Here is a 56,398-nt window from a genome sequence, read left to right as displayed (position 1 = left end):
TTCCGGCTGAGTCTTCCGGCAAGGTCTTTTATTTCTGCTTCAGAAAAGCGTTTTGAGAGGAATGCCAGTTCGAGCCTTTTGTTTTTAGGGTTGAAGTCCGTCTTTCTGTACACGATGGTATATCCTTTGGCGGAAAACTCATTTTCAATAAAAAGATCCGCATTTTTTTTGAACTGCTGTTCCCTGTAAAGCGAATAGGCAAGATAGCTGCTGGGCACCAGCATAACAGTGATTAGAAAGGCGATGGTGTATTTGACCCTTTTCTGATGGCTTTCATCTATCTGCTTTACGGCAGGGTAGTTCAGGTATTTTATAATCAGAAAGGTTGCGATACCTATAAAGACACAGTTGATGCTGTAGAGGTAGAAAGCCCCCAGGAAAAATTTCCACTGTCCGGTAGCAAGTCCGTAACCTGCCGTACAGAGCGGCGGCATAAGTGCTGTTGCAATGGCCACACCGGGAATCGGGTTCCCTTTTTCGGACCTGGTCACGGCAATAACCCCCACAAGGCCTCCAAAGAAGGCTATTAGGATATCGTAAATATTGGGAGAGGTTCTGGCCAGCAGTTCGGACTGCACATCCTTAAAGGGGCTCAGGTAAAAATAAAGGGTGGATACCGCCAGACTTACAGCAGTTGCCGTAAGCAGGTTATTAAGTGATTTCTTCAGCAGTGAGAAGTCATAGATGCCCAAAGCAAACCCGGCGCCTACTATCGGCCCCATCAAAGGGGATATCAGCATGGCTCCGATAATCACCGCGGTGGAGTTTACATTGAGCCCGACCGAGGCGACGATTATGGCGCAGGCCAGAATCCAGAGATTGGCACCTTTGAAGGTGATGTTTTTCTTAACGGCTTCGAGTGTTTTTGCCCTGTCGTCCTCCCCTTCATGAAGGTTCAGCAAATCTGTTAGTATTCTCATAATCTTAAAATTCAAAAGTTTGCGTTTTCTTAATTGCGGCATGCATTACTAAGATAAGGCTAATTTTGCTAATTGGAAACAGAATAGGAAAAAGATAGAGCCAGGGACGCCTGATCTGCCAAAGTGCGGTTGAAGCCCTATTCGAAAATCATTGATTTGAGCCTGTTGCGGTAGGATTCCAGAACGTCTGATTTTGTTATGAAGCCGTAATATTTTCCGTTTTTGAGCACCGGAAGAAAGACCTTGCCGCTTTTCTCAAATTTTTTCATCACCGTTTCCATGCTGTCAAAAAGATGCACGGGCTGCACGGGCTGTGTCATGATATCCTTGACCAGAATGCTTTCTGTTTTGAGATTATCGAAAATCACTTCCCTTATGTCATTGAAGTAAACCAGTCCCCGAAGCTCATTCTCATTATCGACGGCTGCAAAAATCACCTGGTCGGAATGTGCCAGAAGCCCGGCGACGTCTGCAAGCGGCTGATCGGGTTCCACGGTCAGATAATCTTTTTTTATCAGGTCTTCAATCTCTAGGGTGCAGAGGATATTAGAATCCTTATTGCTTGTAAAGGCATTTCCTTTTCTGGCCAGGTTTTTTACATCGAGGGAGTGCTTTTCAAAACGTTTGGAAACGGCAAAACTTACCGAGGCGACAATCATCAGGGGAATCATCAGATCGTATCCTCCGGTTATTTCCGCAATAAGGAAAATGGCGGTCAGCGGCGCATGAAAAAGACCGCTGAGAATCCCGGCCATACCCACCAGGGTAAAATTGCCCACAGGCAGATCGGTAAGACCGGAGAGGTTTAAAAGTTTTGAGAAGAAATAACCGGCATATGAGCCAAGGAAGAGGGAAGGGGCAAAATTCCCCCCGTTGCCGCCGCTTCCCAATGTTATGCCTGAGGCAAAAGCTTTGAGCAGCATGGAAGCCCCGACAAAGCCCAGCAGCATCCAGTCATTGGACGCCAAATCCGAGAACAGCGTGTTTTCCAGCAGCCTTCCGGGATCCTTATCAGCAAGAGTTTTGATGCTTTCATATCCTTCTCCGAAAAGGGTGGGAAATATAAAGATCATGAGACCCAGAATGCAGGCGCCGATAAGTGCTTTTTTATAGGGGCCGTATTTTAAATGCGCAAAGGCATGTTCGGTCCTTAAAAAATTGCGGGCGTAGAATACCGCTGTAAAGCCTGTGAAAAGCCCCATCAAAACATAGAAGGGAATATTATGGTAGTCAAAGGTCTGTTTTTCGCGGAAAGCCAGCAGTATGTTTTCATTCAGGACGATTGCGGAAACCAGCGCACCTGTGGCCGCGGCAATCATTATGGGGGTAAAAGCCGAAATGGTCACATCGACAAGCAGCACCTCGATGGCAAAAAGCACCCCTGCGATGGGGGCATTGAATGCGGCGGCAATGCCTGCTGCCACCCCGCATCCAATCAGCAGCGTGCGCTCCTGATAGCTCAGCCTGAACTGCTGGGCATAATTGGAACCGAATGCGGCGCCCGTGATCACGATAGGGCTTTCCAATCCGGCAGACCCTCCAAGTCCGACGGTCAGCGAGCTGGTGATAATCTGGGCATACATCTGCTTTTTAGGGATAATGCTGGCTTTTCTAGCCACTATATACAAAATCTGTGAAGTCCCCTTTTCCAGGGTCCCGCCCAATGCTTTTTTCACTACCAGAACAGTAAGCAGGATTCCAACAACAGGCAGTATGCTGTTAAGGAAACTCAATTTTAATGTTCCGTTGATGTAGGTTGCAAATGAATATACCCAGTGGGCAAAAGCCTTTAGAAAGATTACCGCAAAGGATGCGGTAATGCCGATAAGAACACTTGAGAGAAATATAAACTGTTTGCGGGAGAGCTGCCGCTGTCCGAGCATCAATACCTGTTTTGCTTTGATGAGCTGCTTTTTGAACATTGTCCTGGATGGAATTGTGTGGAAATACAAAGATAAACCAGAAGGGTGGTTATGCCCGGAATAAAATGTTAATGTAATGCCAATTTTGAATGTCTTTCTCTAAAATGCCTTTAAAATCATTTGCGCTGGAGCGCTGGATTTACCCATTTATAAAAGCATTCCTGCCTCAAGAAGTTGCTGCCTGGGTTTATGAAAAAAAAACGCCTTCATTTTACTATGAAAGCGTTTTATGTAAAAATCAGACAATAAAGATGTTGGCGATATCGACCACCTGCTGGGTGGTAAGCGGTTCGTCATAGGCTTCAGATCCTGCCGCGGCTCCAAATGCAGAGGCCGTGTTGAACCCTGCCTGCATCGTGATACCTTCTCCATCATACACAGCCTGTGTCGCAGCCGGCATTCCTGCACCTCTCTCAGAATTGGAAATCCATCCTTTAAGACCTCTGAGCCTTCTGACTTCTGAAGCATGGCGCGCTTCAACAGAATGGATCTGCAAGGCAGCGGTCAATAAATCGGGTGCTGTTATCAAGTTGGCCGCCTGGCCTTTGTAGGCCCTTACACCGGTATCCTCAAAAGCCTGCGCTAACGCTAAAAAGGTAGGGTAATCATTGAAAGGATCAAAAGCTCCTCCTACTGTAAAATCGAAAGTAGGTTTTGGAACAAAATTGGCACTTGCCGTTCCTCCCAGTCCTGCAATCAAAAACTTGACATGGTCGGATTCATGATCTGCAATCTGCTGGAAAACTTTCAGATCCCGTCCGCCGTTTTCAGAGGCAGGGATCACCCCTGAATCCAGTGCCATAGCATAAAATTCATTTTCAAGATATTCCAGAGTCAATGCAAACTGGAGTGCCCCGATAGGAGTTGCCGGAGTTGCTGTAATGTCTTTAGCAAAAGCTTTGCTGGTAAGAGCTGATAATCCGAAAGGGATTGATGCCATGGCTAGATTTTTTCCGATATTCCCAAACTGCGAAAAGCTGTCCCTGCGGGTGCCGGTGCTTTTCATCAAATTATCATCGGTAAAAGTTTCTATAAATTTTAAGATATTCATAATTTCTAAGTTTTAGCAGTTAGTATTAAGGAAGGTATTTGGCCGTGAATTTTGTAGTAATAAAGTTCGCGGCAATCGGCAGGATCTTAGAAGGATCTTTTGCGTCATCCAGACCTGTTGACATATTGACAATATCATCTCCGGCGAAATCTTTTGAATTGGGATTGATCAGGCTTCTTATTGCGGCGGCATGTCTGGCCTCTACAGAAACAATTTTTCCGGCCAGCAATAGGTAGTCAGCCGTTTTTATCAATCTGCCGGCTCCGTTGTAGGCGGCCACTCCCGTATCCTCAAGCGCCTTTGCAGTGGCCAGTACCTCAGTGCGGCTGTTGAAATTCAAGGAACCGTAATTAAAGGCTAAAGAGGGAAGCAGCTGAGAGCCCGGATTGGGAAGCGCTCCGGTCAATGCCGCTTTAAAGAAATCCCTGTGCACCACTTCATGGTGGTACAGATCTGTTAAAACTTCACGTTCCAAACTGCTGAAAACCGTATTGAAGTTTGAGGCATTCACCACTTTAGTGTAAAAATCTGCTTCTAATTGTTCAAGGGCGTAGGCATATGTAAGCACGCCGAAATCCCCTGACCCTAAATCAAATACACCGTTTCGTATTCCCGGAAGTGAAGTGTCCTCCATGTTATCGTCATTATCATTGTCGCTGCATCCGGCCAAAACCAAACCTGCTGTAGCTAATGTGAGACCGCTGATTTTCAGGAAATTCCTTCTGCTGTCAAGTGAAGGGTTTACCTGCTGAATTTTAACTTCGTTTTTCATAATCTAGGTTTTTTATTAAGGTTAATAACATAATCATATTATGTTATTAACGAAATTTTATAAGATGCGGTTTTAATTTGGGGCTGTTTTTTAATAAAAAAAAATTGGCAAAAAAAATTGGCAAAAAAAATTATAAAAAGTAAATATTTTTTTTTGGGGATAAACACCAGTTTTTAAAGCCTGTGTGTTTTTTATGCCTATTTTTTCGCGATTATTCCTTTTTGTGGTAAAACCATAAAGCAGTTTGCAGCGTAGATGACTTTATAACTTAAAAAAAAATGTAATTATGAAAACTAGAAAATTTTTAGCCTTGGCAGTCTTAACATTGGGATTCGGATTTACGATGAACGCCCAGAAAACCGTGATGGTGGGAGGGGCAGCAATGTATCCAAATAAAAACATAATAGAAAATGCAGTCAACTCTAAGGACCATACCACACTTGTGGCGGCGGTAAAAGCGGCGGGACTGGTAGAGACGCTTCAGGGAAAAGGCCCTTTCACCGTATTTGCACCCACCAATGAAGCCTTCGGCAAACTTCCTGCAGGAACAGTAGACAATTTACTGAAACCGGAAAACATGAAAATGCTGCAGACTATTCTGACCTATCATGTGGTTGCAGGAAAGATGAACAGTTCCGATATTGCAAAAGCGATAAAAGCAGGAAAAGGAAAAGCAGTGCTGAAAACAGTAAGCGGCGGTACGCTGACGGCCTGGATGGAGGGTAAGGATTTATATATCAGCGACGAGAACGGCAATAAGTCTAAGGTTACCATAGCGGACGTAAACCAGTCAAACGGTGTAATCCATGTGGTTGATGCTGTCCTGCTTCCAAAGATGTAATACTGTAAAGAGATTGTATGCGATAAGCCCCTTTTTTTAAAGGGGCTTTTTTATGCTTTTCAGTGTTTGGATTTCCCGGCGAAAATAAGTGAAGGCTTACGGCATTTAAATGGTAATGTTTTTTTAATTTTATACAGTTCTAAAGCCTGCACTGGAGATCATGTCTCTTATCTGAAAAGGTAGAAATCAAAAAAGAAATATCAATTGAAATATTTTTATTTTATAATCCGACTGACTCGTTTTCCAGCAGGTATTCTTTCCTTATTTTCTGGTTCATTTTACTTAGCACCGAAGTGAATAGATAATCGGACTCTTCAGGTCTGGTTTCTTTTAGGATTTTAGCTTTTACCAGAGAAAAATAGATATGTTCGGCCGGCAGCTCTTTTTCAATCTGAGAAAGAATCTGCAGCGCCTGCTGCGTTTTTCCAATTTTAGCCAGACAAAAACAATAGTTCAGTCTTGCAATAGGAGACAGGCAGACCTGCTGCATGATTTCATGTAATTTCACAATATCAAGCCAGTCATTTTGTGTTAGCTCCGCAATGGACATGTACCTGCTGATAATAACCGCTTCAAGATAAAAACGGTTTAAGGTTTTGGGTTTTTTAAGATAATGAAAGCCTAAAGCGATCAGTTCCGTATTCCATTTTTCGCGGTCCTGGCTGAAAAAAGAAATGAGCCTGCCATTGACAACCCGGGCTGCACTTCTTGCGGCATGAAAGCAGAAAAGGGCCAGCAGACTGCCTGTAGAGCCATACTTATAGCGGCCGTATAAAAGTTTAGCCAGAGCCATTGCGTCCAGGCATAAATCTTCATTGAAAACCCCTTGGGCCTTTTCATCAAAACAGTCATAGCCTATATTAAAAACAGCATAAAATATTTCTTCTGCCCTGGCGATATCTTCCCTGACGGCTGCTATTGAATCCAGTTCGACAGTTTTGCCCTTAAATTGGGACTGGATGTTTTTCTTTGTCCTGGCAATGCTTTTGTAAACTGCTTCTTTACCCATCAAGGTGCAGCGGCTTATTTCAGATATGCTTAACCCAAAAATATCCTTAAGAGCAAAGAGTATTTTGGCTTGGCTGGAAATATTTTCTACAGCAGATATAAAGAGAACGGTCTGGAGCCGCAGGTCAGTCTGGCAGCTTTCCGCCGCATAACCTTCCATATGTTGCGCAGAAAAACTGTTTATTTCTTTATCCTTTTTGATCTGGTTCAGCAGGTCATTTCGGGCAACGATGAAAAGCCAGTTTTCCATATTTTTCAGGATGGTATTCTGGCTGCGTATTTTTAAGGATTTTAATAAGGAATTATGAATGGCATCCTCAATTTCAGAAATATAATCTGCACCAAACTGATTTAATAACGCTGCAAACAGCTTTCCGTATAATGCCCGATAATTCCTTTCTTCCCCGAAAAACATTTCATTGCCCATATTCTTCCATTTCCATTATCTGGCGGATTTCGGTAGTGCCTCCGTAAAGATGGGCAGGACATTCCTTGGCCAGTTCGACAGCCGTTTTTAAATCGTCTGCCTGCAGTAAATAATAGCCGCCGATAATTTCTTTGGATTCCAGATGAGGCCCGTCTTTGATGATGCAGTCTTTCCCGCTGATCAAAACACTTTTTTCCTGCAGTCCGTCGCCTGAAATCAAATGTCCTGCCGCGGCTAATCTCTCTGCCCAATTCATATGCGCATCAGCCAGCTGCTGCATTTCTTTTGATGAGAGCTCATTTAGTTTTTCAATGTCTTCATGAAGTAATAATAGGAACTTTTTCATAATAAATTATTTTTAAAATTTCATTAAAGACATCTGGGTGTTCCGGTTTTGGACATTTATTTAATTTTTTTTCAAAATAAACAGCGATTTGGATCCTTGTGTGTGATGCATTTAAAAATTTCAGCTGCGGTAACGCTGCATCTGAATTCAAAAAAAACTGTAATAAAACTAATGAGATTTTTTTAAATCTCATTAGTTTTTATGCTTTAGTTATGAATCTGCTTTTAAATTTCTTTTTATAGTACTGTTTAAATCGGAACAGTAAGTCCAATATGATGAAATGGCAGGAAATTTTGCTTTTGCGCCGCAGAAAAAAGCTTTAAGTTTTTGACGCAAAATTGAGAGAAGATTTTACGCTGTTCGAATTGGAGTAAAGTAGAGTCTGCACTTAATGAATTAAGCCCCATGAGAATAGCTTAAAAGTTTCAAAAAGGGAGTTTTTTGTAAGAAATAATTCTTTTTTTAATAGCGTTGATCAATGTAAGGGGAATCAAGAGTTTAGAAGTTCTTTATGGCCGCCATAATATCCTTTCGCTGCTGCTGCAGCGAATATTGTTTGGTCAGGAAAAAGGCGGCCTTGTTTTCCATGGCAAAATTCCTGTCCAGATCACTTGAGGATGTCGTATATATGATAACCGGTATATCCTTCAGGTCCGGATCCATTTTAATGTGCTGCAAGAAGGTACGCCCGTCCATTATGGGCATATTGAGGTCCAGAAAAATCAAATCCGGCTTTGTAAAGTTTTCAGATTTAAGTTTTTCAAAGGCATCTGCGCCATTTATGGCTTGCTGCAGTACAATTGAGGGATGGTCTTCGGCCAGCAGTTCAGCAAAGATTTCGCGGTCGTCTGGATCATCATCAATTAAAAAAATGGTCGTCATATGTATAATAATGGAGTGTAAATATACTATTTTCCCTCCTAATTTTTTATCATCCCCCATTTTTTTCGCGCAGTGCAGGCATAATAATAGTAAAAACAGTGCCTGAGCCTTCCTGCGATGCGGCAGTAATTTCACCATTATGGTTCTGCATGATCTTGCGGCACATGGCAAGGCCGATTCCGGTGCCTGAATACTGGTCGTTTCCATGCAGGCGCTGGAAGATATTGAAAATCTGTTCGGCGTACTGCTGTGAGAATCCAATGCCGTTATCGCGCACTTCTATTTTGATATAGGGAAGTTCCAGATCCAGTGCATGCAGCCTGAGTTGAGCTTCTGGAACAGGCTGTGCGTTAATGCTGATTTCGGGCCTGGTGCCGGGCTTGGTATATTTCAGGGCATTGGAGAGCAGATTGCCGAAAAGCTGTGACATCTGAAGCGGTATGGCCTGCACGAGGGGAAGCTGCCCGATGCTTACCTGGGCATTTTTCTGTTCGATGACCAGTTCAAAATCTGCCAATATTTCGCTGAGCACTGTATTGAGGTTTACCGGTACAAATTGATGTGAAATATGGGTGAGCTTTGAAAACTGCAGCACATCCTTAATGAGGTTCTCCATCCTTCTGGAAGAAGAGCTGATCTTGTCGATATAAGTATTTACCTTCTCGGGGTTCTTTCCCAGATTGTTCTGCAGCAGATCGGTAAAAACGCTGATTTTTCTTATGGGTTCCTGCAGGTCGTGGGAGGCGATATAGGCAAACTGCGAAAGCTCGCGGTTGTTGGCCTCGAGTTCGGCATTTTTAGTCTGCAGCTCGGCGGTCTGCTCCTTTACCTTGAAGGTAAGCTCCTGCTGGAGTTCCTTTTCTTTGGTCACGTCCTGCGCCGTGCCGCTGAGTGATTTTACCACATCATCCTTGCCGTACTGCACCTGGGCGTTGGCATGGATAATGCGCTGCTGTCCTGTTATTTTGTTTACAATCTGAAATTCATAATCATAAAATTGTTCGGCCGAACCGCTGAGGGCCTCTTCCAGGGCCGCGGCAACTTTATGCCTGTAGGGTTCGCTGATGCGCTGCAGGAACTCTTCCCGGTCTGCGGTGCCGGCGCTTAAACCGAGCCACTCCTTAAAACGGTCCGAACAGGTAATGGTTTTAGATTCGGCATCGAGCGTCCATGTGGAGAGTTCGGCCAGTTCAATAGCCCCTGCGAGCGCCATCCTTGTCTCTTCGAGTTTTTTGGTGGCGATGACCTGATCGGTAACGTCAATGGCAATGTCCATAACCCCGTAAATCGTGCCTTTGGAGTCGCGGATCGGGGTATAGGTAAACTCAAAATAATAGGTGCTGATTTTTCCGTTGAGCTTCAGGTCCGCCGGTACGGAATGGCCGTAATAGGTTTCGCCTGTACGGTAGACCTGCTGCAGGATATCCATAAAAGGCTGCCCCCTTAATTCGGGAACAGCTTCTTCCATGGGAAGCCCTATCACGGAGCTGTCCTTGCCCCAGTATCCAATCATTATATCATTGGCAATTTCGATCTTCATATCCAGTCCTGTAAAGAGGCAGATCCCCACGGGGGACTGCTCGATCATCGAGGTGAGCTGGTTCTGGCTTTCAATAACGGCCTGGCGCACGGAAATTATTTCATCGATGTCCATGCAGAACCCGGCGTAGCCGCCGTACTGTCCGTCGGCATCATAAAAAGGGTCGCCGGCGGCGCGGCACCAGATCAGCTGCCCATTGTTTTTCCTTGCCCGGAAAAGCACATCGAAATGGCTTTTCTGCTCCAGTGCCTTAAGGTATGCTTCTTTGGTTTTTTTATAGTCCTGCTCGGCAATGACCCAGGTCCATTTTCCCTCCAGCAGTTCCTGGTAGGGCACCCCTGTGAAATCAATAAGGGTTTTGTTGAAGTAGGTAAACATTCCCTGCGGATTGGAAAGCCATAACCCGGTAGGGGAGCTGTCGGTTACATTTGAAAAATGGCGGTCTGCCTCCCGCTTGGTCATCTCAAGACGTGACTGTGCCTGCTCAAGGGCCAGACGGCTGTTTTCCTTCTCGGTGATGTCGGCGACCGTTCCGGAGAACATCGGTGCTTTTGCTTCGGAATTGATGATGCGTGCCGCTGATATGGCAATTTGGTGTATGCTTCCGTCGTCCCAAATAACCCTTGGGGCATAGTTAAAGGTGCCATTTTCCATGCCGCTTTTGATGGCGGCGGTTCTCAGATGCAGGTCATCGGGATGCACGTATTTGAGGAAATCCTTCCTTCCCAGGCCGGGTTTAAAATTTCCAGAGAGGATCCTGCTGAATTCAGCGGAATACTCAAGGGTATCAGCGGCATAATCCACGCTGAAAAGTCCCAAACCCATGCTCTGTATGGTAAGATCGGTGAGCTGTCTTGATTTTTGAAGCTCTTGGGCTGCTTTGCGGTGCTGGGTGATATCCTGCAGGATGCCGTTAAAGCGGTATGCGGTTTTAGTATTGTCAAACCATGCCTTTCCAAGGGCATGCACAATCCGCGGTATTTTGGTAATGGGGTGGATGATGGTATACTCAATATCGTATCGCCCGCCTGATTCATATCGGAGTGCATAATTAATTGATTCAGTGACACGCTGACGGTCCTTCTCTGCGACTGCCCCCAGGGCATGTTCGAGTTTCACCTGCTGATCGGCTTTGAGCCCGAACCAGTCCTTGAGCCTTGCATTTGAAGAAAAGCGCCGTGTCCTTGGATCCAGGTCATAAGTCCCAAATTCGGCGGCGTTGATGGCAAATTCCAGCTCGTCGCTGCTTTGCTGCAGATGAAGTCTGCTGTTTACTTTTTCAGTGGTTTCATTGCAGATTACCAATACACCCTTGATCTGGCGGCGGTCGTCCCTTATCGGGCTATAGCTGAAAGTCCAGTATACGTCTTCCATTTTGCCGTTTCGGAATATTGGCAGCAGCAGGTCGTCGTACCAGATGCTTTCTCCCGTTGACAGCACTTTTTGAATCAGCGGATGGATAAAATCCCATATTTCAGGCCAGCAGTCCACGGCTTTCTGTCCCATGGCTTTGGGATGTCTGCCCTCATTTCCGAAACTGGGACGATAGGCATCATTGTAGAACTGTATCAGCTGATCACCCCAATAGAGAAACATCGGAAATTTTGAGGACACGATTGTGGCAATGGTGTTTTTGAGGTTCTCCGGCCAGGTGTCCGGAGTGCCCAAAGTATGGCTTTCCCAGTCAATATTTTCAATTAGCTCGGCGGCTTCACCTCCATTTTGAAGAAAGTAAAAGTCTGAAGTATTTGGGTCTTGATTCAATTTTCTAGTTTTAGGAAGGGCTGCTGCATACAGGATAACAGTTTTGGTTTTGTAAAAGTAAGCAATTTTATTTTTTGTTGCGGTTCCGATGGAACGGACTTCGTCATCCGGTATGCTGTTTCTGCCTAACAGCCAGCGTAAAAAAATAGTTTTTGTCTTGCGTAAAATTAATTTTTCCGCTGTGGCAGCTTTTATACAATTTTTATGAAAAATTTTAAAATTGTCACTTTTAAGGCTTTAGTTTTTCAACTGCATTTGCGGCATAAAACTTTAGTTAAATAATGCCAAACACTACATCTTCATACTGCAAGGGCATTTTTAAGGTTTTGTCTGTGGGAAGCCGGAGCCGACTATTTTTTTAAACCATTTTTTTTGGATTCTTTTGCAAAGGCAGGGAATTGGCTGGCGGCCTTTTTCAGGGCGGCACTCTGTCCTTTCAAAAAAGCATAGGTTTCCATGGCAAGAAGCACTTTAGGATCATGGTGCTGCTGCGGATAACAGCCCCAGACAGCCAGTGTACAAAAAAGGAACAGTAGGGTTCTCATAGTCTGCAGTTCTAATTTAAAACCAAAAGAAAACAGATAGGCAAGGATGAAAAATCCTATAAAAACGCAAAAATAATCTTCACGGCAGCATTTTTTTTATATAATTCCAAAATAGAGTTGTAAAATTTCCACATCTGGCAGCCAGCGTCCATTTGCTGCAGAAAATCGCCGTACCTTTAAGGGCGGCTGTATAGGTGATTTATCTTTTTTTGCCTGCCGCGCCAAACCGCATCGGACTAAAAACCGTATTTAACTGCAGTCGAGGAGCTTAAAAATGTATGCGCCATGTTATATAGAAGTATTCTGCTTATCGATGATGACCGTGAAGATGCCGAGCTGTTTATGGAAGCGGTAGACCAGCTCAATAAAAACATACTGCTGCGATGGGAGAGCAGTCCGCAGACTGCCTTGGAAGAACTCAGGGGGTCTGATAAGCTGCCCGAACTGATTTTTCTAGATTATAATATGCCCAGAATCAATGGGCTGGAGCTGCTGGTCTCTTTAAAAAATGACGCAAGGCTGAAGGATATTCCTGTAGTGATGATCTCGACCCCCTCAGCGGATTTCATGAAGAGCAAAATCGGGCAGCATAACATCCTTGCCTATATCAGCAAGCCCAACAGTTTTGGCGAGCTTCTTTCCCAGCTGGATTCGCTTTTGCAGCCAAAGCCATTTTGATGTTTCGAGCAAGAAAAAAAATAGAAAGCCGCAACAGATTTTACCTGAAGTTCAGCGGGCGGATTCGTACAATATAAATAAAGCAGATGTGTTTTTTACAGTGCTGATCCCGGAGTAAGGCTTAGGCGCCAGTATTCCACAATGTTTTTTATCATGGCTTGATAGACTGAGAAGTCTTCTTCTTTCCTAAAGTATCCCTGTACTTGGCAGCGGTACGCCCTGAGTACATTTTCCGGGTTTTTCGAGGTGGAAAGAAAGATGTAAGGAGTACATTTCTCGCGGATTTCCGCCAGGGCAAGTATCTGTTCGCGGAGTTCAAAGCCATTAATCTTGGGCATATTGATATCTGACAAAATAAGGAAAGGCCTCACCTTCGAATTGGAAAGGTAAGAAAGGGCATCCATTGGGTCTTCAATGAATTTTATTTTGTTGGGATAGTCCAGGCTTTCAAAAATATCCTTAAGGAAGAGCCTGTCATCCTCGTCATCTTCGATTATTATTATTTCTCCGTTTCTTCTCATGTCTTAAAGATACGCTTTAAATTAAGTAATTTAGCTTTGTCCAGTTTTGATTTTCCATTGTGAGGGCTAAACGTTTTTAAAATTCTGCCTCCCTAAAATTAAATCATTTCCTTATTTTTTTTCTTACAGTAAATTTTATTTTTCTTACTAAATTAACATGTGCGGTAAAATGCTGCTTGTCTTTTTTTAACAGTACCCGGTGCTGTGGCTGCGGTCTTAATTGCTATATTTGATAGGAGAATTACAACTACCCTAACATACAGATCTTTCACAATGGAAAAAGCAATACAATTAAAGGTGAGAAAAGATTTGGACCCGCACCAGCAGCTCACCGTGATCAAGCTCAAAGGGAGCCTGATTTCGAAAGGCTATACCGAGATCATTCATATCCTGGACCAGGACGAGGAGTATCATCTCAATACCTTTGAAACGGATCTGGAGAAGCGCGGTGAAGCCCGGCAGTATATAACGGCCTTTATCGATCAGGAAAACCTTGCCGATGCGATTACCTTAAAGTAATGCGGCTTTGGCAGGCATTGGAATCCAGAGCCCGCCGTCCGGGAGGACGGCGGGCTTTCGGGCTTTGATTTCACTGCATAAAAAAAGCCGATATGCTTATCGGCTTATAATTTTGGGTTTTCTTTTTTTCATGCGCTCCTTTATCTGATATAAGTTTTGGCTCAGCAGCTGCAGGATCTGTCTGTGATGTCTGGAGGGCTTGTTTTTCAGTCCCCTGCACTGCAGGATTTCCATACGGCTGAGTGAAATTTCGATGGTTTCCATGGACTTATCGCAGAACTTTGCCGAGAGTATCAGCGAATCTTTTCTAACATAATACTCATTGGTAAACACGCAATGCCCCAAGTCGTCGCCCTCGGCCATAAAATCTTTTACTTCTTCAATAACGGAAATGCTGAGCTGCCCATCGCGGAACGACAGCCCGAAAAAGCGCTTTTTGTCGTTTGCATATCTTTTCTGCGCCTTTTCGATTTCAAGGCGCAGGTCGCGGAGTTTTTTCTTGCGAAGCAAGTCCCTTTTCTTTTTCACAAAATGGTCGTGCGCTTCGCAGAGGTTTTCGGGGCAGACATACAAAGGACATGAAAGGTCTTTTTTGAAATACCGCAGCAGTTCGAGATAATCCTCCCAAACGGGGACATCTGAAATTTTGTAATGGTTTCGGATGACGGTCTTCACCGCCTGCCAGTTGCGGCGGATGTTCTGCCGTGATGCGCAGAGGTAATACTGCAACAGGTTCAGCTGTCGGGATTTTAAAAGGGTTTCTGCAACAGGGTCGGATAAAAGCGATGAAAACAATAAGTGCGGTGCAATGTCATATACCGAAGTCTTGAAGCCGTTGCGTTTTAAGATCGGAAGCACTTTCATCTGCGGATAAACCTTGAAGGGATTGATATAGAATCTGGAATTGCGGATGAAATCCTTTGGCTTTATTTCAAGCGGGGAATAGAATTTCCATGCATCAAGGTTACTGGAAAACACATTGGTGCTGCGTGCGAGCGTGCGAACGTCACCTTTGGGGTTTATCCAATGCTGCATGACTTCCTTATGGAAATAGGAGGGTGCGAAATTCTTTTTCATGTGCTTGTGGGAAATGTCCATGCGCACCACCTGAAACCCCGCACAGCGCTCGATAACGGCGAAATATTCTGTTTCCTTAAAATGTACCTGATTATAAGGCATCATTTTGAGTCTGCCTGCGCAGGCAGGGCAGGAAGTGAACTTGGCGCAGGTGCTTGGACAGGAGGGTTTCCAAACGTGGGCGCAGTCCAGGCAGTAGAACCTGCTGCGGGACAACACACCCCATTTGAGAAAAATAGTCTGCTCTGCCCAAGTAAATACCTCTTCTCTAATAGGCGCAAGCGAGGCGCTCAGCGCCGTCAGCTGCTTTTCGATGATGGTTTTGGGTGTCATAGGTCAAAGAGTGTCAGGGCGGTCTGCGCCGCAGGTTTTACGTCTTTTTTTACGGTTGGAACAGGTTCGGTTTTGACAGGCGCAGCAGGGATTTCGGGCTGCGTAAAAAGGTCGGACGGTGCAGGGGTCTGCACCACGGCTCTGCACGCAATCGGCGCAGGCGTGCCGATAGAATCATCGGTGTAGTACTTTACTGCCATGTCGAAGATTTCCTGATTGTCAAAGGCGCACAAGCCTGTTTTTTTTACCTCGCCGAAGATATAATGGATGCAGCTTTCGAGGTTCTTGGATGCTTTGGCAAAGTGCGGCGCAAAGGCGGTATCGCCCTGCGCCAAAGTGCTGAGGTATTTCTCTATGGCATTTTTAAAATTTTCAGAAGCTTTCATAAGAATAGATTTAAGGTTGGAAATTTCTATTCAAAGAGCCTAGAATAGAGCTCATAACAATATTCCTCGAAGCAGAGCCAGCAGACAAAGGTGTAATGCGGGGCTTGAAATCGGTTTTCGATCGGCTCGCCGATAGCTTCTTCCAGTTCAGTACGTATATTTTCAAGGTCATCGATATGTTCGATGTAAAACGCTTTGCAGTCCGTGTTGTAGATAAATTCTGAAATCATGCCGCTCACGCATCCTCCCTGCTGCAAATCAAGGAAAAAGGATTTGAGCTTTTCTCTGCGTTTTCCGCTGTAGGAAGTAATGCTTTTTAGGATAATTTCATTAAAGGCATCGCTTACACGGTACCCACTGTAATTTGATCTTTCTAAGGCTTTCATACTATTTCATTTAGGCGTGTGTAAAAATTTAATGGAGATAACAATTAGAAGGGCAGGTCGTCAGGCTCTTCGTTTTTATTGTCCTTTTTAGCCGCAGGTACTGCTTTTGTGCTCTGCGTCTGGGGGAATACAAGGATTTTAATATCCGATGTGTGAAAGGTCAAAGCGCCGTGCGCGCGGGCGTCATTTCCGATATAGACATTCAGCCCGATGCGCCCGAAGAGCTGTACGAGCGTTCCTTTTTTGAGCCACTGCGCCAGTCCCGACCTGAGCCAGTAAGAACAGTCGATATAGGTTACAATCTTTTTGACCTCTGTGCTTCCTTTGGGTTTATAGCTGTCGTTGACTGCTATGGAGAAGTTTACCACCTCACGGTTTTCTTTTACTTTAAAAACGGAGGCATCTTTTACAATTCGTCCTGTGATTTCCATGACATAAAATTTTTAGTGAATACTTATTTCAGATTTCTTCCTCCGTCGTCCGCAACGCAAATTTTTCAAAAGAAAAAACGGGAAAAAAGAAAGCAGAAGAAAAGTGGCTAGATACCGAGCCGGAGTGCTATAAGTCCCGAAGGGCGGCCAGGAGCCGTTATGCGCATGCAGGTGAGGGCGGGCACTACTTTGGCTGCCCTTTTAACCCGTTTTGAATTGAAAATTAACCTCTCTTTTTTCTGTTTTTGAGATCCGCCTGAGAATAGCTATCTTAGCGGTGAAGAAGAAAAAACAAACAGCAGCAGACCCCTAAAAACAATATGGGACCAGACCAGCATATCAGACTCTCACAGCTCACCGGCCAGATCCAGGATACGATCCATTCCCGCTTTAAGGGACAGACGTACTGGGTAGTGGCAGATATCACCAACCATTCCTTCAAGGCCGATAAAAAGATCCATTACTTTGAACTGGTGGAGAAATCAGAGAAAGGCAGTACGATCACTGCTAAAATAATGGGCAAGAGCTGGGGAGCAGGAGCACTAAAGATCCTTGATTTTGAAAACAGCACCGGACAGCGTTTTACCAACAATCTTCATGTTCTTGTTCAGGTTAGCGTGGATTTCCATCCGCTGTACGGTCTTTCGGTAAACCTTCTGGATATCGACAGCAATTTCATGCTCGGCATTCTGGAACAGCAGCGCAACGCCACTCTTGCAAGGCTTGTTAAAGAGAATGATTTCATACAGAAAGAAGGAGAGTTTTACTCCACGCTGAACAGCCGTCTGAAGCTTCCTGCGATAATTCAGAGGGTTGCGGTGATTTCCTCAAGCAGTTCTGCCGGAAATGAGGATTTCCGCCATACGATGCAGCATAACGATTTTGGCTATGTTTTTCAGATTGATGATTATCATACCGTTGTTCAGGGGGACAATAATGCCAAACTGTTCCTAAACAAGCTTATTGATGTCTACAACACTGGAATTGCTTATGATGCCATTGTCATCACAAGGGGAGGCGGATCGCAGTCTGATTTTTTGATTTTCGACAATTACAATATCGGAAGGGCAGTGGCAAAATTCCCGATCCCTGTGATAACCGGCATCGGGCACCAGAAAAATGTCAGCATTACCGACCTGATGGCCCATACCCATACCAAAACACCAACCAAGGCGGCGGAGTTTATCATAGCGCACAACCGCAGTTTCGAGCAGCATATACTGTCACTGCAAAGGATAATAGTTATTAAATCGCAGCAGCTTTTCCTTGGGTATTATAAAGAACTCAGCGGACTTAAAAGCACGGTTACCCATAATGCGAAACAACTGATTGCCGTGCAGAAAGAAGAACTCATGCTTACCCATCAGCATATTGTCCGGACCAGCAGGGACATACTGGCGGAGAAAAAGCAAAACCTGCTGCTGACTGCGCAGAAAACACTGCAGCGACCACAGAGCATCATCCAGCAGGAAAACAGCAATCTTCAGCATTTAAAAGCGAACCTGAAGATCTTTACCAGCCAGTACCTGCGAAGCCGCAGACTCCAATTGGAGGACCACCATAAAACTATAAAGCTGCTCTCCCCGCAGAATGTGCTCAGCAGAGGATATGCCGTGATCCGAAAAAACAATAAAATTGTAAACGGAGCAGGGAGCATAAAGGAAGGCGAAGAGATTGAAATAGTAACAAAAGATGCCGTACTGAAAAGTACGGTCAACGAAAAAATAGAATATGATGGAAAACACACTGACTTATGAGGCTGCAGCCAAAGAGCTGGCCCTGATCGCCAAAGAGATGGAAGACGAAACCATCTCTGTGGATGAACTGGCTGCCAAAGTAAAAAGGGCATCTGAACTGATAGAGTTCTGCCAGGCAAAACTAAAATCGACCGAAACTGAAGTGGCTAAAATTATCAGCGGTATGGAGAATACCAAGGAGTAAAATAGGATGCGGCATACTAAAATGCAGCTTTAAGGCGTTATAGTTTAAGTTATACTCCGATGAAAACGCATGCCTGTGATGGAAAGTTTCAGGTACTGCCTATTATACGCCGATACAAGACAAAGCCCATTGCTGTTTGAAACAATGGGCTTTTGTATAAAAAATGATTTAAGTACCGATACAGCAATACCGCTCTGATGAGCCGGTTTTTACCATTCTTCCTTTTTACTGTCTGTATTTTTATCATTAAAAATACGGCTATCCTCATTTTCAGCAAAGCCGTTCTGCTGCTCCTGGTCTGCAAATGGATCAGGAGCATTTTTTAAGTTTTCGTGGATATTTAAAAGTGCAGCAGGGGAAGAACCTTCCAGCTCAACATCTGATGCGGCAGTTAGGAAACGAAACGAAAAGTCAATGGGTTTCTCTTTTCCCATTTCAAAAAAATGCACAGTGTACTGGTTTTTCTCCCTATCTACGGCAAGCACTTTCCCTTTGTTCCAGACAGGATGCATTACAAGATCCCCTTCAATGAACTCGGTATCTTCACTGTTTTTTGAAGCCGCCGCCGATGACTGCGCCGCCTGGAGGATTTCTGCTGACAGTTTTCCTTTACGCACATAAAATTCTTCCTTGATTTCAAAGAGGAACCTTGAAGGGTACTTGCTCAGCCCTGTGGTGAAATTAAAGCCTTCCGAATCGGTCATGTAAAACCTTTTCTCGGCTCTTGTAACGGCAACGTACATCAGTCTTCTTTCCTCTTCAATAGCACGTTTTCGTCTTTCCTTTATGGAAAGGGCGCTTGGCAGGACCCCTTCGGTAAAACCGCATAGGAACACATAGGGAAATTCAAGCCCTTTGGAGATGTGGATGGTCATCAGGCGTACCTTATCCTGATTTTCCGTGTCTTTGTCCAGATCGGTATAGAGTGCAATTTCCTGCAGGTATTCGACAATATTTACAGGGCCGTTGTTTTCTTTTTCCAGCAGCAGCATGGAGCTTACCAGCTCTTTTATATTTTCCAGCCTGTCCTCATCGCCGTCTTTTCGGTAGAGTTCGGATAGTCCGCTTTTATCGAGTATGATCTTGACCAGATCAGAAATGGAATTTGTCTGGGCATCTGTTTTCAGCTCTTCAACCAGAGCCAGGAAATCCGCAGCTCCTTTTTTATTGAGCTCTTTATCCTCAATATTATTTTGCAGCGCCTGAAGCAGGGACAGGTTCTGTTCGCCTGCCAGAAGGCTGAGCCTTTCGAGGAACTTTTTCCCCAGCCCGCGGGAAGGGTGGTTGTGAATGCGCAGAAAAGAGAAATTATCGCCCTGGACGATAAGCCTTAAAAAGGAAAGCACATCTTTGATTTCCTTTCTTTCAAAGAAACGCACGCCACCAAATATGGCGTAGGGAATATTTTCTTTGATCAGTGCCTGCTCGATATTTCTGGAGAGATGGTTGGAACGGTATAAAATGGTAATATCAGAGTAAGCGGCATTTTCCGTTTTAAGGATTTCCTTGATTTCGGAAGCCACCCAGAAGGTTTCCTCAAAGTCATTTTTTCCATGGAAATGCACCACTTCAACTCCTTCGGGATTATCCGTGACCATATCCTTGTCCACCCTTACCTTGTTGTTTTTGATAATATGGTTGCCTACTTTGAGGATGTTTGGCGTAGAGCGGTAGTTCTGGTTCATGATAATGGTTTTCGTGTCAGGAAACATCCTGTCGAATTCCACCAGGTATTCGGGTTTCGCACCGCGCCACTCATAGATCGTCTGGTCGGGATCCCCTACCAGAAACAGGTTCTGGTGCACACGCGAGAGCATTTCCACCAGATGGAACTGGCTGTCGGAGCTGTCCTGCGCCTCATCGACCTGTATGTAATGCAGCATTTGCTGCCATTTGAAAAGCACATCAGGATTGCTGTCGAGTATGAAAGCCGTAAAATGGATCAGGTCATCAAAATCCAGCGCATAATTGCGCTTCTGCTTGTCGAGGTATTTCTGATACACGCGGCTGGAGAGCGATTCCTTTTCATCGGGCCCAAAGCTTTTATTCTCGAGCATGTACCCCAGATAATCGGAGGTGCTTTTCTGTTTGGAGATAAAGCGGAGCACCTGTTTGAAAGTGAGGTTTTTCGAATTGATGTCCAGTTCGTTGAACACCTCCCTTAAAATGGTTTTCTGGTCTTCGGCATCCAGTATGATAAAATTTTTCGGGTAATGGATTTTATTTATTTCCTCACGCAGAAACCGTACGCAGAAACCGTGATAGGTTGTGATGAAGCTGACATCAAAAAGATCGCCAATGAGCGCCTTGACGCGCCTTTTCATTTCCTGTGCCGCTTTATTGGTAAAGGTCACGCAGAGGATATTGGAGGAATTGATTCCCAGCCTGTCCACAATGTAGGCAAAGCGGGAGGTAAGGGCCTTTGTTTTTCCTGAGCCGGCTCCTGCAATAACGCGCACATAACCTTCTGTGGTTTTCACGGCTTGGAGCTGGCTGGGATTAAGGTTTTCTAGAATCGGATCGTTCATTTTTAAACGGAATGTTTTTGATCTCTATTTATTTTTAAAGCAGAGGGGCAGATCAAAGAGTCTGCAGCACAAATTTATGGAATTAACTCAAAAGAAGGGTAAGAAGCAATTGTTATATTCAGGATGATTACCTATCGGTTAATTAGAAAGCATTTATCTTAAAATAAAATCCTGAAGAGCATCATTTGACTGCTTAATCAAAAAAATGCCCTTCAGGATTCTTTTACCTATTTTCGTTTTTACTTTTTATAAAGCAGTTATTACTATGAATGATAATTAAGTTTTTTGAAACTTAAAGCTGTGATAGTTTTGAAGGGTCTGTTGCCTCTTCAATGCTTTTTCCCTGCGGATTTTGATGCTTACCATTCCCTTTTTCATCATGCCAGGGACCGTCTTTCAAGCGAACGGTTTCTGAGGCGCTTTCTCTAGAAGGAGAATTATCATTCAAGTGCTCAGCTACTTCTTCCACAGTAGTGCCTGCTGCCCTTACGGCATCTTTTAATATCTCCTCAGGGACATTTAACTTTTCAGCCCACTGCTGGATTTCAGCCTGCTGTGAAATATCAATATGAGCGTTCTGCTCTTGTCCGTTATTATGTAGATTTTCCATGATTTTTAAATTTAATAGTGAATTCCAAAGTTAACATGACAGAAAAATAAAGCTGTTATATTTTAATCCCCTATTATTATAGGATTGCTATGGTTTTCAGTCGGTTAGAAAGGAGTCGTTATTTTATATTTCCCTGACCTGACGAAAGGTAAGGTTGATTCTGGGCAGTACGGGACGGGCCGTCTTAGGCACCTGGTGCTCCCAGTAGGTATTGGTGCTGCCTGCCATGAGAAGAAAGGTTCCGTGGTGCAGCGGAATCTCGATTGGCGCCATATTTTTGAGTACTTTATGACGCAGGCGGAACAGACGCGTTTCTCCGAAAGTCACAGAAGCGATGTTCATATTCTTATTGCTCGATGAGGTCTTGTCGCTGTGCCATCCCACACCATCGGTGCCATCTCTGTACAAATTGAGCAGTACGCCGTTAAAGTTTATGCGGGTTTCCTTTTCCACGCGCTCCCTGATCTGGAGCAGTTCCAAAGGCCAATCCGGATTTGATTTACGTTCAGGCCTGCTGCTGTCCCCGTACCACGAGATCATGCGGGGAGCTGTAACCACTTTGTCATACATGGGCATTTCATATTCCCTCCACGGTGTGCCGTGGTATAAAACATTGTAGTAATGATCGGATTCGGTTTTGCTGAAGAAATTATCAATTAGCAGCAGGTCGGCATCAGGGACGTCAAATATTCTCCTGCCGCCGTTGCCTGATGAAAAAATTTCGGTGTCATCAAAAAGCATCATGTTCTTTATTTTTTTAGTTCATACTCAGTGCAGGCTTAAAGCCTAAAGCCGAAGAAGCCTGTTAATTGCTCATTTTAAGCCTTGGAATATTGATTTCATGTTCCTGCGGATAGGGAGCGCGATGGGTCATGCTCACATCTTCGCGTATTCTCTGCTGCGCCCTGTATTTCCAGTCGTTCTCCTGTTCATAGCGCGGATCTGGTATAAAGGGCATTTTAGCCATCTTGGTAACCGTTATGGTGGGGAAATGGTAATCCACTTCCACACTGCCCAGCAGCAGGTAGCATCCTCCTCCCTGAAAAGGATACATGGCCAGGCTGTCGGTAAAATGCGCCGTATCAAAAAGCTGCCCTTCAGCATCTATCCAGGTGCCGAAATACATAGCGCCCATCTTTGTGGGCACATGCTTGCGGGAGATCAGATAAGCCAGCATTCGGACCTGTTTTTTATGATGGTCCAAAAGGTCTTTTGCCATGACACTTCCCCTGAAAGGAGTCTGAAGCAGATCAAAAGGGGAACAGGAGACCGGAAAGCCCAGCAGTTCAATCTCATCAAAGGCATCTTCAAAAGGGGAGCGTTCCAGCTGCGGCAGTACAAATTCCTTTACAGGCTCATGAAGCAGCATCGGTGCGCGGTTCTCGGGCTTGAAGTTTACCAGAATTAGACGGGCAATGACCAGCAGCTGGTTTTTTGTTTTCCCGGTGAACCGGAATGCGCCGATGAAAATCAGAATCTGTATGGCTTCAATTCCAATGGGTATGCGGTTGATAAAATCCTCCAGTGACTTGTAAAGCCCATTTTTTTCCCGTTCCTGCTGGATCAAAACAGCTGTTTTGGATTCAAGGCTCTGCAGGTGCATGAACCCCAGATAGACATCGGAACCATACAAAGTGGTTTCCAACTGGCTTTTGTTCACGCAGGGATTGTGCACTGCCGCCCCTGACATCTTCGCTTCGTGGACATACACTTCGGTTCGGTAGAAACCACCCTGATTGTTGATTACCGCCACCATAAATTCGATTGGATAATGCACTTTCAGATACAGGCTCTGGTAGCTTTCCACGGCATAGGAGGCTGAGTGTGCCTTGCAGAACGAATATCCGGCAAAGGACTCGATCTGGCGGTATATTTCCTGGCTGAGCGCCAAGGGGTGCCCCTGGGCCGCGCAGGATGCAAAAAAATTGTCTTTTACTTTCTGCAATGCGGCTTTGGAGCGTCCTTTTCCAGACATGGCACGGCGCAGAATGTCCCCGTCGGCTGCAGGAAGCCCGCCGTAATGCAGGGCAATTTTAATGACATCTTCCTGATATACCATAATGCCGTAGGTTTCCCCGAGCTGCTGCTCGAACACCGGATGGAAGTATTCAAACCTGTCGGGATGATTGTGCCTGAAGATATATTCCTTCATCATTCCCGATTGCGCGACCCCCGGGCGTATGATGGAGGAGGCTGCCACAAGGGTTTTATAATTGTCACATTTCAGACGCCGCAGCAGCCCTCTCATGGCAGGGCTCTCGATATAAAAACAGCCTATGGTTTTTCCCATTGAAAGAAAGCTGTTGCAGCTGGCTTCATCTTTTGAAATCGAGGTGTCACGGATGTTGAGCCTTATGCCTCGGTTTTTCTCAATCAGTTTTACGCTGTCATCAATATGGCCGATCCCGCGCTGGCTCAGGATATCAAACTTTTCAAGCCCGATATCTTCGGCGGTATGCATGTCAAAAAGCACGATGGGAAACCCCTTTGGAGGCATTTCCAGCACGGAATAGTTGGTGATGGGCTCTTCGGAAATCAGGATGCCGCAGGAATGCATGCTTCTCTGGTTGGGATATTTCTCCAGCATCATGCCGTACTGCTGCACTTCACGGACGACTTCGTTTGCCGGATGCAGGGTCATCGGGTTTTTGGCAAGCGCATCGAGTTCTTCCTTAGGAAGCCCAAAAACCTTGCCTACCTCGCGAAAAATAGAACGATATTTGAATTCTACATTGGTGCCGCAGAATGCCACATGGTCATATCCGTAACGCGAGAAAATGTATTCCAGAATTATGTCACGTTCCTTCCAGCTCCAGTCAATGTCAAAATCGGGAGGACTTTTGCGGTTCAGGTTCAAAAAACGCTCAAAATACAGATCCAGTTCCAAAGGACATATATCGGTAATCCCAAGGCAGTAGGCGATGATGCTGTTGGCGCCGCTGCCACGCCCAATGTGCAGAAACCTCTGAGAATTGCTGAATCGGATGATATCCCAGGTGATTAAAAAATAGCCGCTGAATTCCAGCTGGTCAATTACCTTGAGCTCTCGGAACATTCTTGATTTTGCTTCTGCATTATTTTTTCCATAGCGCCATTCGAGCCCCTTCTGGGCAAGGGTGGTCAGAAGCTGCAAGTCATCCTTTTTGTTATTGGTGTAGTATTTCTTGTTTTTCGGCGTTTTGAAATCAAATTCAAAATTGCACTGCTCAATAATCATTTCCGTATTGGAAATGATCTGCGGGTATCCTTCATAACATTTCAGGATCCTGCCCAGATCCACCATCACTTCTGTTTTCCTGCAGTAATCGGGATTGCCGAGTCGTGAAAGAATTACATTCAGGTCGACGGCCCGCAGTATCTTGTGCAGCTTGTATTCCGTTTTGGTGCGGAAGGTAACAGGCTGGAGCACGACCATCTTGTCTATTTGGTTCTTCCAGTCACTGAGAATCAGTACAGGGGTCTGTTCAGGACGAATCCCGATAAACTCATGTTCTTTTAAAACTGCGGGCACATTCTCCAGAGGATAAATCACAAAAACATTTTCAAAGTCCGGAGCGGACAAAGTAAGCGGGGCATTCTCAAAATTATGCCGGGTCAGAAAGCGGTTCATCTCAGCAAGGCCCGCCGCATTTTTTGCCAGCCCGATATAGCGAAGCTGATGCTCTGACCGGAATTCTATTCCGACAATAGGCTTGATACCTGCAGCCTGGCATCCTTTTATGAAATCATATATCCCTGTTACGGTATTAATATCAGTGAGTGCCATAGCCCTGACACCCAAGGCGGCTGCCTTGGATATCAGCTCTTCAAGCGGTATGGTGCCATAACGCAGGGAGTGGAAGGAATGGCAGTTGAGATACATGATTTATTTTTTACGTTTTAAGATTTCGTCTTTGGTATTCGGCTTAAAGGAAGCACCGGCGCAGCGCATCACCGCATCAAAACCGTAACGGTTTTTCATCCGGTCCATAGCCTGGTAGAGCGCCAGCATTTCCTGGGTATCGTTAAACAGGTCAATCTGATAGGTTCCCCGCACCAGTCCGCTGAAACGCACCCCAATCAGGCGCAGGCGCATCCGGCGCTGGTAGAGTTTGTCAAAAAGATCCATTGCGGTCTGGGTCAGCAGATGGTCAGCCGAAGTGTACTGCACCCTGCACTGCTTGGTTTCTGTATCAAAGTTGGCATACCGGATCTTGACCGTAACCGTTGAGGTGAGCCACTGCTCGGAGCGCAGCTGATACGAAAGCTTCTCGACCATACCCAGGATAACCCTTCCAAGCTTGTCGATGTCGATTGTATCCTGTGAAAAAGTATGCTCGGTGGAAATCGACTTTCTTTCGGTATACGGTTCCACGGGGTTGTTGTCAATGCCATTGGCTTTTTTCCAGAGTTCAATGCCGTTCTGGCCGATCATGCGCTGGAGCGCTTCGGCTGGCATTTCAGAAAGGGTCTTAATGGTGCGTATGCCGATTCGGGATAAGAGCTGGAAGGTTTTATCGCCCACCATCGGTATTTTCCGAACTGAGAGCGGGTTTAAAAAAGACTGCACCAGATGCTCCGGGATCTCCAGGTTCTGTTTCTGTTTTCCTTCACCTGTTCCGATCTTCGATACCGTTTTATTGATGGAAAGGGCAAAGGTGAGGGGAAGGCCGGTTTCCTTTGTGATGCGCTGCGCCAGCTCATCGGTCCACTTGTAGCTTCCGTAGAATTTATCCATTCCGGTGATGTCAAGATAAAATTCATCAATAGAGGCCTTTTCCACCACAGGGGCTTTCTCCTGAATGATTTCGGTAACGTCATGGGAGAGCCTTGAATAGAGTTCCATATCGCCTTTCATAACCTTGGCCTGAGGACAAAGCCTGAGCGCCATCTGGATGGGCATTGCCGAACGCACCCCGAAACGGCGCGCCTCATAGGAGCAGGAAGCCACAACGCCGCGCTCGCCCCCGCCGATAATCAGCGGAATCCCTTTAAGCTCTGAATTGGTAAGCCTTTCGCAGGAGACGAAAAAGGTGTTCATGTCAATGTGTACAATAGCCCGGTTCATAATCTTTATCATTTATACCTGTCAAAATTAGCACAGATGGTAACAATTTTTAAAAATATTATGTTCTAAATAATAACAAAAAATCAAAACACTGATTTTACGGGCGGTCTGGATTATGCTGCAATTAAGCAGAAAGACTTTATTCAGAATTTACGGCAGGTATTTATTTTGGATTTTTTTAAACCAGCGCCGCCAGCATATTTTGATTTTTCCAAACAGGCATTTCAGCCCACAGAAATCATCATTTTTTTGAAAGTTTTTTCTTTTAGAAAAAAAGAATTATCTTTACAGTTACCACCAAAAAATGTAATTCTATTTTCAATAGTCTAAGACCTAAGTTTTTTTAACCACTGCGGCTTTCAGATCTATTTTTACCTGCCGCAATATAAATTTAAAACTATGTCACAAAAGCAGAATTGGGAGAAGATTATTTATCTGGCTGAAGATGACGAAGATGACAGACTGCTGTTTGCTGATGCAGTCGAAGAATTAAACCTGCCCATTTTGGTAGTGCAGACGGCAGACGGCTGCGAACTGCTGGAAACCCTTGAAAAGGCGAAGCATCTTCCTGAAACGATATTTCTGGATATCAATATGCCCCGAAAAACGGATTTGAATGCCTTAAAGAAATTCGAAACGGCGGTAGCGATTTCAAAAATATAAAGATTATCATGATATCCACCAGCAGCAGTGCGATGCATATCCGGACCGCCTATAATCTAGGGGCGGATTATTATGCCGTAAAACCGCCTACCTTTATGGAATTGAAAGATCTTTTAAAAGGGATTTTGGACAGGGACCTTAAGAGCTTAAGAAAAGAGATGGAAAAAAAACTTCCAGCCTGCTAAAGATAAAAATAATGATGAGGGATCTGAATGCTTGCGGATTTTTAATCATACAAGATCTTACAGGACAGGGCTTTATTCTTCAGGGGCAGTTTCTTTTTCAGTAATTCCCTGATTGGGCATGGTGCGTTTGATGTGCAGGTAAAAATCCTTGAGATGCCACCAGGCCGGGCATCTCTCTACAGGACCGTTGAAATTACGGATGCCGATGTAGCAGCTCTTCAAAAAAAGCTGCGTATCTGTAATCTTTGCCCAGGGCTTCCATTCCACCTCAAGGGGAGGAGGAAACGCTTCAAAATGTCTTTTTATATCTTCGTAATTCATGCTGCAAAAATAATCCAAAATCATATATCAGACAAGGCCGGCATTGCTTTTACAGCCCGCCGGGCTTCTGTTTTCGATCAGGGTTTTCACTATTCTGGAGCCCAGCCCTTTGCCCGTATTTGCCTGTACTTTTTTGCCAGAATGATTTGGTTTTATATCGTTAAGGCCAAAGCGTGCTGCTTTTTTTTTTAAAGGACGTATAAATACCATTTGTACGCCGCCAGATCCGGAGAATGATTAAATCAAATTGTCAAAAGAATGGGCTTAAGCCTTAAAAAGATGTAATTCTAAAAGGATATACTGTAAGTGATCTGCCTTAGGTTTTGGTAAATTTGCTATATACTGGTAAAGGTAAACAGCAATTTAATCAGTCAGAAAAAAAACAGGGGACCGGCGGGGTTCGTCTGAAGGTTCTGTACAATGATTTAGTTAGTTACCGCATACCATTTCAGGCACCCGCCGGCTGTCAGAAAGCTCCTTGAATTTTGAGGGGCTTTTTTTGTCGGCGGACGTGTGCTATAAACTTTATGCGCATCAAAGAAAATCAGAAAACTGCAATTCTTTCATTTTTTTTATTTTAGTATTGTATTTATTTCAAGTGCAATTATTGGATTATCAGTGATTTAGTGCTGTGTATTTTGTAAGAGCTGTATTTTAATTTTATAACGCAGCGGGGAAAAGCTGTGTTAAATTTGAAGTTTATACGAATAAAATTTAATTATTATGAAAACAACATACTCATCCACTGTTCCTAAGGAATTAAGCGGCGGCCTGATCATTTTTGCAGGAGTTGCGTTTTTCTTTTTACTCATGGAGTTTTTGAATCTCTCCCATGTATTTTATCTGCGTTTATTGAATGTGTTTTTTATATTTTACGGCGTAAACAGGATTTTAAACATTAACCTTTCCCAAGGACAGAATAATTTTCTTTTTAATGCGGTATCAGCCATGATTACTTCGTTTATAGGCGTAGTGCTTAGTCTTGCTGCACTTATGATGTACAGTTATGCCCGGGGAGGTGACCATTACGTTGAATCCTTGTCCCAGACCTTTATGTTCGGAGCGGAACCTTCGGTTCCCATCTATATCCTTTGCCTTTTATTTGAAGGAAGCGCCTCGTGCATTGTGGTGACACTTGTTCTGATGCTCTGCAGAAACAGCAGGTTTAGAGCCGATTAAATATTTTGTTTTCAATTTGCGGCCTTTCATTGAAACAAGGATCTTTTTCTGCACATACGGAAGGATTTAATTTATTGATTTTTAATTATGTAAGCATTCTGTCAAAAAAAATAGGTCTTTCTTTACCAGCTGGCTATTTTATAAAACAGGAATGCAGGATGTTCCAATTATGAAAAACCTGATTTTAAAGCTGTAAGCTTTTTAAATCATGGGGCAGTATTTTTACGTTTTCTTTAAAATTATAAAATCACAGCGGAATGAAACTATTTAAAAGCAATAAAAAGCACATTATCGACCGTGCACAGCAATCACAGAAGAGAAAAGGAGCTATAATAAATGCAATGGTCATTTCAATAGTATTCTTTATTGCCGTGCTGCTGGTTTCAGTAATAGTGTAATGGCGGTCTATTTAAAAAAAAACTTGCTGATTTTTAGATTTTACCATAAACTTTTGTAATAAAACACTGAAATTATGTAAGAATATAAGCAGGTTTTCTTTTAACTTGGGATTTCAAACTAAAAAAATATATTGTTATGAAAATCAATTTTAAATCTGGGTTTGCAATTCTGCTGGTGCTTGCAGGGCTTTCCATTTCGTGTAAAAAAAATGAGACAGTTCCTGCTGAAACCAATGATACTTATGCAGACAGCTCTGCTGTTGTGGCTGATACCATCAGTACGGTTCCAGCCGATACTGTTGGGACCGATACCTCTAAAACCATGACTCCGCCGCCAGCAAAGTAGGTTCTTAATTAAAATAAATGGTGATTATTAATTCGAAAAGCCTGCAGAAATATAATTTCTGCAGGCTTTTTAATTTTTTCCAGCTTAGCCATTGCCTTGTAAATATTTGTATACAGTTTCGAACCTAAGCTCCTTAGGCCTTAATTTTACTATGCTTATCGTTTCCTAAAACTGCAAGTGCCACGATTTTGCCATAAAACTTGAATTAGTGGCTTTTGTAATTTTTTGCCTTTGTCTAATATATATGAACCTAAAATAGTTTAAGATTTGAATTTACTGAATTGTTTATTTTTCAGAATGCAATTTGCCATGATTCAGTCACAAAATTTATATTGGTCAAATATCTACAAATACCATGAATTTCTCTGGTAAAAAAGTATTCATTCTGTTAGATGTGCACCTAAAACCGAAAAGACTTTAGTTTGAAGTTTAAATGTTAAAGCTATCTCATTAAATTTCTTAGTTTAATACTTCTGATTTTGTTTATCGTATATTTTGGGCAATCATTCCAGTTTCAGAAATGATAAATGTCTGCTTCTCGAAAATTTTTTCCATTATCAGCCACACCTTGTCAACAATCGAGAAAATCCTGTTCTGATTTTGGTCCTGAACTGTTAATAAACCGGTAAAGGCAATACTTTTTATTTTGTGGATGCCGTCCTGAAGATGCAAATCTGCAGTCTTGTACTCATGCAGTCGAGTTGCTGTTTCAAACGGTTTCTGATTGTTGAGGAATTCTTTGAATGCCATTATTTCATCAAATAGGTTGCTTTTGGTCCCTTGTGCCTTTTTAATAAAGATAATATACTGCTGGCTTTCGCTGAGCTCAATTACTTTACCATCAAGTCCCAGTGCGGCAATGTTTGTGACTACGGGGCGTCTTATGTTTATTTTTATGTTGATCCCCAGATCAAAAAAGTGTACTGTCTCCTGTCGTTTTTTTTCCTTTGCACCGGCTTCTCTAAGCTGGACAATTAAGATGTTATTGTATTTGGCGAATTGCTGCGCATCGGGGGTATAGCCGCTTTTTGATACTATAATTCCTCGTTTTATTTCAGTATCATTAATGATGGCCAAGAGCTTCATTACGGTGTCTTTGGTAACTTTTTTATCCCAGTATTTGCATTCTATTGCTGTCCAATAAGTTCCGGTGTCATCTGTTTCAGATGTCAATACGTCAATCTGATGCTTCACTCCGGACTTTCCGGTTATTTTGCAGTCTTTTCCATATCCCTCAATGTGTATTTGATATTCCTGTCCTAGAGTTTCATAAATATATTTTGTGACCGATTCGTATTTTCTCCAGTCAAGTTCCTTTTGGTCTTTCATTTAGCTCAGTATTTTATAAGTCTGCCGTTAATGCTGCTTGAAAACAAGTAAAGATATGAATTTTGAGCCATCTCTGCGGTTCTTTTCAGACACGAGAATAACCTGGCATTTGTATTTAGATCAAAAAATGATCTGTAAGCAGGGTTTTCTTATGTGTATTTTCTTATATTAAAATTGTTTGTTTTTGTGTTGTACAACCAATTAAACTTTAAAAGCATGGCACTTAAATCTGGACCGAAAAGAATTGCAGATTCCACGGGCAAGCCTAACAGACGTCAGCATGACAACAAAAGCACGCCAGGAAACACCTCTTCGCTGAAGCCGTCTAAAAGTTCGGGAAAAAGAAAATCTGCGACTGTCTGCCCTGGCATATTTCAGCAGTTTTGATGTAGAAAACCTATCAGAATCCTGATGGTTTTTTTTATGCGTATCATTAAATTTCAAAATCATGAGCGACGAAAGACATTCAAGCCGGAGGGTGGAAATGCAACGTTTGGAGTGCCAATCTGCACTGGTTTCATTAAAAGGCAGCGTTAAATTTTAACATTAGAGTTGAAAAAGAATAATTATGCCAGAATGACACTTAATTAATGTTAAAAAAATATTAATGTCATTATTGTCAGTTTCTTAATATAAAGAATTAAAATTCTGATTCCTAATTTGTTAACACTTTTTTAATAAAATAATAGTAAAAAATTACTTGAATTTTCAGCATTGGCATGACAGTTGGATGTCATATGCTGTTATGAAGAAAACTGCCACAAAGACTTCCCAAATCTGAGGCTTGTTATGTGAATTATTAAAAAGAAGATTCACTTAATACGGGTGCAAAAATAGTAATTTGTTTTTCTCCTGCAAACTTTTTGACAAATTTCTTTTTCGGAGCTGTTCAATGCCGGTCGAATTTGAACTTTTAAAAATACAGATGTGTATGAGAACAATTAAAAAATTAGTATTAGAATGAAGGAGAACCAAACCAAAACCAAGAAAGTAAAAAGACCTCCGATTGACCCGAAAGTCAAGCTGAAGCTCTGGCTTAAGTCGGGAGGGAGGTGCCAGTACCGCGGCTGCAACGAGATTTTATTTGAAGACAGCCTGACCTTTAAGGATCTAAATAAATCCTATATAGCCCATATTTACGGTTACGCCCCGGGTTCGGCCAGATATGATGCGATGAAGTCTCCGGAGCTGGAGACTGATTTTTCCAATTTAATGCTGATGTGCGACGCCTGCCACAGAAAAATCGACAGGGAGGAGAAGGATGAGCACCCTGCTGGGCTTCTTCTGGAAATGAAGCAGGAACATGAGCAGAGAATCGAGTATCTGACCGGTATTGACGGCACTTTCAGGACACGTCTGATTCTGTACAATGCTAAAATCGGAAAATTCAATCCTCCGATGGATGCCGGTGCCATGCGCCGGATGATTGTGCAGAAAAACTGTTTTCCTCATAAGGAAACTGTACATCTGGGACCGGATAATACGGTGGTGGAAGACAGCGAAGGGCTGTACTGGGAGTATGAGAGCAGGTCGTTGGAAACTTATTTTGAGAAGAAAATCCAGCCGTACCTTAATTCTTCGGCTGAGCATTTTTCGGTATTTCCTTTTGCTCCGATGCCGCTGCTGGTAAAACTTGGGGTTTTGCTCGGCGATAAGTACAAAGTGGACACCTATCAGTACCACAGGGAACCGCAGGGCTGGCAGTGGAATGATACGTCAGATTTCGGCGATTTCACCCTGAAGGAGCCATCGTCCAAAAGCGGAACTGCGGTATTAAATATTTCATTCAGCGCCGATATCAGTGATGAGAGAATTCTGGATGTTTTTCCTGAGCAGGATGTTTCGATCTGGAAGCTTACCATCGATGATCCCAGACTTGATTTCTTAAAAAGCGCCGATATTCTGCCTAAGTTAAGAATAGCGGCACGGCATGCCTTGAACCGGATAAAGCAGGAGCACGGACATCACGGCGAGCTTCATGTTTTTCCGGCAATGCCTGTTTCGGCGGCGGTTGAATTCGGGAGATCGTGGATGCCTAAAGTGGACCTGCCTCTGGTGTTATACGATGGAAGGGACAAATTTTTAAAAACAATAGAAATCAAAAGAGCGTAAGAAGATGAATGAGATCAGAAAAGAGTACCTAGCTTCCATTTTAGAGAAAATGGGACAGGTTTTAGATATTACCCCGACCCAGCACAAGGAAGCTGTGGCAAAATATGAGGCAGTGGCAAATTACTTAAAAGGGGATGAGACCATTGCACAGTATGACCTGCACATGTACCCGCAGGGATCCTTCGGGTTGGGAACAGTGACAAAACCTGATTCGGATGTGGATGAGCTTGACATTGATCTGGTCTGCGAACTGAAAAGGGGAACCCATCAGATTTTTACCCAGAAGAGATTAAAGAACCTGATCGGGGACAGACTGCTTTCGGGCATGTATAAAGATATGGTCTGCAGGCCTGACGGGAGAAGATGCTGGCGTATTGATTATGCCGAGTCCACCAGATTCCATCTGGATGTTCTGGCTGCTATTCCGGACTCTACTCCCTCGATCACGGGCCTGCCGGAGATTAAGGATTATTCCAACACGGCTATCAGCATTACAGATAAGGAGCATCCCGACTATGAGTTCTACAGCAGAGGCTGGCCTAAATCCAACCCTCTGGGCTACAGGGAGTGGTTTAAGGCGCAGATGCTGGTGCAGCTTAATGAGGGAAGGCGTATGTTCTCGGCAAAAAACAATGTCAAGATTGACGATGTGCCGGATTACGAAATTAAAACGCCGCTGCAGCGTGCGATCCAGCTGATGAAAAGGCACCGCAACCAGATGTTTTCAGAAAGCAGTTCGCTCAGCTATGATGACAAGCCGATCAGCATTATCATAACCACTCTGGCAGCAAGAGCTTACGGTAATGAGGCTAACCTCTATGATGCTCTTATGAATATATTGGAGGGTATGCCTGGTTATATAAAGAGAAAAAACATTGGAGGAAAAACCGTGACCTGGATCGAAAATCCTGTGGACCATCGTGAAAATTTTGCAGACAAATGGGAGGAGCATCCGGTAAGGGAACTGAATTTCTATCTCTGGCTGGATGAGGCGAAGAGATTCTTCTCAAAGCTGCTTTCTGCCGACACGATACAGAATCTAAATGAATCGATGCGCCGATCCATGGGGGATAAGCTGGTAACAAAAACGCTTTCTGAATTCGGCGAATCCGCCAGAATGGCACGTGAGTCGGGAAGACTGGGTTTTGTGGCTGGTTCTGGCATTATTACCGAATCAGCGGATAAAAAGATTCCAAACCATACCTTCCATGGCAATAAAGAATAAGACGCGCTTTATCTCCATACCGACGCAGGCCAGATTTCTTAAGGAAAGTTTTCCGGATTCAAAAATCAGCACTTATATGGGAACACGGCTGGAGTGGGTTGGCTATTTAACGCCCACTCCGTTCAGCAGGTCTTATAAGGTGAAAATCGACTATCTCCTGGGTAAATCTCCCGATATTTACATCCTTGAGCCTAAAAAACTCAGGATGCCTGCCGGAGAAAGAGTGCTCAAGCATGTTTATAACCAGAAAACCCAGCAGCTCTGCCTGTTCTATCCTGACGGGATTCAGTGGAACAGAGGCAGATTACTGTCAGACACCATACTGATGTGGGCATCCGAATGGCTGTTTTTTTATGAAATCTGGCTGGAAACAGGCGAATGGAAAGGGGGAGGGACATCCCATTAAGAAAAATTAAAACTCAAAAATTAACCAATATAACTAGAAAAATTATGGCTGAATACAGAATATCAGGAATCTGGACAGATGATAAAGGGGGAATAACCCATTATGCTGTTCATGAAAGAATTAAAAACAGAGATGGAAAAGGATACACCATCAATAAAGCAATTAAAAAATCAAAAGCGGAAACTATTACGCTGGTGGAGAGTAAAAACAATACTGTTAAAACCTTTATGTGGAAATACAAAGAAGCCATGTGGCAGGGCGGAGAAGATGTGCATGTGGTCAATGGCGCAAGCGGAAAGTTTTTAAGAAGCAACCATGATAGTACGGTTCAGGATAACCTTCGGCATTTAATTGATTACAGCTGGATCTATTAGGGGGGCGATGTTTTAAGAACAGTGCTGTAATTTATGATCTAAAGGAGATGCCTGAGCGTGGCGATAACACAGAAGCCTGCCGTTAAAATAACGGCGGGCTTTTTAATTGCTATGCAGTGCTGCTTTTCAGAGAAGTTCTCCATTGTCAGTAATGAATAATACTAATCAGCAGTTGAGATAATCAATGGCATCAATGTCATGGAGTTTTAGTGCTTGGACGATTTTGGAGCCAAACCTCCTGCCAATATCCAATGGTGTGGCGTTAACTGATATCAATTGTTGTGCTAATTAATAATGCACCAAGCGACAATTTTAATTGCTGTACATAACAGTTGACTTATATCCTAACACTTCCATAAAAAACCGAGAAAAAGGAAAGAAGAGAATCAGTGGCAGGAATTAAGATGAGAGAGTACTATACTTCTCAACGGGCTGAGAAGCAGAGCAGGGCCGTTGTGTGCATGTAGCAGATATAATTAATTATTTTGTTTGCTCCCGAAGTCGCTTAAAATAATCTAAGTTTGAACTTGTCTTAAAAACAGGTATTTATACTTAACAGCTGCTGTTTTAAATATATAACTTTACAAAAAAAATATCTAGATTACGAATTACTTTTTATGAAATTTTGTTGAATTAAAATAAAGTAAAATTTTTGGAAAAATGAGAAATTGCTATGAGTTTAAATTTCGTTTAATTCAGCTATTTCGTAAGTAGATTTCTAATCAATTAAGGACAACCATAAAATAATTCTAAAAAACGAAGGTATTTTTAAAATTTTATACTATGATAATAAAATTACTTAAAGCCTACAACGGCGATTGTATTCACTTAACTTATGTTGACAGTAATGGTGTGTCTAAAAACATTATAATTGACGGAGGAACTTCGACAACATATACTTTTAAAGATAGCAAAGGAAAAATAGCAGATGGGGATTTAAAGAAGACAATAGATGCAATTAAACCTCAAAAAATTGATCTGCTGATATTATCACATATTGATGACGACCATATAGACGGTTTTTTAAAATGGTTTGGTAATGATTCTGATGCATGCAAATCAATAGGAGAAATTTGGTTCAATTCTGGCTCTACGATAAAAAAGTATTTAAATGACGAAAAAGCTATCGTTAGCAATATAGAATTTAGATTTACCGAAGGAACTAACACAAGCGTTCCCCAAGCGGTAAATTTTGAAAAATATATTAGCGGAAATGGTATTTGGAACCAGCAGATTATTAGTGCTGGAAAAGTATTTATCTTTGATGATTTGAACTTTCACATTTTATCGCCAAATAACGATAAACTTGAAAAACTGCTTGATAATTGGCAGCAAAAGGCTCCAGAATCCGTTAATACAGCAAGAATTAATGATTACTCAAAGACAATAACTGAACTGATTGCCACTGATAATTTTTCGGAAGACACGGATCCTTACAATGGAAGCTCAATTGCATTTATATTAACAAAAGATAAGTTAAACTATATTTTTTTAGGTGATGCTCATCCATCATTGATTATTAATGAGTTAAAGGTTTTTAATCAAGATAAAACCAGACTTAAGGCTGAATATTTAAAACTCTCTCATCACGGAAGTAAAAAAAATAATCCTGTCGAATTATTTAAACTCATCGATACAGATAAGTATTTAATCAGCACGAATGGTGATATGCACGGGCATCCAGATAAGATAACAATAGCAAGAATAATTAGTGTCAATCCAAAAGCAGAGTTTTATTTTAATTATCCAGAACTAATAAACAAGATAATACTAGAAAAAGATAGAAAGGACTTTCCACAAGTTAAGTATCTGGAGTCCGAAAAAATTTAAAAGATAAAAAAATGGAATGTACTTTAGAACGCTTTACAGTAAAAGTTGCAGATGGCAGCGGCTGCCTATTCCAACCTTTAGATAGCGATTATAGTTATGTTCTTACAGCAAAGCATGTAGTGGAAGGAGTTGATGATTTAATAATAGTCAGGCAAGTTCTTTCTACTCATGGTGAGGTTGAGAACCAAAGAATAGAGGTTTTGGAGAGACCATATTTTAATTCAGATCCTAGTAAAGACGTCGCAATAATTAAGGTCAGAAAGGTAGAAGGATTGGAGTTGCTTTTACGCTCAGATCAGTATCTAAATGAAAAAGAAGGATATAGTTTGTGCGGGCATCCAGAATCTAGAGCACATGAGGGATTCTCCTTTAGAAGCAACAATTTAGTTATCAACAATTCTACAGAGTTTAATTACATTGAAGGGGAAGTTGAAAAAAATGTTACTCATTCTGAAGTTATAGGTCAGTCAGGCGGAGGAATTATAAAGAAAGAAGAGACATGTTTTTTACTAGCTGGAATACAGATAAGAATGGTTGCCCGTGATAATGTTGAATCTCTATCAAGGATTGTTTTTGCTCCACTGTCTTTTTTTGATGAAATTATTGCAGAAAACAACGAAAAGCTATCAGCCTTGTTTCCTCCATATTTTGCTTCTTTAGAGATTATTCATGAAGAGGTATTTCCATTAACAGGAATATTATTGACACCTCAAAAGGAGGAATTGTTGAAAAATCAGTTAAAAATAATCGCAAAAAATTTATGTGAAGTATTTCGGGTGCAGGATGTCTTAGATTTTTATAAAGATTCAATTATTGCTAATGGAACAGATAAATCGTATGTTTCACATAAGCAACTTTGGATCGCATTTTTAGAATTAATCTCAATAAACCAGTTGTCAATTTTTGATAGAGACTTGACCTTTGAAGATCTTAGGGCTATAAGAAAAAAGCATAATCTAATTTTCATTGATTGCAATAATTGGGTTAAAAAACTTGATTTAATCATGAAGTCAGATCTGTCTTCTGTTGATTCAGGAGGCTACATTGTTGTCAGCAGCACGAAAGATACTAAACCTACTACGGTGGAACTCGATACTGATTATGTTCAGGATATTTGCAGTGTTCCAGCTGAACAAATGTTGATTAGCAGTTCTGTAACTAAAGTTGCGGAAGATTTAAAAATAATACATATTTATAAGTTTCAAAAACATATAATTGAAAATTTTAATTCTTTCAGAAATATTAACGTAAGTAATGTAAAACAAACTATAATTGATGAAACAAGAGGTATTATTTAAGAAATTTAGTAAAAATGCGCTTGATGATGAATTGAGAGCAAGCTTTAAAGATATAGTTTTTTTTGAGTTAGGAGAAATCATTTTTGGAGGCAGTGTAATAGTGGCATTTGTACAATTCGATACAGAAGATAATTTGAAAATAGAGTGGAAGGATTTTAACAATTTTGTTACGGCTCAGTATCTTTCAAATATTAAAGATGAGTATTCAAAATGGAATTTTTACGTATTTTATCTAAGTGGCGAGAAGATATCAAGGGAGCTCAAATATGAGATAGAGAACAATAAATTTAGCAGCAGAAAAATTATCTGCGAAGAAATTAATTCAGAAATTGACCAGGCATTGATCAATAAAATTATCTCAGAATATATTGTTAATGACAGTATAGATTTTAGTCTCGATAATGAGTATTCAGATATATTTTCAAAGGATTTGTTAATTGAAAAAGCACTTGGAGATTTAGTAAGTGGAGTGGGAAAAAATCTTAAGGAACAAGATTTATCAGATGTATTAGCCAAACTAGAAAAAGAGATGAACAATGAAAATTAAAAAAGTAGAAATACAGGCTTTTAGAGCCTATGACAATGTCGAGAATGGGACTTTTGATTTTCAGAGAAAAGATGGTGAGTATGCGGATTTTGTGTCGCTTTACGCACCAAACGGTTTTGGTAAAACATCGTTTTACGATGCAATTGAATATGGCTATACAAAGAATATAGACAGATTTCTTAAGAACTTTAAAATAAACCAAGATAGTGCGAAGTCAGAAAAAAATCTTAATAAAAATGATAAGCAGTATATTCTAAGAAATAAGTATTCTCATGAATCGTTGTCTAGTTATGTTAAAATCTTAGTTTCTAATTCCAGTAAACCACTATTTAGGGAAATACCTGTTCCGGCAAGGAAAGGAGCGGCTGATTTTAAGTTTGACGATAAAGAAACCGAAAATAGGTATTTTAGAGAAGTAATATTATCTCAGGACTGGATTAGCGGTTTTTTAAAGGAAAGCAAACCCGAAGACCGTTACAAAACTTTTATGGAATATTTTGGAGATAAGGAACTTGATAAATATTATAATATTTTAAAAGATCTCATTGAGATTAATTCAAAAAAGATTAAGGTACTGGCCTCAGAACTGAATGGTATTCAGATATACTTAAAATTTGATGGAGATAAGGAAATTCTAAATAAAATAAACAACAAAATTGATTCATTGAATGAGACGGCTATTTTTTTTACAAAGATAGATTCTCAGTCTTCAGATTTTGATATATTGAATATTACAAATGATATATCTGAAAGGCTTAATAATATTGACTTTGAAATAGCTGGACTTAATGAAAAGATTTCAAGTTTGGATAATTTAATTAGCGGAAACGACCAGATAATAAGTTTTAGCAAATACAAAGATGATTTAAAGATTTTAGGTGACGCTTTATTAGAGCAACAGAATTTAAATTTAACGAAGATAATTTTTGAAGATTTAAGAAAAAAAGAAGCAGAAATAAACTCAATTCAAATTTACGTAAGAGACTTAAAACTTAGAACTGATAAGAAGGAAAGGATTTCTGGTCTTATCGAAAAGTATGATGAGGTAAGACTCAAAATTGGCGTTAAAGATAAAGAGGCTGAAGAAGCAGAGGATGCACTTAGAAAAATTAGAGAAGATATAAGTACAAAAAAAAATAAAGAATCCGAACTGGAGCTACAGACCAACAATACCCAGAATCAGATTACTGCAATAAATGAAATAATTCTAGAGATACCTGAAATAAATAAAAAAATTACCAACAGTGAGGAAAACATCAGAAAAAATAGCATAGAGTTAGAATTAAATTCTGCTGCTTTAATTAAACATGGAAAGAATGTTGAAGAAATAAAATTGTATTTAGATGATTTAAAAAAATCTTTGTCTAATATTAGTAATAAAGATTATCCATCTGAATTTGATATAAACTTTATTAAATATGCAACTGTAATCAAGGAAATCAATAGGATTGAGCAGGAATTGCAAATCTCAAATAGGCACTTTGATTCTATCAAAAAGGATATTGTCGAGCAGGAAAAACTCCAGACTGAACTGCAGAATTTTCTTTCGGCTGGACTTGCAATCGTCAATGATTCTAAATATGAGAGATGTCCGCTATGCGAACATAAATATGAGTCTTATCAAGTTCTTGCAGAAAAAATATCAAATAATGTTCTGCTTACCAAGATCATAAATGATTTATTGAGTAAAAGAAATGATGCTCAAGAAAAAATTAATGTTTTAACGAATGATCTTGTAAAGGACAAGGATAAGCTTATAAAATTAATTGAAAAAGATATTTCTAACAGTGAATTAGCACTGATCGATTTAAATAGAAAAAGTCTTAAATGTAAAAATGATCTTACTAAACTAAATAATGATATAGAAAAAGATAATGGAGTTTTAATCTTTAATAAGAACCTTCTTTTAAATAAATCGGCAGAGGATTTTATAAAATGGACAGTAGATGAAATAAAAAAATTAAGTGCCCAGGTTGAGAAATTTATCGCTGAATTAAATCTAATTAGAAAAGACATACAATCAGCTACATCAGAGCGTGAGAATACAGCTTTAAAAATTGATTTATGCAGAAAAGATAAAACAGAATTAGAAGAAGACGGTGCCTATGTTGAGGTTCGAGACTACTTTAAGGAAAATTATCCCGAAGGAGAAATTACGGTTACTAATTTGGATAAACAGATAAAAGAAGATTTAAAAAGAAATCAAGAATATAGTGATAGTATCAAAAAGATTGAAGAATCAATTGCCGAGATCCAGAAAAAGCTAATCGGATTTGATGAAGAAGCGGTGAATCAAAATCTTCAACTGGTCAAAGAATTAATTAATGAACTGAAAATTCGAATAAACTTATATGAATCTAATGCTGCAAAAGTACTAGATCTTAGTTTTGACGAGATTGAATTAGAAAATTATCCAAAGATTGTTGCGGTGGCCAGAAAAGAAAATGATGATAAAATTTTTAAGTATAAAGAGGAGATAAAGGATATTAAGATTTTATCTGATCTAAAGGATAATGTTGTGCCTTACCTCAAATATGAAGAATCTAGGCAAAATGAATCGGTAATAAAGAAAAGGATAAGTATCTTAAAAGATAAAATTGGAAAAAAACTGACAGAAGAGCTAAAAAAAGTTTCGAAACATATCGAGTTGCAAATTAAATCATTCTTTTTTGAACCACTTATAAACGATCTATACAAAAGAATTGATCCCCACCCTGACTATAAAAAAGTAAAATTTATTCCGGATTTTAATGATTCAAAACCAAAATTGAATGTTTGTGTTTACATGGAAAATGCCCAAAGCAATTTTATTATTCCAAATTTATACTTTAGTCATGCTCAATTAAACATTTTAAGCCTATGTATTTTTTTGGCTAAAGCATTAAATGCCAAAGATGACAGCGGTAATTCAATAGATTGTATTTTTGTAGATGATCCGATACAGTCAATGGACAGTATAAATATTTTGTCAACAATAGATCTGCTTAGAAGTATTGTTGTGAATCAGAAGAAACAGATAATTTTGTCAACTCATGATGAAAATTTTCATAATTTATTAAAAAAGAAAATACCTGCCAGTTTATTTAAAGCAAAATATCTAGAACTGGAGACTTTTGGGAAACTAAGAATGGATTAAAAAGTTTTTGCAGAGTCAGCATTGACAAGGTTTTATATTGTTGTTATGCTTTCGGAAGAAATTATCATGCACAAATAGACAATATTCAAAATTTGCGGAACTTGCATATAATTAGTATTCTGAGTTATATTTATATTATAATTCGGTGATAATTTAAAAAGTAAGAAGATACAGAAAAAGTATTATTAAATTTTACATGAAATGGAAGACTCGATATTTAAAGATGCTCCAAAATTTATTTCTCAGCGATTTTCATCTATAAACAGATATGTATGGAATTCATTTTTTCCTGAAAATTTATTGAATAAAGAGCTAAGAAAAATTGAATCAGAGAAAAAAAGGAAAGAGGAATTAAGAAGGCTGAAAGGTATAGTTAATGAGGCTTCAATAGTAATTCTTATATTCATTTTGAAAAAGTTTTTTAAGGAAGGAACGGAGGCAGCAATCAAAGCGGTAGATACATTTCAAGATATAGGAATTAAAGATGGCTTTCAGATTGGTTCGAAGCATTTTAAAGAAAGAAATGAGAATGTTTTGGAAGGGTACAGACTAGCTGATTTGCTTGTAGAAAAAATTGAAGATCCAGATCTTCTGGATCTGATTAATAATTCAAGGTATGTTACTCAAATTATTGAAAAATATCGTAAAATAATTTACCCTGAAAGATAATGGATAATTATTTATTTGATCAGAAAAAAGCTAAGCAGAATTTGCAGACTTTTTTTAAAAGCGAGAAGTCAAAATTAACAAGTTTTGGAAATGCAGTCAATCAAACATTCGAAGCATATGTTTTCGCTAAGGTTATTGAGTATTATAAAACAGCTGGTTATTCTATAAGAATTGTCAATCCTAAAGTAAATGGGAAAGAAGTTTTCAGATTGAAATTTTCGACTAGAGGAGCTCCTAATAAATATTCATATGCAATAATCACACTTGATGAATATTCATTTCAGCTCAGGCACCAGCTTAGAATAACTACATCTGCATATGTTCGTGGGCAAAAGAATAATGCCAATATCTGTTGCGATATATCTTTAATTGAAGACAATGATCTTCTATATTTTACATCAGATGATGCAGTGCCAAATGAATGGTTACTTAGTTTTGGAGAAGTAAAGCATATGTCAGCTTTTGCAGAGCTAGTCGCTAGTTTTGTAGGGTTAGTTCATGAACTTCAGCCAAGCAGACTCAAAAAGATAAGAAGTAAAAAATATCAATCAATCCACTTGGCTCCGTTTCTTTATGTAAGTGGTATTTTGAATCCCACTGCAAGAGGAATTTTACAAAGCATTCAGCGTAGAAAATATGATATAGACCTATATTCATTTGATAATCCGATGAAATAGTCACAATGCCAATTTGTTTTTATATTTATTGTTCCTACAAATTTTATATATAAGCAATATTGTGTATTAAAGAGGTTACGCTGATAGTGAATTCTACTGTTATTTTTTTGTGGAGAAGAAGGTCCTAAATATTCTTTTTTTCCTTATTATACAAGAGCTGTCCTATTTCTTCTTTCTGATAGCCAAATGGGACAAGGCAGGGTCATGCAAAAGACGCTCCATTTCTGAATTAACTATTTCGGAGATATCTTCTTTTATCTGCAGATAATTACGTTCAATAATTGTATTGTTTATAATGCGCACAGGGCTGATTCCCTGATATGCGTCTTCTTCTTTTTTTAGCTGCTCATGATTATTGATTATCTCGGAATGGAATGTTTTGAGTTCAATTTTGCAGTCCGGATTATCAGCTGTAATGCCGACAAATTCACCAGAGCTCAAACAGGAAATCTTAGAAGCAGGCACAGCAGCTTCCAGCTGTTTTGATCTGCTGATGGAGGTATCTGAGCTGTTTATGGAAATGCTCTCACGGTCCTGCATTATTTTTCCAAAACGTTCTGACAGCTGTTTTGCAGTATCGCCGTTCACCTGTCCACTGATGATATTTCCCGTGATATTGAGTATGACGTCTGCCTGTTCTCGGCCATAATCTTTGCGTAGCTGGCTGAAATCCTGAATCCCAAGACAAGTGCTTACCTTATTGCTTCTGGCCGTGGCTATCAGGCTGTCTATATTATTAAGATAGATAGTCGGGAATTCGTCAAATATGAGGCTGCTTTTGATTCTCTCTTTCTGGTTCACCTGCTTGATGAGCCTGCTTACATAAAGCGAGAGAACGGCGCCATAGGTTTGTATTTTTAGCGGGTTGTTTCCCATGCAGACTATCTTTGGATCTTTGGGATTATTGATGTCGAGCGTGAAGTCATTCCCAGAGAGTACATAGTAAAGCTGCGCACTGGAGAGCCTTGCCATAGATATCTTGGCAGAAGCTATTTGCCCCTCCAGTTGCTCCATAACATTTTGGAGGTAGGCACTAACAAATGGATCTATCAAAATCTCTATCTCTTTTTCAGTTCTTAGCAAGCTAAAAAGACTGTTGTATTCAACCTGCATCAACTCAATTACATGAGGCAGGGTGCAGAACGCGCCGTTATTGTATTTACGCAGATACCATATTACAGCAGTAAGAAAATTGATAGGAGATTCAACGAAAAAGTCTCCCTGCTTTTTTATCCATTCACGGTTTAATCCCAAAAGAATAGTGCGTGCTGATTCAGCTGCATCTGTTATGTCGTCCATTGATTTCGGATCAAGAGGATTGCATCTGTGCGTGCGGCTCAGGTCATCAAAATTAATGACGTAAAATTTAGGTTCCACCTTGTATAAATGCTTGTTCTGAAGCCAAGTGTTATAGGCTATTATGCTGAGGTCGTCAAACTTAAAATCATATACAAACATTGAGAAGCCTTTACGGATGTGCTGGGTTATAATGTGGCGGATCACAAAATAGGATTTTCCAGAACCCGGTGTTCCTGCTACCAAGATTCCCCGAAAAGGATTTATGATATTAATCCAGCTTTTTCGGACTTTGTTTTTTAATCTGTAATGTGCCGGCAGATTAATGGAATATTCATTTTCAAGAAGCCTTTCTTCCTGCGGAAATGTTTCATTTTCACGGTTGAAAATATCCTTATGGCTGAGATTTCTTCTTATGATTCTCGACAAAAGTGTTCCGCCTGCGAGCATGAGCAGATATCCAAAGACAGTACAGAGCACATAAAGAACCAGATTTTTTTCAGGAGTGGCTGGAATGATCAGAAAAAAATAGCTCAAAAAATAAGCGATCAGTCCCAAAACCATATAATAAAATGCAATTTTGAACACCAGCTTTTCATTTTTACTGCCCTTTGCCCCAAGCAGGGAAATGCATAAAAATCCCAAAGAAATCAGCTTAGATAAATGAAAATAATCAAAGAGCCCGGTGCGCAAAATATTCCCCAGCAGTTTATCCCCAAAACTGCCTGCAAGTCCCCATATTTTAAACACATTATATCCGTAATAATAGAAATGAAGACCTAACAATATCATGCTGATAAGCCTTGTCATATCTAAAATTTTTCTAAGTGCCTGTTCATTTTCACCTGTCTGCATAGTCTTAGTTTTTTAGTTAGTAATCTTAATGCCCTTTTCCTTTTTTTCGTTTCTTTCTTCTTTTCAGCTGAGAGGGAACAAAATCAGCAGAAAACTCGGGCTGGAGCACCGAATCAATTATTTTCTGCAGCTCGCCAACAGAAATAAATGAAGACTGAGATGGTTTATTTTTTAATGTATTATCCTCAAGAATTTTAACGGCGTTTCTGCCAGTGTTAAAATCTTTGACACCGCAGCGTTCTTCTATGCCAGAAGCTGAGTAAGTTTTTCCTAGAGAGCTTCCGTTAAATACACATTTTGTTTTATGGTCTATGTAGGTTAAGCCATAAAGGATCTCCTGTTCATTTCTTCGTTCAGCAGTTTTAATTCCATCTCGAATAAGAATTCTGTCGAGATCAGAAACTGACTTTATCCTGTTCTGTATAAAGGCGAGATCAACCGCATTTTTTACTCTCTTTAAATGGGAATTTCTCCCAATCTTATTTGCCGCAAATTTTATTTCGAGATAAGCAAGGGTAGGTTTCATGTAAAAGCTGCTGGCTTTTAAGGGAACACCCACAGGCTGTCTCTTATCGTTCAGAATCTGGTACGCCAGACCTTTATGGAGAAACATTCTTGAATCTTTACTTCCCTGCACGGCGGTAACATTGTAGAGATTCAAGACTGCATTTAATTCTCCTATTGTGGTATATTTATAATTAGGAATTACTGCGTTTAATACAGCAGCAATTGCTTTTTTAGTTTCAGCTTTTCCATACTTTAAAACACTGCCTTGCGCAGGTTTTATATTTAGTATTTTTTCCTGTTGTCTGCCCAGTGCAGGAACCAGATTGAATGCCTTTTCAATTTCTTTACGGGCTGTTTCAGACTGGTTCCTGCCTATGTTCTGCATGTCAATTCTCTTTCCGTCGGACTTCACTTTTACAGACACTATATGGATGTGCGGATGTCCCGCATCATGATGCTGGTAGACCAGATACGGCTGAAATCCAAACCCGATTTTTTCCATATAAGATTGTGCAATTTCCATCAGCTTACTCTTTGAAATATTGCTTTCAGAGGAATCGAAATTTAGTGATATGTGCACACTTCCGCGCTTGACATTTGTATTTAATTCCAGCTGTTTTAAAAGAAGTTTAAGCCTTGATTCTTTGTGAAGTTCAGAGGCTGCTGCAGGATAATTTCCTTCTCCTATGAGTTCTGCTTTTCCTGCTTCCATCTTATTTTCATTATAATTGAAGATGTTTCTGACTGATGATCCCGTGTTTATGACTGCAACCATTTTTCAGCAAGATTTCGGATAGTCATTCTAATATCTTCAATAGAATTGAACAGTATTTTTTTATCTGTTTCAAAACCCAGAATCCACATTTTGAAATCAGAAGTCTGTGAAAGCGAGTGCAGTTTTTTCACTGCCTGATTAAAATTGTTTCCAATGGGATTCAGATCTGTTCTGAGCCTTGTTAATTCGGATATTAAATCATCAAGAGATTCGTTTCTGTATTTTAAAACAACAGGTTTTTGAAGCAGATTTTTTCGGGCAAAATCACTCAGTTTTGGGCACAGAGACTCTGCAAAATATTTCTGAAGGATCTTATATTCCTGCTCACTGAGCCTGAGATGGAGCCATCTGTTTCTGTTTTTTTTCTCGTCTTTCATCATTTTTCCTTTTCATTTGACATTACAAAACTTCCAGTTTTCACTGCCAGCGAGTTCCGAGCAGAGAGGCAGCAAAATATCGATTGTGATACAACCGGACATCTTGCAGATTGCAGGAACGTGGCAATCTTTCTGAGCCTGAATAAAAAACTCAGACTTCTTTCAAATACTCAGACGAATTTATGCAGGAAAATCCAATGCATCCCATCATAGGTAAATTTTGCTTATGATGCTTTGATGCATCATTGCTAACTTTAGGCTTTGATTTATTAATTTAAAAATGCTGAAATTATGAGTGCAAAGAATTATGCAGCCAAGGTGTTTGATACTGTATTGAGCATCCCTGGAATGAGTGAGCCGGTGAAGATTGATTTGAAAATTTCACGCAAAAATGTACTGCTTTTATCCCACTTTATAGAAAGGGGATTGCTGCTGGAAAAGGATGAAGGTAGTCTCATGGGAAGCATAGCACAGGACGAAATTACCGAACTAAAAAACATCTCGCAGGAATGCCTTCAAAAGGCTGGCCTTGTCGAACTCAATCAAAAGCTTTTGACTTTTATCGAAGACGGTAAGGTATAAATAGGAGAAACTGAAAAAACTCGAAAATGCTTTATGGATTTTTAATCTGTAGAGCATTTTTTTATTATTTAAGAGTTAAAAATGAAACTGGTATAGTTTTGATGTTTTTTGGTTTGTTTTTGATGTTTTTTCTTTCAATTTGCTGATTTACATTTGTTTTATATTAAAATAAAATTTGCCGAAGACATGGAAAACTCTAGAATTAACAACAATATAGTTTCTATCGTTAGCTTTTTATTTATACTACTATTTGTGTACGCAGCTGTAAATAAATTATTTGAGTTTGAAACTTTTAGGGTGCAGCTAGCACAGTCACCGCTTATAAGTGTTTTTGCGGCATGGGTTTCTATTTTAGTGCCTTTAATAGAGTTACTTATATCGTTGATGCTTTTATTTCCTAAGTCACGTTTTGCAGGACTTTATGCAGCGCTATGCCTGATGACTATGTTTACTGCTTATATTTTTATAGTGCTACATTTCAGCTCCTTTGTGCCATGTTCATGTGGCGGAATCCTAGAAAAGATGTCCTGGAATGTTCACCTTGTTTTTAATTTCTTTTTTATCATTCTCGCTTTAACTGGTCTACGGTTTTATGATGATTATCAAACAAGAATAAATTCAAATATTACAAAGGCATCCAAGTTAAAAAGGGCTGGACTAATAATGTTTTTCAGCATAAGTGTTGTAATTGTTTTGTTCCTAAGCTCAGAAGAGATCATTCACAAAAATAATCCATTTATTCGGCGATACATTAAAAAGACTATTAAAGCGGTTTATAATAAAGATTTAAAATTTAACTCGTATTATTTTGCAGGCGTTAGTGGAAGTAAAATTTATCTGGGGAATTTAACGGATCCTTTTGGAGTACTAAGCATAGACACTCTTCAGAATATGAGTGCAGAACATAGAATTAAATTTATTGATGATGGAGAGCCTTTTCGTAAGATTTTTGCAAAGGTGAAGCCACCCTATTTTTATCTGATAGATGGTACCGTTCCAATTGTTTACAAAGGGAATATCAAAGATTGGAAAGTAACAGGTAAAATAAAAGATATTCCACGTTTCACAGCTGCCGAACCAATAGACAGTGTAAGTCTGTTCTTACGAAATAATACAGGTCCCAATTCAGGCCATCAGTTAGGCATATATAGCGAAAGTTTTAAACCAAATACGAAATACTTTCCTGCACTTTTGCAGAAGCAGATTGACGGTATTTTCGATACAGACGGGATGCTGCTTTATAACAATGATCTCCATGAAATGATATACGTCTATTATTATCGAAACGAGTTTATAATTTCCGATAAGAAAGGAAACTTTAAGAGAAGACATACAATCGATACGATCAGCAGAGCCATGATAAAAGTTTCGGATTTAAAAGAGCATACTGAGCGCCGTTTAAGTTCCCCGCCATTTTTTGTAAATGCACTATCAGCCACTATTAAAAACCTGTTGTTTATACATTCGAAAGTTCCGGGACGCTATGAGGATGATCAGATTTGGAAGAGAGCATCAGTGGTTGATGTATATGATATTAACAAGGGAATTTATCTACTGAGTTTTCCTCTTTTTACAGAAAATAATCAAAAAATAAAAGATATGCGTGCAACTAATACGCATCTATACATTCTCAGCGGTAATAATCTAGATATCTATTCCTTTAGGGGAATCTTGAAAGAACAGCTGAAAGAATAGTAAATTATAATATACCAGCGCTGGTTGCAGGAAAGAGATCAACACCTGCTAAAAAAGTAGATCGATGTTTAATTTAATATTAACTATTATGAAAAAGACATTTTTAAAATCGACCATGCCTTTTACTGCTGCGGTAGTATTAGGAATTTCAGGTGCGTTCTTCACCACCTCTATGCAAAGTGCATCGAAATTAGCACCTCGTGACGGTTATATCAACAGCCTGTCAGGTGTCTGTGATGTCCAAGTGCAATGTTCTGACAATAGCAATAATCCAATTTGTAAAGCAAATGGACAGACTGCTTTTGGTAAAGCGAATAATTGTGGGGAGACACTTTATATGCCATAATTAATTTAAACAATCATTAAAAGCAATGCAGTTCTAAATGAACTGCATTGTATATTTTATTATCCACGATTTTCAATCCATTCAAACGCCTTTTCATTTTTAAGAAAGTGATTGAACCACTGCAGTATTCTAATTGAAAGATCCTTTTGGTTGTATGGATCCGAAAATGAATGTTCTTCTTCTGGATAAAGGAGCATTATATTGTTTTTCTCAAGACGATGCATTGCAAGATAAAGTTCAATACTTTGATGCCAGTCAACCTGCTGGTCATTTTTTCCACTCCAAAAAAGAAGCGGTTTGTTGATGTTTTCTACATTGTTCAGCGGCGAATTATTTAAATAAGTAAGAGGCATTTCATAAGCAGAAACTCCTAATCTAAACTGTCCAATATTAAACTTTATCATATGGGGTTTTCCGGTACGCCAGTTAATCGCATGGTAGAAACTGTTCAGATCTATCGGGGCAGCACCAGCAACCGAAGCTGCAAATATATCAGTCTTACCTGAAATGTATGCAGTCTCATAGCCTCCAAAAGAATGTCCCATAAGTCCGGGTTAGCGAAATTCTGAGAATTCTCTTCGAAGCTTCTTCATTGTGTATTGATACTCTCAGAACATTTCAGCTTGTAGTGCTGTCCATCTTAGGGCCACTGGTATTTGGAATCGCAGTCTTTGACGGATTCCAGCATACCCTGACGGTCTGGCTTGCCAGGTATATAAACATTTATCTCTGGCTTCCCGTTGCCAACATTTTCGGAAGCATTATCGGGAAGATTCAGGAACAGATGCTGAGGCTTGATATCTCACAGATTAATACTGCGGGAGATACTTTTTTCAGCAGGACCGATATCGGCTACTTAATTTTCATGATTATAGGAATTGTGGGGTACTTTACTGTGCCTTCTGTGGCCAATTATATCGTGCATGCATCAGGAGGAAGCGCATTGGGACAGAAAGTGACAAGCCTGTTTGGCGGATCGACTTCCTCAGTGATTGGAGGAGCTGCCACAGGAGCAGGAATGGTAATGGATTCAATGGGAAATGCAGCAGGCAGAATGAGCCAGAGCATGTCATCTTCAGCAGCTGCTTCGCCTTATTTTGAAGAAAAGGGAAATTATATGAGTGACAGGCTCAAAGGAAATTCTAAAAGTTAAATACACTAGATTATGTTTACGAAGATGAAAAATTTAGATACGGCTTTCCGCCATGTCAGGGGATTTACTATGCTGGTCGTTCTTGCTTGCGCTGCCATAACCTGTTATGCATTGTATAAAAGTTTCAGCTCTATTGCTTTAATGGAAGACAAGGTTTACATCCTGGCAAATGGAAAAGCGCTTGAGGCATTTGCATCAGACCGTAAGGATAATGTACCTGTTGAAGCAAGGGATCATGTCAGGACATTCCATCAGTTTTTCTTCAGCCTTGACCCAGATGATAAAGTAATTAAAGCCAATGTTACCAAGGCCCTGTATCTGGCTGATAATTCTGTCAAGCGCATATACGATGATTTAAAAGAAAACGGATATTATTCGGGAATTATATCAGGAAATATCAGCCAGACTGTTATTGTAGACAGCGTAAGCTTTGATATTAATGAATATCCCTACCGCTTTAAGTGCTTTGCCCGGCAGAACATCATAAGGACAACAAGCATATTGAACAGAAATCTGATTACGGAAGGAACGCTTCGAAATGTTTCAAGGAGCGATAATAATCCGCATGGTTTTCTGATTGAACGCTTCAATACTCTTGAGAACAAAGATCTTGGAACAGTAAACAGAAAGCCATGAGAAGTCTGATGCGAAAACAAAGACAGAATGTAAAGTCTTCAAGGTCATATATGATAATCAGATTCTGGTGGGTAAAAAAAATGAATAGGCTGACTAGAGACCTTTCAAATTCACAGCTTAAGTTTTCAGTAATCATTTTTGCGGCCCTTGGAACGATTTTATGTGTTTATAACGCATTGAGCGGTTTTCTGTCAGAAAGTCAAAAATCAATGAACATTGATGCAGTAAAAGTGCTTAAGCATGCTTATGGTGATGAGGTAGGCCATATGCATTCTCTGGATCTGCCATTTAACAAATATGCTGAGAGATCCAATATCAGCAGATATATTGATAGTGTGATAAATGCAGCAGACTTAATCGATTGGTCTAAAAATCAAAATTCCAACGCTGAAGATTTTACCAGCAGTCCGAATCTCAAGGAAACTAATTCATCTAACTATAAAAAAATAAGATTATGGAACATAAAACACTTTCAACCAGAGAGATAAAGAATCGCAGTATGATGCTGGTTCTTCCACTGCTTGTTCTTCCATTTATAACCATGCTGTTCTGGGTGCTTGGAGGAGGCAAAGGAACAGAAAATCCAATTTCAGGAACTGAAAAAAAAGGATTTAATATGCTGCTTCCAAATCCAAAACTAAAGGAAGATTCCAGTTTGGATAAAATGAGCTATTATGACCAGGCATCAATTGATTCTATAAAACTGCAGGAACAAAAAAAGAAAGATCCTAATTATTCGGTTGGTGCGGAAGATAATGATAATCTTGAATCAAAACGTTTTTTTGATACGGATGAGGTTGCATGGAATGATAAACAAAACGGACTGAAAACAGACTATCTAAAACCAGAGAATGAAAAGAAGATGTACCAGAAACTTGAAGCGCTCCAGAAAGCTATTGCGGAGCCTCCAAAAGAATATCAGAGCGGTCAGGATATGAGGGAATTTCAGTACCAGAAAATGCCTGACGGTGAATCAGCCGAGTTAAAAAATCTTGAACAGCTCATGGCAGTCATGAGTGCGCCTTCTGAGCCTGATCCTGAACTTGCCCAGCTTGGCGGCATGCTGGAAAATATTCTGGATATCCAGCACCCAGAACGTGTACAGGAGAAACTGCGTCAGAACTCAAAGCTTCAAAAAGGAAAAGTTTTTTCAGTGAACAGAAAAGCTGAAGAGCAAAACCTGAGCTCTCTTCAGACCAACAAAGTAAATTATGAGCAGTCAGCAAATTCATTTTATTCGCTTGATGGTGAAATCAACGATGAACAAAATCAGAACGCAGTTGAGGCAGCTGTTCATGAAACGCAGACGATTGTCAACGGTTCTATTGTAAAAATCAGACTTGCAAGTGACGTTTTTATCAATGGCGTACTAATTCCAAAAAACAGTTTCGTTTTTGGGACAGCGTCACTTAAGGGAGAAAGGCTTGAAATAAAGATCAATACCATAAAATACCAGAATTCCATTTTCCCGGTTGAACTATCCGTCTTTGATATAGACGGCATTAAAGGCATTTACATTCCTGGAACCATAAACAGGGATGTAGCAAAAGCATCCGCTGACAGGTCCATGCAGAGTATTGGACTGGCAGGAGTCAGTGATTCTTGGGGAGCTCAGGCGGCAGGAATGGGAGTGGAGGCAGCCAAATCACTTTTAAGCAGGAAAGTTAAGCTGATAAAAGTAGCAGTCAAGGCAGGTTACAAAGTGCTTCTCTACGATGAAAAAGAAAAGAATGAACAATAACTTTAAACTAAAAGAAAATGAAAAATTTAGAGACACTAATTATCACATTTATTTTTCTGGCTGGTTTTTCAGTTTCTGCACAGTATGATGCTAAAGCCGAATTTAATAATATACAGCTTAGCTATACAAAAACCACCAGTATTTTATTTCCGTATGCAGTAAAAAGCCTTGATATCGGAAGCCGTGATGTTCTGGTACAGAAAGCAAAGGGAGTTGAAAATATCCTGCTTCTTAAAGCTGGCAAGCAGAATTTTCCACAGACTAACCTGACTGTTGTAACTTCCGACGGTAATCTTTACAGTTTCATTTTAAATTTTGATGATCTGTGTCCTACATTAAATGTGGATGCACGGTTACGAATTGGTGACGATAAATCGCTGCTGTTTTCCCTTGAGAACGAAAACCAGAAAGAAATAAAAGAATATGCCCTGTTTGCTCTATCCAAGAAAAATAAGGTAAGCGGACTGGGTTCAAAAAATGCAGAAATTGAGTTTAAGGTTGACGGCATTTTTATTCATCAGGACGTGATGTATTTCAGATTGGTTTTAGGGAATGATTCCAGAATTAATTACGATGTGGACCAACTTCGTTTTTTTATCCGAGACCAGAAAAAATCCAAAAGAACTGCAGCTCAGGAAATAGAAATGACACCGCTTTTATGCACCGGAGAATTTAGCAGGATTTCCGATAAATCTGAAACTACAGTAGTTTTTGCCATAGCTAAATTTACGATACCGGAAAAGAAGAAATTCACAATGCAGGTCTTTGAGAAAAATGGAGGCAGGCATCTGGAACTTAACATAAAAAACAGGCACCTGGTTAATCTTGAAATACTGGGTAACCTATAATCAGTACTAATTTTAAATGTGAATATCATGAACGAGAAAAATGTACAGTATCTGAAAGACCAGTTAAAATATACTGGATTCGGAGAAACTTTTGATGCTGAATTAAGAGAGAATATTCAGAAGGGGGATAAGGATTTTAAATTAATGCATACCGGTATTATGAACAATGGTGTCCCTAACAAAGATACAGTCACTGTTGAACTGAATTTTAAAAAGTCCGACCAGAGCGATATGTATTTTTTCAATTCCTATCAGGTTAATCTACAAAAAGAGGATAATAAGCCGGGATTGGAACAGATTTTTTATATTAACAATGATAATACCAGCATCACTCTCAAAGAGGCGTATAATTTGATGGAGGGCAGATCGGTCAATAAGGATTTAAAGAATAAGGACGGTGAAGCCTATAATTGCTGGATTCGTATGGACTTCAAAGAAAGTGACGACCGTGGAAATTTCAAGCTTCAGCATTATCATCAGAACTATGGATATGATCTGGAAGCTTCGCTGGAAAAGCATTCGATAAAAGAACTTCTGACACCTCAGTACAAGGAAGATTTGATGAACTCTCTGAAAAAAGGCAATCTACAGTCCGTAACTTTTGTGGTAGGAGGAGAGGAGAGAAAACAGTTTGTGGAAGCTAATCCCCAGTTTAAGACTATTAAGGTTTATGATTCTTCTCTGCAGAGAATAAATGACCGTGAAAGCAAGAACGAGAAGCAGTCGCAGTCCAAAGGAAAGAGCGCAGACCTGGCTGACAATTCCGATGAGACCTCTCAGAAAGAAAAAAAAATTAATTCCCGTTCAAAAAAAGCGGGCAGATCGGTTTAAGGTGCTTAAATAAATTAAAACTGAGTTATGTCTTCTGAAAACAATCGAGTAGAAAATGAGATAAAAGTGTGGCAGTCCAAGGAAGAAAAATTAAAATTTCTATTTCAGAACAGCCCTAATATAGAACGCTCTTGTGGCATAGAGAAACTGAAATTTTTTAAGATGTTACTTTTTAAATATGAAAAGACGAAAGCTGTAGATGAAAAAATAACTCTCAGGTTTCTTAAGCATGAATATAACAAATTGAAGCATCAAGTCTATCCCAATATCATTGTTAGGCTTGTAAATGGAGCGCTTAGTGCTGTTGTTTTTGAAAGGATAGATAAACAGGATTATCTTAAAGATCTGGAATTAAACAAGAAAACTTTAGAGGAACAGTTGATAAAATGCGGTTTTCATGAGGCTTATGGCAAAGTATTGGCGAATATGAAGGAACAGCTGTTAAATTTTACTGTTCCTGTTTCTTATCACATCTCAGAGAATGAAAGACTTGAACATTCACTTCAATTTGTAAAAGATGCGCAGGGGGCTTACCAATTTGATGGATTCAGATCAATTCTTTATACAGATTCGTCGCCATCCAGCCGATGTACACATTACTTTAAGAATGAAAAATCTGAGGGCTTCAGCGCAGCTGAAGCATACGAAATGCTTGCAGGAAGAGCAGTTCTAAAAAGCGGAACCTGGAAACAGTTTAGCTTCAACGACAGGGATCTTAATGACAATTATAGGATGCATGAATTTCCAGAATCGTATGGATACAATGTAAGCAATGCTTTAAGGACTGTTCCTCTTAAAAATGATGACTATGAGACATTCGAATCCCTGGTCGATTCTTTGAAAAAGGGGAAGAGGGAAGAAGTTGCTTTTATGATACAAGGGAGAGAAATGAAGGTTTTTTTGGAAGCAAATCCACGGTTTAAAACCTTGAATTTTTATAATGACAGAATGCAGAAACTTAGTCTGGGAGAAATTAAAAGCGGCTGTAAAATTAGCCCGCTGCTGAAACCACAGCACAATATTGAGACTCAGACCGCAAAAAAATCTCATCATATGTGATGTTTATTTATCTTATAGAGTTATGGAAGATTTTAAGCTTTTATCGGGATTTTTTCAGGCAATTGAAAATGATTTCAGAATCAGCACAACTCACATTGCAATTTTTGCCGCCCTGCTTCAATTTCGCGCAAACAGGAATTTTATAAATCCAATTCAGGCATACAGTATTGAAATCCAGAATATCGCTAAGGTTGTATCTCCAAAAACTTATCATAAATGCATGCGCGAATTAGATGATTACGGTTATCTTATTTATGTCCCGACAAAGAATAAGAACAAAAGAAGCAGTGTTTATTTTTATTTGGAGTAAGCTTTGCGGCAATTTTTTTGGAATGACGATGATCTTTTTAAGTATATGATTTAATTTTTTGTAACGCATTAAGCCGGTATTTTATGGAAGAACTTATAACAAAAGACGATTTAAGGCAGTTTGGACTGTTAATGACCGATACAATCCGTAATGCGGTTTCGGAAGCTTTTAATGCAGAAAATATTGAAAGGGAATCTGAGTGGCTGAAAAGTAAGGC

57 protein-coding genes (2 of these 57 cut by a window edge) are annotated in these 56,398 nt (G+C 40.4%); 31 read left to right on the top strand and 26 right to left on the bottom strand.

Going from position 1 to position 56,398, the window contains the following annotated elements:
- The 4 genes from ABDW27_RS03645 to ABDW27_RS03630 all read right to left on the bottom strand — a co-directional run.
- Positions 1–920 carry the 5' portion of a DUF389 domain-containing protein gene (locus ABDW27_RS03645; RefSeq protein WP_179005222.1) on the bottom strand. It extends 391 nt beyond the left edge of the window, so 920 of the gene's 1,311 nt are visible here — the first part of the coding sequence; its start codon is at positions 918–920; its stop codon lies off the left edge, out of view.
- Between the two features lie 137 nt (positions 921–1,057).
- The gene (locus ABDW27_RS03640; RefSeq protein WP_179005224.1) at positions 1,058–2,842 is read right to left on the bottom strand and encodes a chloride channel protein; all 1,785 of its coding nucleotides are present in this window, start codon (positions 2,840–2,842) and stop codon (positions 1,058–1,060) included.
- Positions 2,843–3,080: 238 nt separating this feature from the next.
- A complete protein-coding gene (locus tag ABDW27_RS03635; RefSeq protein ID WP_179005227.1) occupies positions 3,081–3,893 on the bottom strand; it encodes a ferritin-like domain-containing protein in 813 nt (270 codons plus the stop codon).
- 25 nt (positions 3,894–3,918) lie between these two features.
- A complete protein-coding gene (locus tag ABDW27_RS03630) occupies positions 3,919–4,665 on the bottom strand; it encodes a ferritin-like domain-containing protein (RefSeq protein ID WP_179005229.1) in 747 nt (248 codons plus the stop codon).
- Between the two features lie 286 nt (positions 4,666–4,951).
- On the opposite strand from ABDW27_RS03630, the gene ABDW27_RS03625 reads away from it, so the two are divergent.
- Positions 4,952–5,506: a fasciclin domain-containing protein gene (locus ABDW27_RS03625; protein ID WP_179005231.1), complete on the top strand. Its 555-nt coding sequence runs from the start codon at positions 4,952–4,954 to the stop codon at positions 5,504–5,506.
- 220 nt (positions 5,507–5,726) lie between these two features.
- On the opposite strand, the gene ABDW27_RS03620 is transcribed toward ABDW27_RS03625, so the two are convergent.
- The 6 genes from ABDW27_RS03620 to ABDW27_RS03595 all read right to left on the bottom strand — a co-directional run bounded on the left by ABDW27_RS03620 (position 5,727) and on the right by ABDW27_RS03595 (position 12,018).
- Positions 5,727–6,941, bottom strand: coding sequence for a DUF6596 domain-containing protein (locus ABDW27_RS03620; protein ID WP_179005233.1), 1,215 nt, complete (start codon positions 6,939–6,941; stop codon positions 5,727–5,729).
- Positions 6,931–7,287 carry a YciI family protein gene (locus ABDW27_RS03615; protein ID WP_179005235.1) on the bottom strand — a complete coding sequence of 119 codons (357 nt, stop codon included), beginning with the start codon at positions 7,285–7,287 and terminating at the stop codon, positions 6,931–6,933. Before ABDW27_RS03615 ends, ABDW27_RS03620 begins: the two co-directional genes overlap by 11 nt.
- On the bottom strand, positions 7,259–7,480 hold the full coding sequence (locus tag ABDW27_RS03610; RefSeq protein ID WP_343694642.1) for a hypothetical protein: 222 nt from the start codon (positions 7,478–7,480) through the stop codon (positions 7,259–7,261). Before ABDW27_RS03610 ends, ABDW27_RS03615 begins: the two co-directional genes overlap by 29 nt.
- 305 nt (positions 7,481–7,785) lie before the next feature.
- A complete protein-coding gene (locus ABDW27_RS03605; protein ID WP_223704583.1) occupies positions 7,786–8,229 on the bottom strand; it encodes a response regulator in 444 nt (147 codons plus the stop codon).
- Positions 8,219–11,473, bottom strand: a complete 3,255-nt coding sequence (locus ABDW27_RS03600; protein ID WP_179005237.1) for a PAS domain S-box protein — start codon at positions 11,471–11,473, stop codon at positions 8,219–8,221. Before ABDW27_RS03600 ends, ABDW27_RS03605 begins: the two co-directional genes overlap by 11 nt.
- A gap of 350 nt (positions 11,474–11,823) precedes the next feature.
- The gene (locus ABDW27_RS03595; protein WP_179005239.1) at positions 11,824–12,018 is read right to left on the bottom strand and encodes a hypothetical protein; all 195 of its coding nucleotides are present in this window, start codon (positions 12,016–12,018) and stop codon (positions 11,824–11,826) included.
- Positions 12,019–12,303: 285 nt separating this feature from the next.
- On the opposite strand from ABDW27_RS03595, the gene ABDW27_RS03590 reads away from it, so the two are divergent.
- Positions 12,304–12,696: a response regulator gene (locus tag ABDW27_RS03590; RefSeq protein WP_179005241.1), complete on the top strand. Its 393-nt coding sequence runs from the start codon at positions 12,304–12,306 to the stop codon at positions 12,694–12,696.
- Positions 12,697–12,791: 95 nt separating this feature from the next.
- Here the strand turns inward: ABDW27_RS03590 and ABDW27_RS03585 are convergent, their stop codons facing one another.
- On the bottom strand, positions 12,792–13,217 hold the full coding sequence (locus ABDW27_RS03585; protein ID WP_179005243.1) for a response regulator: 426 nt from the start codon (positions 13,215–13,217) through the stop codon (positions 12,792–12,794).
- Between the two features lie 273 nt (positions 13,218–13,490).
- Here ABDW27_RS03585 and ABDW27_RS03580 point away from each other — a divergent pair, with 273 nt between their 5' ends.
- Positions 13,491–13,736: a hypothetical protein gene (locus ABDW27_RS03580; protein WP_149207808.1), complete on the top strand. Its 246-nt coding sequence runs from the start codon at positions 13,491–13,493 to the stop codon at positions 13,734–13,736.
- A gap of 96 nt (positions 13,737–13,832) precedes the next feature.
- On the opposite strand, the gene ABDW27_RS03575 is transcribed toward ABDW27_RS03580, so the two are convergent.
- The 4 genes from ABDW27_RS03575 to ABDW27_RS03560 are packed head-to-tail and all read right to left on the bottom strand — an operon-like array spanning position 13,833 to position 16,349.
- Positions 13,833–15,146, bottom strand: a complete 1,314-nt coding sequence (locus ABDW27_RS03575; RefSeq protein WP_276174768.1) for a PcfJ domain-containing protein — start codon at positions 15,144–15,146, stop codon at positions 13,833–13,835.
- The gene (locus ABDW27_RS03570) at positions 15,143–15,532 is read right to left on the bottom strand and encodes a Cas9 inhibitor AcrIIA9 family protein (RefSeq protein ID WP_179005247.1); all 390 of its coding nucleotides are present in this window, start codon (positions 15,530–15,532) and stop codon (positions 15,143–15,145) included. Before ABDW27_RS03570 ends, ABDW27_RS03575 begins: the two co-directional genes overlap by 4 nt.
- Before the next feature lie 26 nt (positions 15,533–15,558).
- A complete protein-coding gene (locus tag ABDW27_RS03565) occupies positions 15,559–15,918 on the bottom strand; it encodes a hypothetical protein (protein ID WP_179005249.1) in 360 nt (119 codons plus the stop codon).
- 44 nt (positions 15,919–15,962) lie between these two features.
- Positions 15,963–16,349, bottom strand: coding sequence for a single-stranded DNA-binding protein (locus tag ABDW27_RS03560; RefSeq protein ID WP_179005252.1), 387 nt, complete (start codon positions 16,347–16,349; stop codon positions 15,963–15,965).
- A 320-nt stretch (positions 16,350–16,669) separates the two neighbouring features.
- Here ABDW27_RS03560 and xseA point away from each other — a divergent pair, with 320 nt between their 5' ends.
- Positions 16,670–18,106, top strand: coding sequence for an exodeoxyribonuclease VII large subunit (xseA, locus tag ABDW27_RS03555; RefSeq protein WP_179005254.1), 1,437 nt, complete (start codon positions 16,670–16,672; stop codon positions 18,104–18,106).
- A complete protein-coding gene (xseB, locus tag ABDW27_RS03550; RefSeq protein WP_179006308.1) occupies positions 18,084–18,290 on the top strand; it encodes an exodeoxyribonuclease VII small subunit in 207 nt (68 codons plus the stop codon). Before xseA ends, xseB begins: the two co-directional genes overlap by 23 nt.
- A 209-nt stretch (positions 18,291–18,499) precedes the next feature.
- Here xseB and ABDW27_RS03545 read toward each other — a convergent pair whose 3' ends face one another.
- The 5 genes from ABDW27_RS03545 to dinB form a co-directional block, all read right to left on the bottom strand.
- Positions 18,500–20,818 (bottom strand): UvrD-helicase domain-containing protein, encoded by a 2,319-nt coding sequence (locus ABDW27_RS03545; protein WP_179005256.1) that lies wholly within the window; start codon positions 20,816–20,818, stop codon positions 18,500–18,502.
- Between the two features lie 292 nt (positions 20,819–21,110).
- The gene (locus tag ABDW27_RS03540) at positions 21,111–21,428 is read right to left on the bottom strand and encodes a DUF3606 domain-containing protein (protein WP_179005258.1); all 318 of its coding nucleotides are present in this window, start codon (positions 21,426–21,428) and stop codon (positions 21,111–21,113) included.
- A 123-nt stretch (positions 21,429–21,551) separates the two neighbouring features.
- The gene (locus ABDW27_RS03535; protein WP_179005260.1) at positions 21,552–22,172 is read right to left on the bottom strand and encodes an alpha-ketoglutarate-dependent dioxygenase AlkB; all 621 of its coding nucleotides are present in this window, start codon (positions 22,170–22,172) and stop codon (positions 21,552–21,554) included.
- A 61-nt stretch (positions 22,173–22,233) separates the two neighbouring features.
- Positions 22,234–25,290 carry a DNA polymerase III subunit alpha gene (dnaE, locus tag ABDW27_RS03530; protein WP_276174767.1) on the bottom strand — a complete coding sequence of 1,019 codons (3,057 nt, stop codon included), beginning with the start codon at positions 25,288–25,290 and terminating at the stop codon, positions 22,234–22,236.
- A gap of 3 nt (positions 25,291–25,293) precedes the next feature.
- Entirely contained in the window at positions 25,294–26,475 is a 1,182-nt protein-coding gene (gene dinB, locus ABDW27_RS03525) for a DNA polymerase IV (protein WP_179005264.1), read from the bottom strand.
- A 399-nt stretch (positions 26,476–26,874) separates the two neighbouring features.
- On the opposite strand from dinB, the gene ABDW27_RS03520 reads away from it, so the two are divergent.
- Positions 26,875–27,138, top strand: coding sequence for a hypothetical protein (locus tag ABDW27_RS03520; RefSeq protein ID WP_256871165.1), 264 nt, complete (start codon positions 26,875–26,877; stop codon positions 27,136–27,138).
- A gap of 257 nt (positions 27,139–27,395) precedes the next feature.
- Here the strand turns inward: ABDW27_RS03520 and ABDW27_RS03515 are convergent, their stop codons facing one another.
- The gene (locus ABDW27_RS03515) at positions 27,396–27,644 is read right to left on the bottom strand and encodes a hypothetical protein (RefSeq protein WP_179005266.1); all 249 of its coding nucleotides are present in this window, start codon (positions 27,642–27,644) and stop codon (positions 27,396–27,398) included.
- A gap of 723 nt (positions 27,645–28,367) precedes the next feature.
- On the opposite strand from ABDW27_RS03515, the gene ABDW27_RS03510 reads away from it, so the two are divergent.
- From ABDW27_RS03510 to ABDW27_RS03500, 3 genes are all read left to right on the top strand, one after another.
- A complete protein-coding gene (locus ABDW27_RS03510; protein ID WP_179005268.1) occupies positions 28,368–28,823 on the top strand; it encodes a hypothetical protein in 456 nt (151 codons plus the stop codon).
- Between the two features lie 257 nt (positions 28,824–29,080).
- Positions 29,081–29,221 carry a hypothetical protein gene (locus tag ABDW27_RS03505; protein WP_179005270.1) on the top strand — a complete coding sequence of 47 codons (141 nt, stop codon included), beginning with the start codon at positions 29,081–29,083 and terminating at the stop codon, positions 29,219–29,221.
- Positions 29,222–29,357: 136 nt separating this feature from the next.
- A complete protein-coding gene (locus ABDW27_RS03500) occupies positions 29,358–29,567 on the top strand; it encodes a hypothetical protein (protein WP_179005272.1) in 210 nt (69 codons plus the stop codon).
- A gap of 483 nt (positions 29,568–30,050) precedes the next feature.
- On the opposite strand, the gene ABDW27_RS03495 is transcribed toward ABDW27_RS03500, so the two are convergent.
- The gene (locus ABDW27_RS03495; protein WP_179005274.1) at positions 30,051–30,896 is read right to left on the bottom strand and encodes a restriction endonuclease; all 846 of its coding nucleotides are present in this window, start codon (positions 30,894–30,896) and stop codon (positions 30,051–30,053) included.
- 960 nt (positions 30,897–31,856) lie between these two features.
- On the opposite strand from ABDW27_RS03495, the gene ABDW27_RS03490 reads away from it, so the two are divergent.
- The 10 genes from ABDW27_RS03490 to ABDW27_RS03445 all read left to right on the top strand — a co-directional run bounded on the left by ABDW27_RS03490 (position 31,857) and on the right by ABDW27_RS03445 (position 43,170).
- Entirely contained in the window at positions 31,857–33,008 is a 1,152-nt protein-coding gene (locus ABDW27_RS03490; protein ID WP_179005276.1) for an SAVED domain-containing protein, read from the top strand.
- Positions 33,009–33,012: 4 nt separating this feature from the next.
- Entirely contained in the window at positions 33,013–34,233 is a 1,221-nt protein-coding gene (locus ABDW27_RS03485) for a nucleotidyltransferase (protein ID WP_179005278.1), read from the top strand.
- A complete protein-coding gene (locus tag ABDW27_RS03480; protein ID WP_179005280.1) occupies positions 34,217–34,639 on the top strand; it encodes a hypothetical protein in 423 nt (140 codons plus the stop codon). Before ABDW27_RS03485 ends, ABDW27_RS03480 begins: the two co-directional genes overlap by 17 nt.
- Before the next feature lie 44 nt (positions 34,640–34,683).
- On the top strand, positions 34,684–35,013 hold the full coding sequence (locus ABDW27_RS03475) for a DUF3892 domain-containing protein (protein WP_179005282.1): 330 nt from the start codon (positions 34,684–34,686) through the stop codon (positions 35,011–35,013).
- A gap of 783 nt (positions 35,014–35,796) precedes the next feature.
- Positions 35,797–36,843 (top strand): Zn-dependent hydrolase, encoded by a 1,047-nt coding sequence (locus tag ABDW27_RS03470; RefSeq protein WP_179005284.1) that lies wholly within the window; start codon positions 35,797–35,799, stop codon positions 36,841–36,843.
- 11 nt (positions 36,844–36,854) lie between these two features.
- Positions 36,855–38,141, top strand: a complete 1,287-nt coding sequence (locus ABDW27_RS03465; protein WP_179005286.1) for an ABC-three component system protein — start codon at positions 36,855–36,857, stop codon at positions 38,139–38,141.
- Positions 38,119–38,688, top strand: coding sequence for an ABC-three component system middle component 1 (locus ABDW27_RS03460; protein WP_179005288.1), 570 nt, complete (start codon positions 38,119–38,121; stop codon positions 38,686–38,688). Before ABDW27_RS03465 ends, ABDW27_RS03460 begins: the two co-directional genes overlap by 23 nt.
- Positions 38,678–41,824 (top strand): hypothetical protein, encoded by a 3,147-nt coding sequence (locus tag ABDW27_RS03455; RefSeq protein ID WP_179005290.1) that lies wholly within the window; start codon positions 38,678–38,680, stop codon positions 41,822–41,824. The genes ABDW27_RS03460 and ABDW27_RS03455 overlap by 11 nt, the downstream gene beginning before the upstream one ends.
- Positions 41,825–42,025: 201 nt before the next feature.
- Positions 42,026–42,493 carry a hypothetical protein gene (locus ABDW27_RS03450; protein ID WP_179005292.1) on the top strand — a complete coding sequence of 156 codons (468 nt, stop codon included), beginning with the start codon at positions 42,026–42,028 and terminating at the stop codon, positions 42,491–42,493.
- Positions 42,493–43,170, top strand: coding sequence for a hypothetical protein (locus ABDW27_RS03445; protein WP_179005294.1), 678 nt, complete (start codon positions 42,493–42,495; stop codon positions 43,168–43,170). The genes ABDW27_RS03450 and ABDW27_RS03445 overlap by 1 nt, the downstream gene beginning before the upstream one ends.
- A gap of 162 nt (positions 43,171–43,332) precedes the next feature.
- Here the strand turns inward: ABDW27_RS03445 and mobC are convergent, their stop codons facing one another.
- Genes mobC through ABDW27_RS03430 form a run of 3 tightly spaced genes read right to left on the bottom strand, consistent with a single transcriptional unit; the run spans position 43,333 to position 46,980 of the window.
- Complete coding sequence (gene mobC / locus ABDW27_RS03440; protein ID WP_179005296.1) at positions 43,333–45,321, bottom strand: conjugal transfer protein MobC; 1,989 nt, start codon at positions 45,319–45,321, stop codon at positions 43,333–43,335.
- A gap of 25 nt (positions 45,322–45,346) precedes the next feature.
- Positions 45,347–46,603, bottom strand: a complete 1,257-nt coding sequence (locus ABDW27_RS03435) for a relaxase/mobilization nuclease domain-containing protein (RefSeq protein ID WP_179005298.1) — start codon at positions 46,601–46,603, stop codon at positions 45,347–45,349.
- A complete protein-coding gene (locus ABDW27_RS03430; RefSeq protein ID WP_179005299.1) occupies positions 46,588–46,980 on the bottom strand; it encodes a plasmid mobilization relaxosome protein MobC in 393 nt (130 codons plus the stop codon). Before ABDW27_RS03430 ends, ABDW27_RS03435 begins: the two co-directional genes overlap by 16 nt.
- A 291-nt stretch (positions 46,981–47,271) precedes the next feature.
- Between ABDW27_RS03430 and ABDW27_RS03425 the strand changes: the two genes are divergently transcribed.
- From ABDW27_RS03425 to ABDW27_RS03415, 3 genes are all read left to right on the top strand, one after another.
- Positions 47,272–47,562, top strand: a complete 291-nt coding sequence (locus tag ABDW27_RS03425; RefSeq protein WP_179005301.1) for a hypothetical protein — start codon at positions 47,272–47,274, stop codon at positions 47,560–47,562.
- Positions 47,563–47,748: 186 nt separating this feature from the next.
- Complete coding sequence (locus tag ABDW27_RS03420; RefSeq protein WP_179005303.1) at positions 47,749–49,257, top strand: MauE/DoxX family redox-associated membrane protein; 1,509 nt, start codon at positions 47,749–47,751, stop codon at positions 49,255–49,257.
- A gap of 64 nt (positions 49,258–49,321) precedes the next feature.
- Positions 49,322–49,603, top strand: coding sequence for a hypothetical protein (locus ABDW27_RS03415; RefSeq protein WP_179005305.1), 282 nt, complete (start codon positions 49,322–49,324; stop codon positions 49,601–49,603).
- Positions 49,604–49,662: 59 nt separating this feature from the next.
- Here ABDW27_RS03415 and ABDW27_RS03410 read toward each other — a convergent pair whose 3' ends face one another.
- The gene (locus tag ABDW27_RS03410) at positions 49,663–50,148 is read right to left on the bottom strand and encodes a prolyl oligopeptidase family serine peptidase (protein ID WP_276174766.1); all 486 of its coding nucleotides are present in this window, start codon (positions 50,146–50,148) and stop codon (positions 49,663–49,665) included.
- A gap of 83 nt (positions 50,149–50,231) precedes the next feature.
- Here ABDW27_RS03410 and ABDW27_RS03405 point away from each other — a divergent pair, with 83 nt between their 5' ends.
- The 9 genes from ABDW27_RS03405 to ABDW27_RS03365 form a co-directional block, all read left to right on the top strand.
- Complete coding sequence (locus ABDW27_RS03405; protein WP_343694641.1) at positions 50,232–50,756, top strand: hypothetical protein; 525 nt, start codon at positions 50,232–50,234, stop codon at positions 50,754–50,756.
- A gap of 12 nt (positions 50,757–50,768) precedes the next feature.
- Positions 50,769–51,392 carry a conjugative transposon protein TraK gene (traK, locus tag ABDW27_RS03400; RefSeq protein WP_179005341.1) on the top strand — a complete coding sequence of 208 codons (624 nt, stop codon included), beginning with the start codon at positions 50,769–50,771 and terminating at the stop codon, positions 51,390–51,392.
- Positions 51,393–51,442: 50 nt separating this feature from the next.
- On the top strand, positions 51,443–51,880 hold the full coding sequence (locus ABDW27_RS03395) for a hypothetical protein (protein WP_289878074.1): 438 nt from the start codon (positions 51,443–51,445) through the stop codon (positions 51,878–51,880).
- Positions 51,847–53,133 carry a conjugative transposon protein TraM gene (traM, locus tag ABDW27_RS03390; RefSeq protein WP_179005346.1) on the top strand — a complete coding sequence of 429 codons (1,287 nt, stop codon included), beginning with the start codon at positions 51,847–51,849 and terminating at the stop codon, positions 53,131–53,133. The genes ABDW27_RS03395 and traM overlap by 34 nt, the downstream gene beginning before the upstream one ends.
- A gap of 17 nt (positions 53,134–53,150) precedes the next feature.
- Positions 53,151–53,981, top strand: coding sequence for a conjugative transposon protein TraN (gene traN / locus ABDW27_RS03385; protein ID WP_179005348.1), 831 nt, complete (start codon positions 53,151–53,153; stop codon positions 53,979–53,981).
- Between the two features lie 27 nt (positions 53,982–54,008).
- On the top strand, positions 54,009–54,812 hold the full coding sequence (locus ABDW27_RS03380) for a hypothetical protein (RefSeq protein WP_256871168.1): 804 nt from the start codon (positions 54,009–54,011) through the stop codon (positions 54,810–54,812).
- A gap of 27 nt (positions 54,813–54,839) precedes the next feature.
- Entirely contained in the window at positions 54,840–55,871 is a 1,032-nt protein-coding gene (locus ABDW27_RS03375) for a hypothetical protein (protein WP_179005350.1), read from the top strand.
- Between the two features lie 22 nt (positions 55,872–55,893).
- Positions 55,894–56,181, top strand: a complete 288-nt coding sequence (locus tag ABDW27_RS03370; protein ID WP_179005352.1) for a hypothetical protein — start codon at positions 55,894–55,896, stop codon at positions 56,179–56,181.
- A gap of 83 nt (positions 56,182–56,264) precedes the next feature.
- On the top strand, positions 56,265–56,398 hold the beginning of the coding sequence (locus ABDW27_RS03365) for a hypothetical protein (RefSeq protein WP_056253946.1). The gene runs 142 nt beyond the window's last position; 134 of the gene's 276 nt are visible here — the first part of the coding sequence; the start codon lies at positions 56,265–56,267; its stop codon lies beyond the right edge, outside the window.

Origin of the sequence: Flavobacterium sp., from assembly GCF_039595935.1 — a bacterium.
Taxonomy (GTDB): Bacteria; Bacteroidota; Bacteroidia; order Flavobacteriales; family Flavobacteriaceae; genus Flavobacterium.
The sequence above is the reverse complement of the archived record's forward strand: the minus strand, read 5'-3'. Positions and strand labels throughout refer to the sequence as shown.

Excerpts from the sequence above, each read along its gene's own strand:
- ABDW27_RS03545 (WP_179005256.1), bottom strand. The coding sequence starts at position 20,818 with ATGAACGATCCGATTCTAGAAAACCTTAATCCCAGCCAGCTCCAAGCC.
- ABDW27_RS03425 (WP_179005301.1), top strand. The coding sequence starts at position 47,272 with ATGAGTGCAAAGAATTATGCAGCCAAGGTGTTTGATACTGTATTGAGC.
- ABDW27_RS03410 (WP_276174766.1), bottom strand. The coding sequence starts at position 50,148 with ATGGGACATTCTTTTGGAGGCTATGAGACTGCATACATTTCAGGTAAG.
- ABDW27_RS03625 (WP_179005231.1), top strand. The coding sequence starts at position 4,952 with ATGAAAACTAGAAAATTTTTAGCCTTGGCAGTCTTAACATTGGGATTC.
- ABDW27_RS03375 (WP_179005350.1), top strand. The coding sequence starts at position 54,840 with ATGTCTTCTGAAAACAATCGAGTAGAAAATGAGATAAAAGTGTGGCAG.
- dinB (WP_179005264.1), bottom strand. The coding sequence starts at position 26,475 with ATGAACCGGGCTATTGTACACATTGACATGAACACCTTTTTCGTCTCC.
- mobC (WP_179005296.1), bottom strand. The coding sequence starts at position 45,321 with ATGCAGACAGGTGAAAATGAACAGGCACTTAGAAAAATTTTAGATATG.
- ABDW27_RS03615 (WP_179005235.1), bottom strand. The coding sequence starts at position 7,287 with ATGAAAAAGTTCCTATTATTACTTCATGAAGACATTGAAAAACTAAAT.
- ABDW27_RS03640 (WP_179005224.1), bottom strand. The coding sequence starts at position 2,842 with ATGTTCAAAAAGCAGCTCATCAAAGCAAAACAGGTATTGATGCTCGGA.
- dnaE (WP_276174767.1), bottom strand. The coding sequence starts at position 25,290 with ATGTATCTCAACTGCCATTCCTTCCACTCCCTGCGTTATGGCACCATA.
- ABDW27_RS03380 (WP_256871168.1), top strand. The coding sequence starts at position 54,009 with ATGAACGAGAAAAATGTACAGTATCTGAAAGACCAGTTAAAATATACT.
- ABDW27_RS03540 (WP_179005258.1), bottom strand. The coding sequence starts at position 21,428 with ATGGAAAATCTACATAATAACGGACAAGAGCAGAACGCTCATATTGAT.
- ABDW27_RS03570 (WP_179005247.1), bottom strand. The coding sequence starts at position 15,532 with ATGAAAGCTTCTGAAAATTTTAAAAATGCCATAGAGAAATACCTCAGC.
- ABDW27_RS03585 (WP_179005243.1), bottom strand. The coding sequence starts at position 13,217 with ATGAGAAGAAACGGAGAAATAATAATAATCGAAGATGACGAGGATGAC.
- ABDW27_RS03420 (WP_179005303.1), top strand. The coding sequence starts at position 47,749 with ATGGAAAACTCTAGAATTAACAACAATATAGTTTCTATCGTTAGCTTT.
- ABDW27_RS03460 (WP_179005288.1), top strand. The coding sequence starts at position 38,119 with ATGAAACAAGAGGTATTATTTAAGAAATTTAGTAAAAATGCGCTTGAT.
- ABDW27_RS03580 (WP_149207808.1), top strand. The coding sequence starts at position 13,491 with ATGGAAAAAGCAATACAATTAAAGGTGAGAAAAGATTTGGACCCGCAC.
- xseB (WP_179006308.1), top strand. The coding sequence starts at position 18,084 with ATGGAAAACACACTGACTTATGAGGCTGCAGCCAAAGAGCTGGCCCTG.
- ABDW27_RS03535 (WP_179005260.1), bottom strand. The coding sequence starts at position 22,172 with ATGATGCTTTTTGATGACACCGAAATTTTTTCATCAGGCAACGGCGGC.
- ABDW27_RS03495 (WP_179005274.1), bottom strand. The coding sequence starts at position 30,896 with ATGAAAGACCAAAAGGAACTTGACTGGAGAAAATACGAATCGGTCACA.
- ABDW27_RS03575 (WP_276174768.1), bottom strand. The coding sequence starts at position 15,146 with ATGACACCCAAAACCATCATCGAAAAGCAGCTGACGGCGCTGAGCGCC.
- traK (WP_179005341.1), top strand. The coding sequence starts at position 50,769 with ATGTTTACGAAGATGAAAAATTTAGATACGGCTTTCCGCCATGTCAGG.
- ABDW27_RS03630 (WP_179005229.1), bottom strand. The coding sequence starts at position 4,665 with ATGAAAAACGAAGTTAAAATTCAGCAGGTAAACCCTTCACTTGACAGC.
- ABDW27_RS03610 (WP_343694642.1), bottom strand. The coding sequence starts at position 7,480 with ATGAGATTTAAAAAAATCTCATTAGTTTTATTACAGTTTTTTTTGAAT.
- ABDW27_RS03450 (WP_179005292.1), top strand. The coding sequence starts at position 42,026 with ATGGAAGACTCGATATTTAAAGATGCTCCAAAATTTATTTCTCAGCGA.
- xseA (WP_179005254.1), top strand. The coding sequence starts at position 16,670 with ATGGGACCAGACCAGCATATCAGACTCTCACAGCTCACCGGCCAGATC.
- ABDW27_RS03475 (WP_179005282.1), top strand. The coding sequence starts at position 34,684 with ATGGCTGAATACAGAATATCAGGAATCTGGACAGATGATAAAGGGGGA.
- ABDW27_RS03635 (WP_179005227.1), bottom strand. The coding sequence starts at position 3,893 with ATGAATATCTTAAAATTTATAGAAACTTTTACCGATGATAATTTGATG.
- ABDW27_RS03465 (WP_179005286.1), top strand. The coding sequence starts at position 36,855 with ATGGAATGTACTTTAGAACGCTTTACAGTAAAAGTTGCAGATGGCAGC.
- ABDW27_RS03510 (WP_179005268.1), top strand. The coding sequence starts at position 28,368 with ATGAAAACAACATACTCATCCACTGTTCCTAAGGAATTAAGCGGCGGC.
- ABDW27_RS03590 (WP_179005241.1), top strand. The coding sequence starts at position 12,304 with ATGTTATATAGAAGTATTCTGCTTATCGATGATGACCGTGAAGATGCC.
- ABDW27_RS03470 (WP_179005284.1), top strand. The coding sequence starts at position 35,797 with ATGATAATAAAATTACTTAAAGCCTACAACGGCGATTGTATTCACTTA.
- ABDW27_RS03565 (WP_179005249.1), bottom strand. The coding sequence starts at position 15,918 with ATGAAAGCCTTAGAAAGATCAAATTACAGTGGGTACCGTGTAAGCGAT.
- ABDW27_RS03485 (WP_179005278.1), top strand. The coding sequence starts at position 33,013 with ATGAATGAGATCAGAAAAGAGTACCTAGCTTCCATTTTAGAGAAAATG.
- ABDW27_RS03430 (WP_179005299.1), bottom strand. The coding sequence starts at position 46,980 with ATGAAAGACGAGAAAAAAAACAGAAACAGATGGCTCCATCTCAGGCTC.
- traM (WP_179005346.1), top strand. The coding sequence starts at position 51,847 with ATGGAACATAAAACACTTTCAACCAGAGAGATAAAGAATCGCAGTATG.
- ABDW27_RS03435 (WP_179005298.1), bottom strand. The coding sequence starts at position 46,603 with ATGGTTGCAGTCATAAACACGGGATCATCAGTCAGAAACATCTTCAAT.
- ABDW27_RS03605 (WP_223704583.1), bottom strand. The coding sequence starts at position 8,229 with ATGGGGGATGATAAAAAATTAGGAGGGAAAATAGTATATTTACACTCC.
- ABDW27_RS03480 (WP_179005280.1), top strand. The coding sequence starts at position 34,217 with ATGGCAATAAAGAATAAGACGCGCTTTATCTCCATACCGACGCAGGCC.
- ABDW27_RS03395 (WP_289878074.1), top strand. The coding sequence starts at position 51,443 with ATGATAATCAGATTCTGGTGGGTAAAAAAAATGAATAGGCTGACTAGA.
- ABDW27_RS03620 (WP_179005233.1), bottom strand. The coding sequence starts at position 6,941 with ATGGGCAATGAAATGTTTTTCGGGGAAGAAAGGAATTATCGGGCATTA.
- ABDW27_RS03515 (WP_179005266.1), bottom strand. The coding sequence starts at position 27,644 with ATGAATTACGAAGATATAAAAAGACATTTTGAAGCGTTTCCTCCTCCC.
- ABDW27_RS03445 (WP_179005294.1), top strand. The coding sequence starts at position 42,493 with ATGGATAATTATTTATTTGATCAGAAAAAAGCTAAGCAGAATTTGCAG.
- ABDW27_RS03370 (WP_179005352.1), top strand. The coding sequence starts at position 55,894 with ATGGAAGATTTTAAGCTTTTATCGGGATTTTTTCAGGCAATTGAAAAT.
- ABDW27_RS03455 (WP_179005290.1), top strand. The coding sequence starts at position 38,678 with ATGAAAATTAAAAAAGTAGAAATACAGGCTTTTAGAGCCTATGACAAT.
- ABDW27_RS03500 (WP_179005272.1), top strand. The coding sequence starts at position 29,358 with ATGAAAATCAATTTTAAATCTGGGTTTGCAATTCTGCTGGTGCTTGCA.
- ABDW27_RS03595 (WP_179005239.1), bottom strand. The coding sequence starts at position 12,018 with ATGAGAACCCTACTGTTCCTTTTTTGTACACTGGCTGTCTGGGGCTGT.
- ABDW27_RS03505 (WP_179005270.1), top strand. The coding sequence starts at position 29,081 with ATGAAACTATTTAAAAGCAATAAAAAGCACATTATCGACCGTGCACAG.
- ABDW27_RS03415 (WP_179005305.1), top strand. The coding sequence starts at position 49,322 with ATGTTTAATTTAATATTAACTATTATGAAAAAGACATTTTTAAAATCG.
- traN (WP_179005348.1), top strand. The coding sequence starts at position 53,151 with ATGAAAAATTTAGAGACACTAATTATCACATTTATTTTTCTGGCTGGT.
- ABDW27_RS03520 (WP_256871165.1), top strand. The coding sequence starts at position 26,875 with ATGTCACAAAAGCAGAATTGGGAGAAGATTATTTATCTGGCTGAAGAT.
- ABDW27_RS03490 (WP_179005276.1), top strand. The coding sequence starts at position 31,857 with ATGAAGGAGAACCAAACCAAAACCAAGAAAGTAAAAAGACCTCCGATT.
- ABDW27_RS03560 (WP_179005252.1), bottom strand. The coding sequence starts at position 16,349 with ATGGAAATCACAGGACGAATTGTAAAAGATGCCTCCGTTTTTAAAGTA.